This is a genomic window from Mailhella massiliensis (assembly GCF_900155525.1).
Classification (GTDB): domain Bacteria; phylum Desulfobacterota; class Desulfovibrionia; order Desulfovibrionales; family Desulfovibrionaceae; genus Mailhella; species Mailhella massiliensis.
In genome coordinates, this window is sequence record NZ_LT706931.1 from 1 (window position 1) to 44,925 (window position 44,925).

The following is a 44,925-nucleotide window of genomic DNA, read 5'->3' on the forward strand; positions in this document are numbered from 1 at the left end:
TGGAACAGCGCAACGGGCGCATTATCCGCCAGGGCAACCTGTTCTATGAGCGCGACCCGGAACACTTCTCCGTGGGCATTTACAACTATGCCACCAAACAGACGTATGACGCCCGGATGTGGCAGACTATTTAGGTATCCATGAATCCAAGTAAGTTTATACTATTTTGATTTTATTATAGAAAAATTTGATTAGTGTGCTATAAAGTCCAACAAGGAAGCCTTGCATCGTCAAATTTTGCGGGTATAACAGAAGGTATCGCGGCCACGATACACAGAAGCAACAGACAGGATACCCACACAAGAAAACGGCGGAAGCAATTCCATGAAATTATTGGAAAACGCTGATACCCGCAAAACTGAACAGACGGAGCAATAGCATGTTAACCGATACCTTTCTCAGAACCCTGAAGCCTGCCGACAGACCCAAAAAGTACGCCGACGGCGGCGGGCTGTTTATCTATGTATCCACAACCGGAAGCAAGTTGTGGCGTATGGCGTACCGCTTCAACATGAAAAGCAAGCTCCTCAGTTTCGGGGAGTATCCCCTTGTTTCCCTGAAAGAGGCAAGGGAACAACGCGACGAGGCAAAAAAGCTGCTGGCAAAGGATATTGACCCCGGCCAGCACAAAAAGGAACTTCGGGCGGCCCGCATCGCCGAGGAAGCCAACACATTCAGGGCGGTCGCCCTTGAATGGTATGAGACGCAGACAACACACAATACTCCCGCCCACCGTCGCAGGCTTATGTTCAATCTGGAAAAATACCTGTTCCCCTCCCTTGGGCGAAAGGCCATAACAAATATTGAAGCGCAAGACCTGCTGGCCATCAGTAAGCCTCTTGAAGTCGAATCGACATGGATTTCCCACAGAGTGGTGCAAATCTGCGGAAAAATCTTTCGCTACGCCATAGCCAGCGGCAAACTCAAGCATAATATCACGGCTGACCTGCGCGGCGCATTGCGTCCCATCCCCACCAGACACCATGCCGGGCTGACAGCCCCGCTGGAAGTAGGGAAACTGCTTCTCGATCTGGATAATTTCACAGGTTTTTTCCAGACGCATTGCGCCTTGCGCCTGCTTCCCTTGACCTTTGTGCGGGCCACGGAATTACGGCGGGCGGAATGGAAGGAAATCGACTTCGAGGACAAGCTGTGGCGCATCCCGGCGGAGCGGATGAAAATGCGCACGCCCCATTATGTTCCGCTTTCGGAACAGGCGCTTGCCATCTTTCGTTCCCTTCACGGCGTAACAGGCGAAGGGAAATATATTTTTCCGGGCACCCGTGGCAATGGAAACGTCATCAGCCCGTCAACCATGCTGAACGCGCTTCGCTTCATGGGATACAGGAGAGACGTAATGTGCATCCACGGTTTCCGCACTATGGCCTCCACACTTCTCAACGAGCTTGGCTATAACCGGGACTGGATAGAACGCCAGCTCGCCCATCAGGAACGGAACGGCGTCCGGGATGCGTATAACTGCGCCCAATATCTGCCGCAACGCCGGAAGATGATGCAGGAGTACGCCGACTATCTGGACACATTACGCGAAAAGGCGCGACAGGCAGCATAAAAGGCAAGACACGCCCCCGGCCCTGTTCCAGAGATTCCTCCCTGAGAGCAGGGCCGATTTTCTTGGCTATGATGAATTGTTATAAATTCATGAAAGCCATACTGAAACCGCAATATTTCCCAAAACCTGTCAAGAAATTTTTTTGTGTCGTATTCGTTCCGGCGGGACAATATCGGACATTGTCGGAGCATGCTTTCAGCATGGAACGACAGCGCCGCAAAAAACGGTGATATACGTTGAAAAACACTATGGAGGTTCCCCATGTCAAATCTGGAAAACGAATCCCTTTTGCGCCTGCCCCAGGTACTGAAGATAATCCCCATCAGCAAAAGCGCGTGGTGGCAGGGCTGCAAGGATGGACGCTACCCCCAACCTATCAAGCTGGGACCGCGTACAACCGTATGGAAAGCGTCGGATATTTCGGCCTTCATGCGGCAGCTTTCCCGAAGCCCCGTTCAGAACGAAAGCAACGGAGTGAAGCAATAAAATGAATACACCATCTGACCCATTCCCAAAAGGCGGCGCGACCAAGGCATGAACCTTGACCGCGCCGCTTCTTTTTGTGTCATCCCCCGTCTGCGCTTCCCCATTCCCCGTTGCTGTTGCCTTCATGGGGCGGGGGCGTGTCTTCTTCGGCTCCATCCTGTTCCTTTACCGGCTTCAAGTCGGAAGCCTTGTCAAACAAAGCCTTCAACCTGGTGAGCGGAACCGATACCCCGACATCCGCGAGCAAGTCCCGTATATCCCGCAGCGTGTAGCCCTGCCGCATGGCCTTTCTAATGTCGTTGACCAAAAATTCCGCGACTTCCCCGCGTGTCTTCCCCGCCTCTTTCACCGGGAGGCTTCGGAGTTTTTTCCGGGCGGCCTCTATCTGTTCGAGCGTATAGCGTCGAGCCGTTGCCATAAAGCATCACCTTCCTTGTCGTATTCCTTTCCGCTTACCACATTGAAAGCGTTATTCACAACAAAACTTCATGAACGGTAATGCTCTATAGAGCATTTCTGTAATGCATAGCAGACAAATATGGACAAATATTTTTTCTTATCTCCACATTCACAACTTATTTTTATTTTTGAAGTCAGCGTTTAAAGAAAAACAATACAGTCTTTTTGCTTTTTTCTCTGGCCTTCAAGGTAATTTTTCATCTATGCTTACGCCAAAAGCGGAAGCACAGCGCGGGCAATGCTTCCCCCAAAGCAATGAACGGCCGTTCCCAAAACCGCCGGGAGTTCTTCTTTACAGGATGGTAGCTGTCTGACAACAGCTAACATCCTGCCAAAGGCTTCGCCTCTGGACTCCCGCAGAGCGTTCGGCGCTGCGCTTCTCACGCTCTCAAAAAGGCAGGAAAGGCAGATGGAAAAGCGTAAGGCGACAAGCAGATTACAGAGGCGGCGGACGCTCAGACTTACCGCCGAGGAAGAGAATAGATTGACTCGGCAGGCCGCCACCGCCGGAATCTCCGTTTCCGAGTACATGCGGCGGCTGTTCTTCGGCGGCAGGCCCATCATCGCCAGAACGGACGACCAGACCATCCGGGAACTGCGGCGGCTTGGGGGCCTGCTCAAGCATCATTTCGAGGTGGTAAAGCGGGCAGAAAATCCCGCCACCCTTTCGGAACTGGACGCCGCCTTACGGGAAATCCGGCGAGCCATCGAAGCCCTGAGCGAGAAACAATGATTGTCAAAAAACTCAAGCGTACCAGCTTCAAAAAGTCCAAGGCCGTCATGATTGGCGGTCTGGTGGACTATATTCTTGCCGAACACGACGACAGGGGCAAGGACAAGCTCGCCTATGCCGGAAGCAGAAACTTTCTGACAACAACTGTTGCCGCTCAGAAAAGGGAGATGATTTCCCTTGCCGAGGAATCCATCCAGAGCAAAATGCCGGTCACGCACTGGATTCTGTCATGGCAGGAAAACGAACAACCGACCAGTGAACAGGTGGACGAGGCGGTCAGTCTCTTTCTCCGTGGAATGGACCTTGCCGAACACCAGACAATTTACGCCCTGCACAAGAACACGGGTAATTATCACCTCCATATTGCCGTGAACCGGACGCATCCCTACACGCAGAAAGTCATTCAGCCGCACCGGGGATTCGACATCAACGAGGCGCATAAAATAGTGACGGAAATTGAACACCGGCAGGGATGGGCACCGCAGATGAACGCCCGCTATCGCGTCAATGAACAGGGCCATGTGGTCAAGAATCTCCAGCGGCGGGAAGGACTAAAGCCCAAGCCAAAGGCGGAAGACTTTGAAAACGCCACCGGAGAAAAATCGGCCATGCGCATTGTGCAGGAGCGTGCCCATGCCGTCATTCAGAACGCATCATGTTGGGAAGAGCTTCACGCCGGGCTGGACACGGTGGGGCTGCGTTTCGTCCGCAAGGGTTCCGGCGCGGTGATTTTCGTGGGAGACACGGCAATCAAGGCGTCCAGCGTGGACAGGAATTTTTCTCTATCCAAACTCTCCAAACGGCTTGGAGAGTTCAAACCCAGCTATTATTCCGAACGGGCATTCAGGAAGCCCGCTCCGGAGCCGGTCAGTCACGTTTGCCGAGAGGAGTGGCGGGAGTATCAGAAGGAACGGCGGAGGCAGGAAGAGGTGAAGCATAACGCCAGAGAAAGGCGAGAGGAAGAACGGGAAGCACTGGAACAGCGTCAGCGGGAACGCCGGGAAGCGACCACGGCCCGCTTTGCCCGGCACGGGCTTTCCGTGCTGAACATTGCCCGGCATTGCCTGAAAGAACAGGAACGGGAGGAGAAAGCGGCGTTGCGGGACAGGCAGGCTCAATCAGAAACACCGGAACAGCTCCCGCGCTTCAAGTACTGGCTGGGCAAACGCAATCCGTATCTCGCCAATCTCTGGCGTTTCCGCAAACGAATCGCTCCCGGCGTGGAGGTCAGGCAACGCGAGTTCCCCAAGGTGGGCATGCTGGCTTCCTCGTATGCCGCTTACAGGGAAATGGTGAAAAAACGGTTTCCTGAAAAAATGGATGAGTCACGGCTGGATGCGGCCATTGCCCTGTACATGCGTTGTGCCGGATATACAATGCAGGAGGTAGCCAACGAGCTGTACAGACACGCCCCCGCTCGCCCCCACGGGCAGAACCGTGATGAACGGATAGACTACGGGCGCAGGGTGGTCTGGTACGCCTTTGGTACGGCGGGAGATATTGATATTGCCAATATCCAGCCCTCGTTGGAGCAGATTCAAAAATTTGACAGAGAAGCCGATTCCATTACGCGAAAAGAAATGCAACACGACCGGTTCAGAATGCGTTTACGATAAGTTGCAAGATATGACAGCACCAAATATTTTTAATGAATAATATAAAAATGTGAAACAAATTTCGTCAGTTTATTCAGATAGTTTGGCAATAAAATGCCATATTGAATTTTTTTCAGAAAATTATTATTGAAAACAATAACTACAGATAACCAACGAGATATTCATGACCACAACACACTCCACCGATTCCGCGTATCGAGGAAAAGGCCGTCCACGTGCCTTTGACCGTGAACAGGCGCTGCACAGGGCGCTGGAAGTCTTTTGGCGACACGGGTATGCGCCCACCTCGGTAGCGGAATTGTGTAAGGCTATGGAAATAAAGCCTCCCAGCCTGTATGCCACCTTCGGCAATAAAGCCTCTCTTTTTCTTGAGGCTCTTCGGTATTACGAAAGTAGGTATTGGGACGCGCCAGCCAAACGGTTTATGAAGGAGCCTGATGTATACACGGCGGTTGCAAATTTTTTTAGTGAATCCGCAACAATACTGCTCTCCCCAGAAACGCCATGCGGCTGTATGGTCGTGCTTGCTGCCATCAATATTGCTGAAGAAGAAAAAGAAATTATCGAATCCGTGCGTGAACTCAGACTTGCCACAAAAAAAATGTTTGCCGACAGGCTCAGGCAGGCTATCCACGATGCGCAGATACCTCCGGATACGGATGTTCCCGCCTTGGCCGGAGCGCTTAATACCCTGCTTGAAGGCTTGTCCATTCAGGCCAGAGACGGCCTTTTTCAATCTGAGTTGAAGGCTATTGCCGCCCACGCGGTGCGTATGCTGCCCCTACATTTTTGCGAGGCATAGCTGTTTCTTCGCCAAGCAGATTAAGAAGTGGGGGAACACTCTTGACATTTTTTTTAGTAATCACTAAAAAAATAATCAAACAGCATTTTGACAGATGAAAAAGGGGATGCTTCACATGGAATTTACCGAACAACCTATGCGCCCCCCACAGGAGGCTCATTCATTCCTGCCGCGGGCAACGCAGGGCTGCACCTATAACGGGTGCCGTTTTTGCTATGTATCGAGGGGCTACCCCTTCATGGCGGTCACGCCCGACCAGTTGGAGCGGGAAATTCTGGCTCAAAAACAGTTTTTCCCCGACGATACTCCCATTTATATGACCGGCTCCAACCCTTTTGCCCTGCCCGCCGAAAAACTGAAAACGTATCTTGCCGTGCTGCGCAAGCATTTCCCTCACTTTGCACGCGTAAGCATGCAAAGCCGTATTAACGACATTGCGGGCAAGAACATGGCAGAGCTGCGTGAACTTTACGGTCTTGGGCTGAGTCATCTCTACATCGGCACGGAAAACGGCAATGATGCCGTGCTCACGCTCATGAACAAGGGACATTCCGCTTCCGAAACTGTGGAGCAACTGCTGCGGCTGGATGAGGCGGGAATAACGTATACCACGTTCTATATTATCGGCATGGGCGGCAAGGGAATGGGAGTTGCCAGCGGTGAAGCCACGGCACTGATGTTCAATCAGACGCACCCGCAGCGCATTACCACGACGGGCATGACGGTCTTTCCGCATACGCCACTGGCGGAAATGAAAGAACGACATGCATTCATAGAGGCATCGGAACGGGAGAAGATAGAAGAGCTTCAGGCATTTCTGAAAGGCCTGACAATTGATACCTTTTATGATGGCATTCATTACCTGAACCCGCTCAACTACCGTTTTGCCAATAATGACGCAGAAGCAAAACGCCGTGCGCTGGAAGACATTGACGAAGTTCTGCGCTCCTATTCCGATGAGGAGCTGGAAAAAATGGTCTGTCGTCATCTTAAACACTCTTTGTAGAACTAGGTCAGTTTTTTCTTCAAAAAAACTGACATTAGCTCCCATTATGGCAACAATATTTACCAAACCAGGAGGAAACCATGAGCAAAAACATCATTATCCTTAACGGAAGCCCCCGCTTGAAAGGCAATACGGCCATGTTATGCGATGCCTTTACCGAAGGCGCAAAGAGTGTCGGTCATACCGTTACCCGTTTTGATTTGCAGAAAATGGACATCCACGGCTGTCTGGGTTGTGTAAAAGGCGGTAAGGACACCGCCAGCCCCTGTGTACAGAAGGACGACATGGCAAAAATCTACCCCGTATACAAAGAAGCCGACATCGTTATCCTCGCTTCTCCCATGTACTACTGGGGAATATCCGGCCAGTTGAAAACAGCGTTTGACCGTCTTTTCGCCGTTGCCGAATGTAATCCCGGCTATGTAAATCCTAAAAAAGAATGTGCTCTTATTATGGCTGCTGAAGGTAACAGTGCAGATAACTGGAAACCTGTTATAGATTACTATCATGCCCTCCTCAGCTTTCTTGAATGGAAAGACCTGGGGCAGGTGCTGGCTGGCGGCGTATTTGATGCCGGAGCAGTGGCAGGTCAGCCTGTTGTGAAGGATGCCTTCAACTTCGGCGCATCACTGTAAAAAAGGAAGGGCGGATATGCACAAATCACAAAACTCCTCAGAAGAAGTTTCCTCTCGTCCCCGTCTTTCACGGCGCAGACTTTTCTTTGGAGCAGGTGCTGCCGCCCTTTTTGCCGCAGTGGGAGGCACACTATTCCGCTATTTCGTCTCTACTTCTCCCATGAAGGTGGAGTCTTTTATGACTCATGGTACAGGGAAGAAAAAGCATATTCTTATCCTTACAGGAAGCTCAAGAGTGGGAGGGAATAGCGATCTTTTGGCGGAAGCCTTTGCCAAAGGCGCACTCGATAGCGGACATACCGTGGATATTTTTTCTACGGGAAAAATGCGCATGAGCGCCTGTTTACACTGCGAAGGATGTTGGAGTACCGGGACTCCCTGCGTACTTCAGGATAATTTTGAAAAGTTATGGCCGCTCCTTGAAAAAGCGGAACTTCTGGTCTTCTGCAGCCCTCTTTACTGGTACAACTTCAGCGGCCATATCAAATCCGCTATGGACAGGTTGTACCCCTACTCCAAAAAAGAAAAGCTGCGGGATCTGCCGATAAAAGAGGCAATGCTGCTCATGTGTGGTGAGAGTCTGTTTCCACGCTCCTTTGCCGGTCCTGCGGAAGCCTACCGTCAGATGTTGGGACTCAAAGGATGGCAGGATAGAGGAAGGCTTTTTGTTACCGGAGTGCATGAGCAAAATGCCATAAAGGGACATAAGGCTCTCGTTACAGCCGAGGAAATGGGACGAAACGTCTAAATTTAAAAATCGAGACCAATCTCGAAAGGGGGTGTTTTCATGCAGAATTATAAATACTTAGGAACGCCGTTTCAAATCGGCGACCTGACAATTAAAAATCGTTTCTGTATGGCTCCCATTGGCGGAGGACAGCATCACCTTCCCGGCGGCGGCCTGAAAGACGAAACAATACAATATCTGGTGGAGCGGGCCAGAGGCGGATTTGGTTTGATTTTTACCGGGGCATTGGCTGCGGATTATACTGTTGACCCCTATACTGGTATTGGGCCTGCCATTCTGCAGAATCCGGACGCTTTCAAAATGACCGCATCAGAATTGAATGAACGGGCGACCGCCTATGGAACAAAAATTTTTGCCCAGATCACTATGGGGCTGGGGCGCAATTATCCAAATCTTCCTGCCCCTTCGCCCGTTCATGTATTCCGCCATCCGGGAGAGGTTTCACCGGAGCTGACCCATGACCAGATTAAATCCAAAATCGACTCAATCATTAAGTCGGCAAAAATCGCAAAAGATTCCGGCTTTGCCGGTGTGGAAGTCCATTCCATCCATTGGGGGTATCTCCTAGATCAGTTTGCCTTGTCCATGATGAACCGCCGTACGGATGAATATGGCGGCAGTCTGGAAAACCGCCTACGCGCCGCGAAGGAAATTCTGGAGGGTATCAAACAGGAATGCGGCAGCCATTATCCTGTCAGTATGCGGTTGGGCCTGAAAACCTTTGTAAAAGATTTTGAAAAGGCAACACTCACGGGTGAAGAAGAAGCCGGACGTCCCCTGGAAGAAGGTATTCAGATTGCAAAAATGTTGGAATCCTATGGCTATGACTGCCTGAGTGTGGATACCGGCACCTATGATTCTTTTTATTACGCATGTCCACCCATGTATATGCCGAAAGGCTATCTTGTGGAAATGGCGGCAAAGGCCAAAGAAGCGGTGAACATTCCCATTCTTGCGGGCGGCCGGATGAACGACCCTGATATTGCCGAGGCAGCCATCCGTGATGGAAAAATCGACGCTGTCGTTATGGGGCGTGCCGCACTGGCTGACCCGGAATATCCGAACAAGGTATTAACCGGACACACGGAACGTATCCGGCCCTGTATTGCCTGCAATCAGGGGTGCATTACCCGACTCCAGCAAGGGAAACAGCCCTCTTGTGCGGTCAACCCTACTGCCATGCGGGAACTTCGCTTTGCTATACGTCCCGCTGTACAGCCCAAAAAGGTACTTATTGTTGGCGGAGGCGTAGCTGGTATGGAAGCTGCGAGAGTTGCCGCTATGCGGGGGCATAAGGTTTCTTTGTACGAAAAAAATGAACAATTGGGAGGCAATCTGATTCCCGGCGGTTCGCACCGTTTCAAAAAAGAGGTCCGGGAACTGAACGCTTGGTATCGGAACGAACTGAACCTTCTACCGGTAGAAATCCATGCAGGAAAAGCTGTTACAGCAGAGCAGGTTAAGCATATGGGAGCAGATGTGATCATCCTAGCCGTTGGTTCTATTCCCATCATGCCGAACATTCCGGGAATGGACGATAAGAAGGTCATCGGGTGTGTGGAGGCTTTTGCACACCCGGAAAAAGTAGGACAGAGGGTAATCATCATTGGCGGTGGTTTGGTAGGTTGCGAGATGGCGCTGGATTATGCTCAGGAGGGCAAAGAAGTTACTGTCGTTGAGGCATTGCCGAAGATTCTTTCCGCCGGGATTCCATCTCCTATTCCCAATGCACAGATGATTCCTGACCTGTTTGAATATTACCATGTAAATGTGCTGGAAAGACATAAACTTTCTGCCGTTGAAAACGGAAAAGCAATTTTGGAATACTGTGGACAGAGAAAGGAACTGGAAGCAGATTCCATTGTCATTGCCGTTGGATTCCGACCTGTGCAGGCTATGACGCAAGAGCTACGGAAGAATGGTTCTGTAGTCTATGAGATCGGTGACGGTCAACAGGTCAGCACGATTCTCCATGCTGTATGGGACGGTTATGAAGTCGGCAACAATATCTAATTCCTATGGTATAAAGCAAAATGCTTTATATAAAAAGGTGTTATTATTACAAGGAGGTAATCACTATGAGAGCGGAATTGAAAGAGTATCAGGCTGTAGAAGAAGCTGCGATGAAATTTGTCAAAAGCGTTGCTGAAGGCAACAGCAAGTACGCAAAGGAACTGTTTATTAATGAAGCAGTTCTGTTCGGCTACCTTGACGGTAAGCTGGAGCATGGCTCCATTGAGCAGTTCTATCACAATGTGGATACTGTTCCCGGTGGTGACAATTTCAAGGCTCGTATAGACGTTCTGCTATTAGAGGAAACACTGGCTGTTGTCCGTGTTCTTGAGCAGGGCTGGGGCAATCGCATTGATTTTACCGATGTGCTGCTCCTGCTGAAGATGAACGGTGAATGGAAGTGCGTGGCGAAAGCCTATAACCAGAACTCCAATACCATTCAGAAAAAATAAAATGCCATGTGTGTAGTCAGATCGTGCAGGCCCCTCTAACTACCTAATGCACTAAAAAAACGAAAAGCCGCGATTTCCGTTTCACGGATTTCGCGGTTTTCTTTTGGGACTATCCCCAAATATCTAGCCACAAACATAATCATCCAGCAGTCATAGAGGGTTATTTGGTCAGTAAAAATAGATTATTTATATACGTTATTACATAAAGACTTTTATAAAGAAGCCTGTTCCATAAAGAATGACGCGAGCTTCTTCGTTTTCACGCCACATCTTTCGAGAGCAGTCCAAAGCCGTCCAGAAAATTTTTTTTGAATCTTTCAAAAATGTGGGTATTTCGAGGGGTATCAGAGGTAATATATAAAAATTTTATATACTATTTCAATATATTACAATGTAGACAAAAAGTTCGGATGTGGCAGACCATAGAGTACAAGGCGGCTGCCATCGAGCAGTTCCGCAAGGGCGATCTGCTCCAGCGCGTTATCGACGACGTGCAGAGCGAGGCCGCCAACGCCGCCGAAATGAAGGCCGCAGCTTCAGGCAATCCGCTGATTCTCATGCAGGTTCAGCTTGCCGCAGACCTTCGCAAGCTGGAAGCCCTGTATTCCCAGCATCAGCGGGGACAGCATCGTCTGCGCGACAGGCTGAAGTGGCTCAACGGAACCGATGAGCGTCTTGCCAAGGCGGAAAGCGCCTACGCCGCCAACATCCGGCACCGGGACAGCCACACCCATATCATCAAGGAAAAAGACAAGGAAAAAATCCGTATAGAACTCTTTGCGGGAGACAAGATGCTGACGGACAGAGACGGCGAAAAAATAAAGGATATTCTGCTCGGCTGCGTGAAGGAGATCACGCGCAATGCCGGAGCCAGGGTACTGTTCGGCTCTTATCGGGGCTTCGCCATGCACCTTGAACGCTATGCCCAGTCCTTCGGCGGCAAGGAGGGGTTCAGAATCGTTGTGACAGGTACGGATGGACAGGAGTTCAAGCCGGACAATCTCGTCTATCTCTTTGACGCCAAACTCAGTCTTTCCGGTCTGTTCCAGCGCATGGACAACTTCCTGGCCAAAGGTTTCGATGAAGCCATGAAAAAATTTCGGGAAACCTGCCGTCATGAAAAGGCGGAACTGGAAACAACCAGAGAAGCGCTCGGCAGGGAGTTTCCCCAGAAGGAGGAACTGACCCTGGCGCGGGAAAATCATAGCGCTATCATCCGGGAGTTGCAGCGTATGCAGGATGACGCGAGCTATGTTTCCCACTGGACACCAAAGACTTCCGACGCCGGGGCCGACACGACTCCGGCAGAAGAGACCAGGCAGGAAACTCCCGACGCCCCCTTCTCCATGGCAGACGCGGCGCCGAAAGACCACCGTGTCTGTACGCTTACCTTTGGTGAGCAGGGGGACCAGACGGAGTACGCCGTCACGCACAGTCAGGTCGGTTACCTTCTGAACCGTTCCCATGTGCGTGAAACTACGAGGTGGCCCATCCATTGCCTGTACGACGACAATCTCTGGCACTCCCTTGTGAAAGGCCCTCCCGGTGTCCGCTTCAAGCAGTTTGAGAGCAGAGAAGACGCCCTGAATTTCGCACGCCAGGATGCCGCACTGCTCGGTTTTGCCGATGCCATGACGCATCCTGAGAAGGATCTCTCCGCAGCTTCGGCAACGGAGGGCGACTCCTATCGCCAAGCCATGGAAAAAGCCGGATTCCGGCCTTCCGGCATGGATTTTTACGGCAAACAGGAACACGAGTTGAAGGTTGAAACGGGGGACGGCGGAATATTTGAGCTGAGAATATTCCAGACGGAAGAGGGTAAAGTCGGCCTGCGTGTTCAGTATGAAAAAGACCACATCATCAACGGTGCGCGAACCGTCCATGCCTCTTTTGATACGCTCAAGGAAACTCTGGACTATGCCAGCATCTATAAGAAAGTGGCGGAAACACAAAACATCACTGCGCCTCCTGTGCAGGAGACTTTCTCCATGCGAATGAGATAAAGCATCAGCATGACAGAAGCGCCTTTTGAATTGATAGCTCAAAAGGCGCTTCTTACTGTGAATGATTCGCTCAAGTTGCCGCACAGCTGTCCGACTTCCGCAATCCCCAAAGACCGCAAATTACCTCATGCGCGTATGGTGTGCAGACTTCTGCTGCATACCGGCACGTTCCTCCACTCGTCGCCACAGTTCCCGGTATGTTTCATACTTCGCCAGCTCTACATCTCCCGCTGTGCCGAAAGCGTAATCCGCCGTGCGTTCGGCGTATCGCTGCCAGTCTCTGCGTGCGGGCGTCTCCCGGATAGAGGGTGCACATTGCCGGACAGTCTCCATCACAGCATCCCGGCTATGGCCGGTAGCGCGAAGTCGCAGGGCGATCATGGCATCCACACGGGAGTAGTCTTCAATGGTCAGGTGACGGCGAATATCCTCCAGGTGAGCATGATAGGCGGTAACGGCATCGCCTGAAGGTCCGCCTCCCTGATGCAGTACCGGACATCGTTTTCTGCTCTCAGCGGCGGCCTCATATTCCCCGGCTATCTGTCGGGCCAGCTCCAGCCCCTTGCGGCACTCACGTTTTTCGGCAACCAGAAGTTTCACCTCCGGGAAGGAACCGTCTTCCCGACGATGCTTCGGTTTTCGATTCTCAAAGCCCGGCGCTCTGTGCGGGTGAATGCAACCGCACAATTTTTTATCTCCATACTCCTTGTTCAGCCGTTCCGTAAGCCGGTTGCCCACATCCCGGTCAAAACGGCTCCCCAGTTTTGCGATGGTCAGAAGGCATTGAAAATTCCCCGGAGAACTCTCCAGAATGACCGCAGGCCGGTATCCGTCCCTTTGCAGCCGGACCAGACTTTCCGCCGTCATGTCGTCGATAAGCACATGATGCTTTCCCTCAGATAACGGCGTGTAATATATATTCTCTTCGCGCCGCTGGAGCCTGAGCATCTCAGGTATGCGCAAGACCAGTTCTTCAGGGGTAAATCCCCTGGTAACGCCGCCTTCCTTGTCGAGAATGAAGGTCTTTTTATTCCCGTTTGTCTCCATGGCGATGCAGGTCACTCGATACCTGTCTGCTCCGACGGCTGCGGCATAGAGCCTGAAATTCTCCATTTCCCGCATGGATTCTCTTCCTCTGTCCGGCACCGGCGGCGGGGTGTGTCTTGTCTTTTCCCAGGCGGAACGATACCTCCAGAGTCCTGCCTGACGATGCAGTCCTTTTGCCCGCAGCCATGCCTCAAACCGGGGTTTATGCCGCCTGGCCTTTTTCCCCGTGCCCCGCAGGAAACGTCGCTCTTCCCTCTGCTGTATTTTCAGACAATGACGGGCAATATTCAGTACCGGCACGCCGTATTGCGCCAGCCGGGCAAGACTATTCCGACGCTGTTCTCTCTGCCGCTTTCGCAGGGAGTCGACCGGCGTTATTGCCTCGTCGTTTCGTGCCTCTTTTTCTTCCTCAAATTCCTGCTGATAGAGTTTCCATTCTTCCAGGTTTACCGAACTCACCGGCTCCGGCGGCAATGCTTCTTGCTCCTTCGTATAGTTTCCTTCCGTGAACTCTCCCCATTTTCTGCAAAGTTTTTTCATGCTGAAAGCCCGGTCCACGGAAGAAGCCTTCACGGCAATGTCTCCCACAAAAATGACCGCGCCGGACCCTTTTTTCTCAAAACGGAGACCGACTTCTGCCAGCTTCCGGTGCATGTCTTCCCATGAGTCTGCATCCCGTATGATGTCATGCCCCCGCTCCTGTGCGATACGCTGGGCAGACTTCTCTCCCGTGGCGTGTTCAACGTCCAAGGCGGCCTGTCGAGGTTTTATTTCCCTGCCGCTCTTTCTCCGGGCCAGTTCACCGTTTTCCAGCACGACATACCGGGCTTTTTCCTGCGGTTTCCATCCCTGTCCGTGTTCAATGAGCGCAAGAATCCTGTGCGCCGCATCAATATCAAATCCTTTGTGCGGCTGAACGACTTTTCCCGTTTCCTCATTCATGCGGTTCACCGCAATGTGAAGATGGTAGTTATCGGTATCATAATGCAGACCGTACACGGTCTGATGACCGGTCAGCCCCATGTGCCCCAGAAAAATATCCACAGCCTCATCCACCTGTTCCCTCGTGGGCTGCTCTCCCTCTTGCCATGAAAAAATCCAGTGCTGCACCGGCATTTTGCTGTGAACCGACTCTTCGGCCAGAGCGATCATTTCCATCTTCTGGCCGTTATGCGTGGAAGTCAGGAAATTCCTGCTGCCCGCATGGGCGACCTTTTCCTGCGGATTCTTGTTGTGAGGAAAGCGGATGTAATCCACCAGATCCCCGATCTGCCACGTCTTCGGCTTATCGACGATTTCCCGTCTGACTTTCTTCACTATCATGGCCGGGCACTCCAAGATGCTCAATGGCGGAAATCAGAAGCCCCAACGCCCGTTCCTGCCGCTCAAGCATATCCGCACCGGCACCTGACTGCCGGAGCGTTTCAAAGTTGTGCTTGAGCAGGCCCCCGATACGGCGAAGTTCCCGAATCATCATGGCGTCGGTGTGGGCTATGAGCGGGCGTCCTCCGAAAAACCTCCGGCGCAGATACGCGGAAACGGACAGCCCCGCCATATCCGCCTGCTGTTCAAGACGCGCTTTTTCCTCCGGGGAAACCCGCACTGTAACCCAGAGTTTTGATGAGGAAACACCGCCGCCTTCCGCATTGCTCTTTTTGCCTTTCATGCCTCTTGCCTTTGGAATGCGAGAAGCGAAGCGCCGAGCATTCCGGGAGTCCAGAGGGCGTCAGCCTTCTGGCAGGATGGTAGTTGTGTGTCACAACTACCATCCTGCCTCGAAGAACTCCTGTCGTGGAGTGGCGAAATTGCAGGTAATGAAAATTTTCGGCTATAGTAATTACAAACACAATAACAAAAGGAAAATTTATGGAAAAACGTGGAACTTTGCGACCGGAACAAATCAAGTTGGCTCAACGACTGCTCACCGAGTTACCTGAAAAAGACCACAGAAAAACTCGGGAGGAAGCAGCTGAAATATTAGAAAAAGATTTCCAAAAAGCTTTTCAAAAAGGATATTCCCCAAAAGACATCTGTATCATATTAAAAAATGCAGGCATTATTATTCCTGCATATCTTATAAAAAAATTTTTGAAGGTGTGATTTGGTATAATTAAAAATAAATATAATTCACATTAATCAATATAAACATCGCCTATTCTTAATTACAACTGAGCGAATTAGGCATTTTTTACAGCGAATCCGGCATACATTTTGAGCTCCCCCGGTGGTAAAGTTATATCTCGTAATCTCTTATGATTTCACTTAATTCAGGAGAATTTTCATGTCAGGTTATCTTTCCCGCCGCGCTTTTTTGAAGCAAGGTTCGTGCATGCTTGGAACTGCTGCTGCCGGAGCATTTCCTGTATCTGTACAAGCAACAGAAGCTGCACATATCAATCCACGGGCAACTGTCTACTTTTCCAAAGAAATTTCTCCAGAAGCAATGCTCCGACTTTACGGCAAGATAAATCAGAATATCGGAGGTAACATTGCCCTTAAAGTACATACCGGTGAACCTCATGGGCCGAATATACTTCCCCCTGCATGGATTAAAAACATTCAAGAAAATATTCCTAAATCCACTATTGTAGAATGTAATGTTCTTTACGACAGTCCACGTCAAACCACTGAAGGCCATCGAAAAACTCTTAAAATTAATGGCTGGACTTTTTCCGATGTCGATATCATGGATGCCGAGGGCGATACGCCTCTTAAAATTCCTGGAGGACAGCAACTTTCCGAAATATATGTAGGAAAACATCTTTTGAACTATGATTCCATGATTGTATTGACTCACTTCAAAGGACACGCAATAGCCGGATTCGGCGGTTCCTTAAAAAACATTGCCATTGGCTGCTCTTCCCCCCATGGCGGAAAACTCCAAATTCATCATCCCCTTACTGAAAAGGGATGGGAACTTGGTCCAGCAATGTTACAACGCATGGTTGAAGGGGGCTGTGGCATCACTCATCATTTCGGGAAACGTATTGTCTATATCAATGTATTGCGCAAAATATCTGTTGATTGTGACTGTGCAGGGACAAGCGCTGCTGCACCGAAAATTCCCGATTTGGGAATACTGGCTTCAACCGATCTTCTTGCGATTGAACAGGCTTCGATAGACATGGTCTTTCAGTTGCCCGCCAAGCAGAATCATGATTTAGTGGAACGTATCGCTAGCCGTTCCGGTTTATGTCAACTTGAATACATGAGACTGCTGGGCATGGGAAATAGCGACTATGAGCTAATCACAGTCTGAAACATATAGCTCCATTGAGGGATAGGGTATATGAGTGACGTCACAAGTCTGTCAAAACAGAATACTGTTCTCAGAAAAAAACTATTAAAATGGTTACCCGAACCTTCCAGACTAGAAACAGCCATTCCAGGACTGGCACTAGCTCGTTATAATGAAGATACCAAAGCCTCCCGATGTTTCTATACCCCTATGGTGGCTCTTGTTGTACAAGGATACAAACATTCGATAATCGGCGACCACCAAGCTAATTACGGTAAAAATCAATGCGTCGTCGTCGGCGTCGATATGCCGGGAGTTTTTCATGTAACCGGTGCATCTGAAGAGGTCCCATTTCTTTCCCTATCTGTCCGCCTTGATAGACGCATCATTTCACAACAGATTGCTGAGCTGCCAACAATTCTCATAGAAAATACCGAGCCTCTCAATCCGGTAGTTGTTTCCGATGTAAGTAAAGATCTGCTGGATGCTTTTATACGTCTGGTAGAGCTTCTGGACACTCCATCCAGAATTCCGATTCTGTCTCCCCTGATCCTCAGAGAAATCCACTTCTACCTGCTTAGCGGCAATCAGGGGGGATGCCTGCGCCTTTTCAATACCAGCGGAACACAGGCTAGTCAGATTGCTCAGGCAGTTGCCTGGCTAAGAGAGCATTACACGACCCCTCTTCGCATGGAAGAACTGGCAAGACAGGTCAATATGGCCCCCTCTACTTTCAATCGGCATTTCAAAGAAATCACCAGCCTCAGCCCTCTCCAGTTCCAGAAACGCCTGAGACTTTATGAAGCTGAACGTCTTATGCTCATTGAGGGAAAAGATGCCGGAACTGCTGCTCTTTCAGTAGGTTACGAGAGCGTCTCGCAATTTACCAGAGAATACAAGCGCCAGTTCGGAGAGCCTCCCCATAGAGACGTTGCCAGAAAAAAATCATAACATACTATTTTAACTATTTTAAAAGCGGGAAGCCTTATTTTTTCAAGGCTTCTCGCTTTTTTATTTTGCCGACAGCACTGAGCGAAATAGGCAAAAAACAGCACTAAATATGTATAGTTCATAGATAAAAGAAGCTCTATGTTGATATCAACAAAAGGAAAACGTCTTGATGCACATCAGCAAGGAGGTTCCAGTGTTTTCCAAGATATTCATAGCGATTCTGGGCGTATGCTGTACTGTAACAATGGGCCTGCCTGCAATGGCGCATGCCGAAAGCACGCATTCCGTGTCAGCATTGAGCGGCAAACAGCAAAGTATCGTTTCCATAGCGGCCTTTACCGCAAAAGGGGACACGGAAAAGCTGAAAGGGGCTCTTGCGGAAGGTCTGCAAAACGGCATGACGGTCAACGAAATCAAGGAAATTCTTGTCCAGATGTACGCCTACACGGGGTTCCCCCGCAGTCTGACGGGCCTGAACACCTTCATTGCTCTGCTTGATGAGCGTAACGCTCAGGGTATTCATGATGAAGAAGGCCGTGATGCCACACCTTTGCCCGATACGGCGAACATCCGCGAACTCGGTACAGCGAACCAGACTGCCGTCATCGGCAGGCCTGCCAGCGGACGAATTTATGAATTCGCCCCTGTTATCGACACGTTTTTGAAGGAGCATCTTTTCGGCGACATATTCAGCCGCGACATCCTCAACTTCCAGGAACGGGAACTGGCCACGGTTTCCGCTCTGGCCAGCCTTCCGGCAGAAGCCCAGCTTCGTTCCCATCTGAATTGCTGTCTGGTCGTCGGATGGAGCGAAGAGCAGATGAAAGCGTTCGTATCCGTACTTGAAACGAAAGTCGGCAAGCCAGAAGCGGAACTGGCCGAAAAGACGTTAGCTCATGTTTTGAAAAACAGAACACAGTCCAAATAACAGCATGCTTTCGCATGAAAGGAGACAATCATGAAAAAATTTTCTCTGGCAGCCGTGGCTATGGCCTCTGCTTTGGCATTTGCATGTACCGCCCATGCGGCAGAAGGCAATCCTTTCGGTCTCGTTTATAAAGACGCCATTACGAAAAACGTCAAAGGAAAAGTAAATATCCACCCTGTCACCTATACTTTGAACGGTCTGAAGATTGCGGCCAACGTATACACTCCCGCCGGATATGAAGCTACGAAAACATATCCAGCCGTCGTGGTGGCTCATCCCAACGGAGGCGTAAAAGAACAGGTGGCCGGACTTTATGCCCAGCGTCTGGCAGAAAAAGGCTACATCACCATAGCGGCTGATGCCGCATATCAAGGAGCCAGCGAAGGCCAGCCGAGAAATGTCGACAAGCCCTATTATCGTACGGAAGACATTCACGGCATGGCTGACTATATCAGCAGCTATCCGGGTGTAGATGCGGCAAGACTCGGTGTACTCGGTATCTGCGGCGGTGGCGGTTATACTCTGAATGCGGCGAAGTCCGACAAGCGCTTCAAGGCAGTCGCAACTCTGAGTATGTTCAATTCCGGCCAGGTACGGCGCAACGGATACATGAATACTCAGCTTGATTCCATTCAACAACGTCTGAAAGATGCTTCCGATGCCCGTATAAAAGAACTATCTGGGGATATCAGCTATTCCTGCAATATCGATTTTGATGCTCTTACTGATGAAAGTATCAGCAAAATTCCGACCGATCTGTATCGGGAAGGCATGATCTACTATGGGCGTACGCATCGTCACCCCAATTCAACATTCCGTTATACAACCAGCAGTCTCATGGAACTGATGAGTTGGGATGCTACCGACAATATCGAACTCATCAATGTTCCTCTGCTGATGATGGCCGGAGAAAAGGCAGACTCTCTGTACATGAGTGAAGAAGCTTTTGAAAAGGCTACCGGCACCAAGGACAAGGAACTCTTCAAGATTCCCGGTGCCACGCATATTCAGACCTATTTTGTTCCCGAATATGTGGATAAGGCCGTTGCCAAGCTCACGGAATTCTACGGGAAGAATCTGAAATAGCTGCTGATTGCAAAAAGCAGCCAGCAGGAGGGCCACTATGGCGTGTACTCGCCATGCCCTCCTGCTCTTACCGCAATTTTTCATGGAGACTATCATGAAACGCCTTTCCCTTTTCACTCTTTGCCTGTTGCTTGCCGGAGTCATGGCCGCGTCTTCGACATATGCCGCCCCCCAAAAACAGATCGTGATTTCGGGAGAGTCCCGCCACTCATCTCCAGCTCCAAAGCAAAACTTCATAGGTAATGTCCGCGTTGACCCGGCTTTTGAAACTCAGGCTCCGCAACGCGTCTACGGTTCCTACGTTACCTTTGAGCCTGGTGCGCGCACCAACTGGCATACCCATCCGTTGGGCCAGACATTGCTCGTTACATTCGGCGTCGGACTGACTCAGGAATGGGGAGGCCCGGTACAGGTTATCCGCCAAGGAGACGTGGTGCTGTGCCCCCCCAATGTCAAACACTGGCATGGAGCTATGCCCAATAACGCAATGACGCATCTCGCCATAGGAGAACATTTGGAAGGAAGCAGCGTAACGTGGATGGAGAGCGTCACAGATGAACAGTATCATGCACGGTAACACCCTTGATCCTGCGAGACTCTCATGAATATGAAAAAAGCAACAGTTGTCTGTCTGTTCTGTGGTATTCTATTCTTTGCGGTATCGCCTCAGGCTCGCTCCGAACAAGGAAAAATATACAAGCCTGCAACGACAATGGCGGAAGTTACCAACCGGAACTTCAAGACATTTTCCGTTGATGACAATGTACGGCTTTATCGTGTGAGCTTCAGTAACCAGTACGGCATGGAAATAGTCGGTAACCTGTTCATGCCCAAACAGCTCAAAGGCAAGGCAAGCGCCATCATCATCGGACATCCCATGGGAGCCGTCAAGGAACAGGCTTCAAGCGTATATGGCGCACAGCTTGCTGCCCGAGGCTTTGTGACCCTTGCCGTTGATCAGCTGTTCTGGGGAGAAAGCGGCGGTATTCCCCGCCACGGCATTGCGCCTGACCTGTACGCCGAAACTTTTTGTGCCGCCGTAGACTTCCTCGGCACAAGGGATTTTGTAGATCGGGAAAAAATAGGCATTCTCGGAATCTGCGGAAGTGGAAGTTTTGTTATCAGTGCGGCGAAGATTGATCCGCGTATGAAAGCTGTCGCCACCGTGAGCATGTATAACATCGGGGAAATGCGGCGCAGCGGCCTGCGGGGGGCCATCCCTCTCGAACAGCGTAAAAAGACCATCTCCGAAGCCGCAGAACAACGTTATTCCAGTTTTCTTGGTGATGAGCAGAGATTTACGGGAGGTTCTCCTTTCACTGTAGATGCCAATTCTCCCGCTACCCGCAAAGCTTCCTATGATTTTTACCGCGGCAGGGGCGAATTTATTCCTGATGGTGAATCTGCTGATATCAATACCCGTTCGGATATGGTCACAAACATTCATTTTATGAATTTTTATCCCTTTAATGATATCGAAACGATTTCACCGCGTCCCATGCTTTTCATCATGGGAGAAAAGGCACATTCCAGACCTTTTTCGGAAGACGCCTATGCCAGGGCTGCGAACCCCAAAGAACTTTTTGTCGTAAAAAACGCAGGACACTTCGACCTTTATGACAAAATAGATCTGATTCCATTCGACAGGCTTGAAAAGTTTTTCCGGGACAGTCTGAAATAATAGTCTCTTCACTTTCATAAAATACACGTTCCCACATGTTATACCGATGTGAGAAAAACTTTCAGTCCGGTTCCAGCACCTTTTACGTTTTCCCGTCATCCCTTCCTATATATGGCGTTTCCATTACGCCCGTTGTAGGAAAAAGAACCAAAGGATTTCATCATGAAAGATTTTGTATTTGAAAACTCTACCAAGGTTTATTTCGGCAAAGAATGTGTACGGAAACATCTTCCGAATCTTCTTGATAGCTATGGAAATACTATCATGCTTGCCTATGGTGGTGGATCCATCAAACGACACGGTATCTATGATGAAATTGTTGCAGTCCTCCAGGCTGCGGGCAAGACCATCGTTGAATTTCCAAATATCATGTCCAACCCCACATATGCAAAAGTTCAGGAAGGTGCGACTCTCGCCAGAGAACGGCATGTTGATCTGATTCTCGGCGTAGGCGGTGGATCAGTCATGGACTGCTGTAAGGCCATTTCGCTGGCAGCCGTTGCAGAAGGCGACATATGGGAACGCTTCTGGGCCAGTTCAGGAACGATAGACTTTTCCCCTCTCCCTCTTGCCGTTGTGGTAACGGTAACGGGTACGGGGAGTGAGATGAACGGCGGTGCCGTCATTACCAATGAAGCAAGCAAAATAAAGACCGGACGGGATTATCCCCAGTGCAATCCGAAATTTGCATTGCTTGACCCGTCCTACACCATGAGTGTTCCTCCCTTGCAAACGGCTTCCGGCGGCTTTGATATTCTGAGCCACATTATGGAAACCTATTTCAGCGAACCTGATGAAGACAACGTCTCGGACGACATTTCCGAAGCTCTCATGCGCAGCGTTATCAGAAATCTGCGCAAAGCAGTTCATAACCCCGACGATTATACGGCCCGCAGCAATCTTATGTGGGCTTCCACCATGGCTGAAAACCGGATCATCAAACTGGGCAAGAAGATGGATTTTCAGGCCCACCAGATTGAACATCAGCTTGGGGCCTATACAAGCTGCAATCATGGTTGCGGTCTCGCCGTGATCAGTCCGGTATACTATCGGCATATCTATACTTACGGACTGACGAAGTTTGCATCCTTTGCCAGAAACGTCTGGCAGATTCCGGCGGAAGGAAAAAGTGAGGAAGAACTCGCTCGAGCCGGGGTAGAGACTCTGGCGGCATTTATCAAAGAGCTGGGTCTGCCCGACTCTCTGCGTTCCCTGGGAATTACCGAAAAAAACGTACTCAAGGATGTGGCTGACTCCTGCAACATCTCACAGGGAAGCTATAAACACATGACGACTACGGAAATTCTGTCCATTCTGGAAGAATGTTTCTGACCATGACGCGACGACGTCGCCTCTTCCACTCTCAGGTTCCCCAAAAGCACGAAACTTCAATGCCAGACGTAAAACTCGCTGACCTCATCGGAGGCGAAGAATGAAAAACTTTCTGTTGAACGACGGCAACTCCATTCCTGCAGTAGGTTTCGGGGTGTTCATGATTCCCAATGACGGTTCCACCTATAACGCCGTCAAACAAGCACTGATCTCAGGCTATCGTCACATTGACACGGCAGCAGCCTACTTCAACGAAACGGAAGTCGGCAACGCCATCAGAGACAGTGGTATTTCAAGGAAAGACCTTTTTGTCACCAGCAAGCTCTGGATTCAGGATTATGGATATGAAGCGGCCAGAGCAGGCATTAATGAATCACTCCGGAAGCTGAATATCGACTATATCGACCTCTACCTGCTCCACCAGCCCTATGGTGACGTACCAGGTGCATGGAGGGCTCTGGAAGAAGCCCAAAAAGAAGGAAAACTGAAGTCCATAGGGGTCAGCAACATGACCCCGTCTCTCTGGAAAAAATTTATTCCTCACTTTGGCACCCTGCCTGCCGTTAATCAGGTGGAATGCAATCCTTTCTTTCAGCAGAAGGAACTGCGGAAGATTCTTGCAGCAGACGGCGTCGTCCTGGAGGCATGGTATCCTCTCGGTCATGGTGACAAGAAACTGCTTGATCACCCCTACATCACCTCACTGGCACAAAAGTATCACAAGAACTCCGGGCAAATCATTCTTCGTTTTGAAATACAGGATGGAATAGTGGTGCTGCCCAAATCAACAACCCCATCCAGAATTGCCGGAAACATCGACATTTTCGATTTTTCTCTGACGGAAGAGGAAATGGAGAAGATGCATGGTCTGGATACCGGCATAGGAACCCATAATCCCGAAACTCCGGGACTGGGAGAACTTCTGCTGAAGAAATACAAAATACATGACTGACGGAAAGTCTCGGCAAGCATAATCACAACGGAAGATCAAGGAAAAACTGAACCACGCGCTCAAGGAAAAATTCAAAGCCTGTGGAGGCATTATGAAGCTCCCTCATGACACCTATGTGAATTCGGCGTTCTCAAACATCTCCAGACGCAATGCCTTAAAAATGATAAGTCTGGGACTATCGTTCAGTATGTTTGCTCCCCTGCTGAGTCCTGCCTTGTCCCACGCTGCAGACGCCAATGAAACAAAACCCCTTGTCGTCTACTTTTCCATGCCGGAAACGGACAATCCCCACAATATGACCAGGGAAGAGGAAAACAGTACCGTCGTCATCGACGGAAAAGTTCTCGGCAACACTCAGTATGTGGCCATGCTGATTCAGGAAATGACCGGCGGCGACATATTCCGCATCATTCCGCAGGTTCCCTATCCCACCGATCACAGAACTCTGGTTGATCTGGCCAAGGAAGAACAAAACACAAATGCCCGCCCTGCTATTTCCGGAACCGTCAATGTTGCCGGCTACGATGTCATTTTTCTCGGCTATCCCAACTGGTGGGGGGATATGCCGATGATTTTGTACACCTTTCTTGAACAGTACGATCTCTCCGGCAAAACCATTATTCCCTTCTGCACCCACGGCGGCAGCGGGCTCTCCAACACCGTTCAGGCCATACAGAACTGTCAGCCCGACGCGACCGTAATACGTAACAGTTATGTTCTTTCCAGAAATCGCATGGAACGTGCCCCCTCTGGGGTGGCCGAGTGGCTGAAGGAAATCGGTCTGAAAAAATAAGGAGAAAATCATGAGCAAACAAATTCTTATCTTGGCAGGCAGCCCTCGTAAAAACGGAAATTCCGCCGCACTGTGCCGCGCCTTTGCACGCGGAGCAGAAGAACGTGGACATCAGGTGGAAACTGTTTTTCTGCGGGACAGGAAAATTAGTTACTGTCTGGCCTGCTACCATTGCAAAAACAACAACGGAGTCTGCATCATCAAGGATGATATGGGAGAGATCCTTGATAACATGAACAAAGCTGATGTCATTGTTATGGCAAGCCCCGTTTATTTTTACTCCGTTGACGCGCAAATGAAGGCCCTTATCGACCGTACCGTAGCGCAATGGCTGACGATTAAAAATAAAGAATTTTATTATATTATGACATCAGCAGAAGAAAGTGACACCGTCATGGACTGCACGCTTGAGTGTCTGCGAGGTCTGGCAAAATGTCTCAAAGGCTCTGTTGAACGCGGCGTTATTTACGGAAAAGGCGTATATGCTGCGGGAGAAATAGAATCCAGGCCTGCTATGCAGGAGGCCTATGAAATGGGTCGTCGAGTATAGATGTTACGCCGTGCGGCCGGACTGTGAGACTGACGAAAAGCAGGGGAGATTCAGGTTGAGCATGTCCGGTCTGCACGACGTGCCGGTATCAGCCCCCCAAATATTTCAGAAAGGTGTATCAAATGAAACAGCGCAAGTTAGGATGCCTGCAAGTTTCCGAAATCGGGCTTGGCTGTATGGGGATGGACCACGCATATGGTACCCCCGCACCGAGAAAAGACATGGTCAAACTACTCCACCGGGCTGTGGAGCTGGGGTGTACTTTTTTCGATACTGCTGTCGTTTATGGGACCACCAATGAGGAACTTCTGGGACAAGCGTTCTCTTCCATGCGTGATAAGGTCGTATTGGCAACAAAATTCGGAATTGTTGGCCAGCGCATTGAAAACGGCAAACCGGTCAATCTGCTGGACAGCAGGCCGGAATCTATCCGTGTGCAGGTGGAAGGTTCTTTAAACAGGCTTAAAACTGATCACATTGATCTCTACTATCAGCACCGTACAGACCCGTCTGTTGAACCGGAAACGGTGGCAGACACCATGAGCACCCTGATAAAGGAAGGAAAAATTCTTGCCTGGGGTCTTTCCAATGCCTCCGTGGAATACATGAAACGAGCTCATGCCGTATGCCCTCTGGCAGCAGTGGAAAACCAGTATTCCATGATGTGGCGCGAACCGGAACATGAACTATTTGATCTGTGTTCTGCCATGGGCCTTGCTTTTGTTGCCTACAGTCCTCTGGGCAACGGCTTTCTAACCGGGCGCTTTACCCGTAATTCCGTGTACGAGGAAGGAGACTTCCGCAGCTTCATGGGAAGATTCAACCATAACGTCATGGAGCACAATCAGTGTCTGCTGAAACTCATCCAGGACACCGCCCTCGCAAAACAGGCGACTCCCGCCCAGATTGTCCTCGCTTGGGAACTGGCGCAACGGCCTTTTATTATTCCCATTCCCGGCACCACTTGTCCTCAACGCCTAGAAGAAAATCTTGGAGCTTCACTTATTAACCTTTCCAATGAAGAACTTGCGGCCATTAACGCATCTCTGGCATCCCTCGATGTGGATGAAACGTACTTCTAGTGCAGGAAATCCTGATAGGGAAATACCATGAAAAAGCGGCTTCATCTTTTTCTTCTGATGCTTGGTACAGCAATGCTTTTTGCCCCGGCAACCTGTAGTGCGACCGGTGATGCAAAAAACGATATGCGTAGAAATATCTATCTTACAGAGTCGACTTCCATCAAAGACATGGTGAATCATCCGGCTTTTTCCGGTTTCGGAGAACACCTTCTCCCTCGGCCGCAAGATGCAGCAAGCGATCTGCCCCTGCGCGAAGTGGGGAGACTTATGCCTTGGCACAGCCATATTCAGCCGACTGTTGTTCTGCAAGCCATCAACCGAATGATCAGCGATATTTCCACCGGGAAAAAAGTGTTCTACAACTTTTATGATGCCCCTCAGAAACAGAGATATACAGGACTGTTCTTTTTCCGGGGAAAAAAAGGGGCTCCCTTTGCACTGATTTGTCCCGGAGGAGGCTTTGCCTACATAGGCTCTCTGCATGAAGGTTTTCCGCTGGCTGAAGAGCTGAGCCGTATGGGATACAACGCCTTTGTTCTCCAGTATCGCACCGGAGGCGAAGTCGTGGCTTGCGAAGACATGGCCGCAGCAGTTTCCTGGATTTTTGCTCAAGCCGACACTCTCGGAGTGAGCACCCAAAATTACTCCGTATGGGGAGGGTCCGCAGGAGCAAGAATGGCCGCGAATCTTGGCTCCTATGGCGCGTCGGCCTTCGGAGGGCAAAATGTTCCACGCCCTGCGACTGTCGTCATGGCCTATACAGGACACAGCCGCTATACAAACGACGATCCTCCAACATTTGCCGTAGTCAGCTCCGACGATCCCATTGCCAGTCCGCTTGTCATGAAACGCAGGATAGACTCCCTCAAACATGCCAGAATCAATGCGGAATTTCATCTTTATCACCACGCAGGACATGGATTCGGAACAGGAACAGGTACGGATGCCGAGGGATGGATGGAGAAAGCCGTCCATTTCTGGGAACAGACTCAACAGTAAAGAGTAAGGAGAAAAGACTATGACAGCAAAAATTTTGCTTACCGGCCTACTACTTGCGGCAGGACTAGCCTCAGCGCACCCTGTAACGGCCGTTGAACAGGAAAACAAAACACTGGTTATTCAGGAACAGGGAAGTTTTGCTGCCGGAGGTACTGTCATTCCGGCAAAGGCCCCCTATAATCCGCTAAAGCCACAGGCTTCAGGACAAACACTGCACGGCGATCATGCCTATGTGTTCTATCAGATCCCGACAAACGCCAGAAAATACCCTCTGGTATTCCTCCATGGAGCTGGGCAGTCCGCAAGAACTTGGGAAACGACGCCTGACGGACGTGAAGGCTTCCAGAATATTTTTCTACGGCGCGGATTCGGCGTATACCTTGTAGATCAGCCCAGACGAGGAGATGCCGGACGCAGTACTGTCTCTGCTACGGTCGAAGCAACGCCCGATGAGCAGTTCTGGTTCGGCCAGTTCCGCATCGGTATCTGGCCGGAATTCTTCAATAACACACAGTTTGCCCGTAGCGACGCATCGCTGAACCAATTTTTCCGCCAAATGACCCCAAACACAGGTCCTTATGACGCAGGAGTTATCTCCGACGCCATGGCCGCCGTATTTGAACGTACAGGCGACGGTATTTTAGTTACACATTCTCAGGGCTGCGGGCCTGGCTGGCTGACTGCCATAAAAAGCAACAAGGTACGGGCCATTGTAGCCTATGAGCCAGGCAGTGGCTTCGTGTTTCCCGAAGGAGAACTTCCATCTCCTATCCCCAATGCCAGCTCTTTTGGACCGTTTACTGCGTCGGAAGTGCCGCTGGAACAGTTCAAGGCCTTAACGCGTATGCCCATTGTTATCTATTACGGCGATAACATTCCAGACCAGCCTGTTTCCGAACCACATCAGGACTACTGGCGGGCTGCCGTGCATATGGCAAAACTCTGGGCGGAAACTGTTAATAGGCACGGTGGCGATGCTGTCGTCGTCCAACTTCCCCAAATCGGAATACATGGAAATACCCACTTCCCCTTCTCTGATCTAAACAATGTCGAAATAGCCGACATTCTATCACAGTGGTTAAAAGAAAAAAGAGTGGATTAGTACAATGAATACCTGGTTAATTACAGGATGCTCTTCCGGTCTTGGGAAAAGTCTGACTGAATCAGTACTGGAATATGGAGATCAAGTCATTGTTACGGCCAGACGGGTTGAAGACATACAGATATTCAAACAGAAATATCCCCAAAAAGTCCTGACGTTGCAACTGGACGTAACGAAAGAAGAGGAAGTCCAAGCAGCTATAGCAAAAGGAATCGAACAGTTCGGAACAATTGACGTTCTGGTCAATAATGCTGGTTATTGCTTACGTGGTGCCGTAGAAGAATGTTCTTTTGAAGAAGTAAGAATGCAGTTTGAGACAAATTTCTTCGGAACGGTCCGTATGATACAGCATGTTCTTCCTCATATGCGAAAACAGAAAAAGGGAACCATCGTCAACTTTTCTTCCATCGCAGCTCTGAGCACCTCGGAAGGTTCAGCCTTTTACGGAGCTTCAAAGTGTGCGGTCGAAGGCCTTTCTGACGGCCTCAGAAAAGAAGTAAATCCACTGGGCATAAAAGTCATAGTGGTAGAGCCTGGCCCGTTTAAAACCGACTTTTTCTATCGTTCCATTGCCATCAACGAACACAACATAGAAGACTATCAACATACGTCTGGAAAACGAAAAGTAAAAATCAAAAATCTTGACGACTCGGTCATGCAAGGATGGGGTGACAACACCAAGGCTGCGAAGGTCATTATCAAGGCAGTCAAATCGAGAGAAAGTCCTTTCCATCTTTTGCTCGGCTCCGTTGCCGTCCGGCTGGCCGAGAACATTTTTGCCTCACGAACTTTGGAAGTTGCGCAATGGAAAGAACTCAGTATTCAAACTGATGTACACTCTGAATAACAATCACCTCATCCTGGAGAAAACAATGAAAGTTATTCTTGTAAACGGCAGCCCTCATGAACACGGATGTACATACACAGCTCTGACCGAAATAAAAAACACGCTTGAACATGAAGGCGTATCGGCAGATATATTCTGGATTGGTACAAAACCTCTTGCAGGCTGTATTGCCTGTAAAAAGTGTTTCACACTGGGAAAATGCATCTTTCAGGACAGAGTCAACGAATTTCTTGAAATAGCAGGAAATTTTGACGGATATGTTTTCGGCTCCCCTGTACACTGGGCTGCTGCTGGAGGTGCAATCACCTCCTTTATGGATCGTGCTTTTTATGCAGGAATGAATGGCGGACACGATATTTTCTATCTCAAACCGGCTGCTGCCGTACTCTCCGCCAGAAGAGCAGGAACCACTGCCGCCTTCGACCAACTCAACAAATATTTTACCCTGCTGCAAATGCCCGTCATTTCCTCCCAGTACTGGAACATGGTTCATGGAGCAACTCCCGACGACGTCAGGCAGGATATTGAAGGCCTACAGACCATGCGTACTCTGGCAAGAAATATGGCCTACTTTCTTAAATGTAAGGAAGCAGGACAAAAAAACGGAGTGCCACTGCCGGAACGCGAAAGTATTATCTACACAAATTTTATTAAAAAGGCGGAATAATCTTATACAATTTACGGTATTCTAACATTAATTTTCTAATCAAAGACCATTTTTTATTATATAGCGCAGTGTCATATATGATTCTGCGCTATTTTTAATGAAAAAATGAAATATAATTTTTATTACCTATCAAAAAGCCACTGCTCTCAGAATTTCCTCCATGCTACTAGCTGGAATAGGCAGACTTACCTGTTACTACCATATTATGCTGGAGGATTTCATGCGAGGACTATCTCATACAGAACATGAAATCATGTATCTTTTATCAGAAGGAAATTGTCCCAAAAAAAATATCAGAAAAATTACATATATCATATGGTACTGTACGATGGCACCTTTCAAATCTAAGAAAATTATATAACGTACATACAACTCGTGAACTTTTATTTGCATCCACATATTCAAGACACTATGCATATAGTAATTTAAAAATATCGCCTAGAGCCAAACTAGTAATAGAACTTTTCATTCAAGGTAAAACGTATGAGCAAATTGCGTACCATCTTGGCATCAGTGTAAGCGGAGTACGAAGACATCTTGAAAAATGTCTCATACAAAACGACTGCAAATCAACTATAGAATTAATTGCAAGATATAAAAATTATTACAAGATATAATTTCACAGCAATAAACGGTCGTTGGCTGGAGATTATTATGTCCTACGCATTGGACGAAATTCTCACTTTGAAAGAAGTGGCCCAAGCTCTTCGCCTTGACCCCAGAACGGTAAAAGAAGTAGCCTTTGCCTTAGGCGGCAGGCGCATTGGATACCGCTGGAGGTTTCGATGGGGCACGGTGTTGGAGTATTTCAGCAATGCCGACGTTGAGACCCGACAAAGGAAATTGTTGGGTGGCGAGAGTCATCGTGAACGGCAGGCAGATAGCCTGCAAAATGTTCCCGGCAGGGAAAAGCATGGCCCGGAATGGCGGGCCGCAAAAGAATGGGAGGAAGAGCAAAAAAGACTCGCACGGGAAGGGATGACGATCCCCACGGCATTAGAACTGTTTATGGCGTGGGGAGATAGTTACCTTACCCATGTTCAGCGAACCATGAGCCGACAGACCTATGTGGAAAAGAAGCTGGTGACGAAGGACTTTTTCGCCTACTGCGGCAAAAAGGCATCCATGACATCGCGGAAATCACTTCGGCAAGAGCCTATGAGTTTCTTTCCAGAGTCAAGGATGAGCGCGGGGCGAACGTTGCCAACAAGTACCGCAAGAATCTGCTGGCTGCATGGAACTGGGGTTCCGACTTCTTTGAGGGATTTCCACAGGTGGCACCACCTTTTCTGAAGGTGAAGCCATTTCCCGTAAAGCACGGCGAGCGCTATGTTCCACCGGAAAGTGATGTCATCAAGGTGTTTCAGCAGGCGGAAGGGCAGGACCTGGTCATGCTGCTGACCCTGTACTTCATGGGAGGACGCTGAAGCGAAATCTTCCGGTTGACGTGGAGCGATGTGGACCTTCAGAAGGAAAAAATCAGGCTGACCGACAACAAGTCGGGTCATGGAATGGAACGGGTGCGCTGGCTCCGAATGCACCCGGAACTGGTCAAGGCGCTCAAGTGGTGGCGGGATGCCCGCCCCTGCAAGGTGGACAATGTGTTCATGCAGCTTCAGAACGACACGTTTCTGGGGCAGCCGTTCACCCAGCGCATTCACTTCATGGAGCGTCTCTGCCGGAAGGCCCATGTGAAGCCCTTCGGTTTTCACGCCATCCGGCATAAAAGTGCGGCCATCACGTTCGTGAGTTCAGGTCTGAATGCCGTCCAGGTTCTCATGGGACATTATCGAGCGACTACGACGGATCGCTATACGAAGAGCGCGGGGCTGTACACGGACCAGAGCGAAATTCTTTCGCCTCTGGGAGGCCATCAAGCAGACGAAGGACGCGCCATGAAAAGCCATTTTTACAGAACTTTTCTTAAGAACACCCAGCCTCACACGATCCATGGAGAGCCTTAACGAAATGAGTCCCCTCCGGCATAGCCGGTGGTTCCTCTTATACGCCTGTAAGACTCTCTACCAACCGCGCCCTAACAGGCGCATGTACGGTCTGACATCTGCATTTCTGTTACCGGCGGCCCGCAAACGGGCTTCCGACGTACGGAATACTCATCTGTTCGCCGAGCTTATCCTCTCTCATCTGGTTTCTGATGTACTCGGCTATCTTTGCCTTATTCTTACCCACTGTGTCGACATAGTAACCACGGCACCAGAATTTCCGATTGCGACACTTGAACTTCAACTCGCCGAACTGTTCGTATATCATCAGACAGCTCTTCTCTTTTAAATACCCGATGAATGACGATACACTTATCTTCGGCGGTATTTCTAACAACATATGAATGTTGTTAGGGCAGCATTCAAATTCTACTATACTCCCCCCCCTTCCACTCACATAATTTTCGTCATAGTTCTCCTATAGCTCTTTTCTTCTCGCCATAGAAAAATTTGTCTGCGATATTTCGGAGCAAATACTATATGGTATTTGCAGTTCCATTTCGTATGGCACTAACCTTTTGTGCCACCCATCGTGACCTCCTTTTGATTTGCTTGAGGACGCAGAGGTCAGACCGGCCCCCTCCCTTAGCAAATCAAAAGAAGTTTTTATCACATATTTATAACTATAAATTTTCGGGAACCCCCAGCCTAGCTGGGGACATTTACCCCAAAAACGCCCTAGAATTTCTCACAAGGCGTTGATTTTTCCGGCGTCCCCAGGCGGAGAAAAATACAGAGGCTGTCCTAGGCTCAGGACTCATTACTTGCCAAAAGGATAAGAAGTTCTTATTGTCGGCATAGGGAGGATGCCATGAAGGAACTTTTTTATCTTTCTCATGAACAGATTGCTCGTATCAAACGCTACTTTCCACGTTCCCATGGCATTCCGAGAGTCGATGACAGACGTGTCATCAGCGGCATTATCTATGTCATCAAGCACGGCCTGCAATGGAAAGATGCTCCGCGCGAGTATGGACCATACAAAACTCTCTACAATCGTTTTATCCGCTGGAGCCGATTGGGTGTCTTTAACAGGATTTTTGCGGAGCTTGTTGAGCAAAACGGCTCCACAACACGCTTGATGATTGATGCCACACATCTCAAGGCACACAGGACAGCAGCAAGTTTGCTGAAAAAAGGGGCCTTTCCCGATGTATCGGACGCACAAAAGGCGGCCTGAATTCAAAACTCCACGCTGTCTGCAATGCCTTCGGTCAACCGTTGGCCTTCCATCTGTCCGGCGGTCAGGTGAGCGATTACAAAGGCGCTGCTGTCCTGCTTGATACTCTGCCGCAGGNGCGGGGAGCTTCTGGCGGATAGAGGCTATGATGCCGACTGGTTTCGTCATGCCTTGTCCCGTAAAGGAATCACGCCGTGCATTCCTGGCAGACACAGCCGAAAAACTCCGGTGGTCTATGACAAGGAGGTTTATAAGCAGCGGCACAAGATAGAAATCATGTTTGGCCGACTCAAGGATTGGCGCAGAATAGCCATGCGTTATGACCGTTGTGCACACACGTTCTTTTCGGCCATTTGTCTCGCTGCCATTGTCATCTTTTATATTTAATGAGTCCTGAACCTAACTAATAAAAAAGCAAAGACAGCCCAAAATACTAAACCACGCCGTGTTCACCGGGGCGTTCGAATTCCACCTTCTGGCTCACCTTAGTATGATAGAAATCGACATTTCCAAATGCGATGAGAATGGGAGAAGCCACGAAAACAGACGAGAACGTACCAAAAATGATGCCTAGCGTAATGGTCAGAGCAAAGCTGTGTATCACATTTCCACCAAGAAAATACAGCGCGAGGCTTGCCAGCAATGTTGTTCCAGATGTCATGACAGTACGTGCAAGTGTCTGGTTTACAGATACGTTAATCACCGACTCCATCGTCGGTTTAATATTGCCGTCATGCGGAATATTTCTGAGGTTTTCCCGTATTCTGTCATATACAACGATAGTATCATTGATAGAATAACCAACGAGTGTAAGAAGAGCGGCTATGACATTAAGATCGATTTCTATATTCAGCAGCGTCAGAAGTCCGACTGTTATAATAACGTCATGCACAAGTGCCAAAGTCGCTCCTAGAGCAAAATTAAGCTTGAGTTTCCAACAAGATACAAATGTGATTATCAACCCTAAAAACACACCCCAAAGCTTACTCAATCCTAGATAGGATACACCATATACCGCGCCGTAAAGAACCGCGACCATGACGCCCGCGGTAATCCAGCTATGCTCGAATCGACCGGATATATAGACTGTTATCAGAAGCACCGCGTAGAACACCGCTTCAATTGCCATATTCCTTAAGTCACTGCCGACTTTTGGCCCCACAGATTCAATTCTTTGTAGCGTGAACTTGTTATTAGGAAGCGTTTTATGAAGTGTGTCGGTCACACGTTGTCTTAATTCCTGAGTCGATTCATCGGATACGGAAAAACGCAGCATGTAGTTTCGATTATCAGTATCCACCTGCTGGACGATTAAACCCGGCAAATTGACATCTTCCAATGCTGTTTTTACCTGTTCATCGGGAATCGACTGTTCAAATGCTATCTGGACAATTACACCGCCGGTGAAATCAACGCCATATTTGAGTCCACCATTCAGCAGAATGGCAACCAAACCAATCAACGCCGTTATGCATGAGATCGCATAGGCTATTTTTCGAAAACCTACGAAGTCAATATGTGTTTCATGAGAAAAAATAGCTAAAGCCATGACAACTCCTTCTGCCCCAAATGGAACACAGTCGCTATATAAGACTGCCCTTATTCAACCCGTTTTGTCATCATGAGCGGATGAAAAAATAAAGTCAACACCCTGTAATTTTTAGAACTATCTTTCTATGAAAATTTTCTGGAGTTGAAAAAAAACAGAACAGTTTTTATTTGATTTCTTGAATTTAGCGATAAAAATAAAATGAAATCCTCAGAAAATTAATTAACTTATTCAAATAGTAAAATAAATTTTTCCTCCATGAAATTTGTTTTTTGAAAAATTAAAGGAGCTATCCTAGACAGCGCCGTCAAGTAAGTATCCCCCACTTTGCTGGGGATCCTTACTGCTATTTTCTGGATACTTCGCGCCGGCGCTCCATGACGAGACATGCCCCAAGATTATGGAGATTGAAAAATACTCACCGCCGGTTTTGTCGCTGGAGAGCTCGAGGGATTTTGGGAGCATCTTCTGGAAGTGGTCATTGTTGAGCCGGATTTTGAATGGCTCCTGATAGATACAAATCACTGCAAGGTTCATCTGTATGCCGCCGGAGCGATGGGAGGCCATCAAGGCCTGAGCCGCACAAAAGGTGGTCCAACACAAAATACATTGGATGCGCATGGTATGCCAATCAGAGCTATTATTACAGAATGCACCAGCGATAATTCCAAACAATTCAGCACTATAATTGACAAATTTGATGCGTAATCCATTTTGACAGTTCTATATTTCGATATGGATAAATAGATTAATTATACTACACATAAATGTATAAATGTAATTTTGCAGAGATAAAAATCGTAAATATAAACAATAATACGACAACTATTTGTATAATATAGGCTATCTTGTTAAAAATATATTTTTATATCTCAAAACATGAAGTGGAATTGCTACACAATATACAAAAAGTGAGTTTTTTTCTTGCAGCCTTTCAAATCAGATGTATATCGTTACGTACTGCAATAATTTGACGATATCATCTAGACGCACAACAATTTTGTTTGCGTCAATTTCAGACAAAACAAAGTACAACTGTATTGTATCCAGCGTCGTTTTAGGATAACCTCTTATGACAAATGATTTTTTCATTGTTTTGATTTTTCTCGGTATACTTTTGGAACGCTTTTTGCATAGAACAACATATCAGATATCAGGGAGAATCCAATGCTCGAACAACTGATGAAAATTTATGCCGCCTCTCAAGGGCTAAATGATTCTCTGGCTGATGAAGCGGCATTCTCCTCAGAGGACAACGGATCCATTCCCTCGAATTCGGGGGATCCTTATGCACTATCTCAGAAGTAAGCGGAACAAATGGGGAGCCTGTCGCTCTTGCCGTCTGCCCGTGTGCGACTTTGTCTCCCGATGATGCGTCAGATGAGTTTTCTTCAGCGCTCAGGCGCATCACTGAGCTCGGACTTTTCGCGATTCCGATCTACTCGGGCGGGAAACATATCATTGGCATGATGACACGTCTAGAGTTGCCTGAAATTTCCGACAAAATCTTTTTGAACTGGATGGAGAAGCTGGAAAGCATGTGTCGTACGGCGGTCACCAACGACGCGATGATTCCAAGTAGAGAACCGATGGGAAACGAGACGCTCCGCTCCCTGTTTGAAAGAGCTGGGGCACCTCTTGATGGAAACAAGGAAAACTGCTTCTGGAGGCTGGCTCTGCCCCAGGGTGTCATTTTTTTGGAATGCGATCCTTACACCGGACTGGCGAGAATGCGCTCCCTTGCTCTCGAACGAAAACCGTCCTCAGATGAATTATGCGCCATATCCGAGTTCAATCTAGGCTTGTCCGGGCAAGCATGGCTAATGCCTCAGAATGATCTCGTATGGTACTGTTCTCCTTTACCTGTTTTTTCCATGAAAGAATCATATCTGAACACTGCCATCTCCTTACACCTTGAGAATCTTCAGGATGTCCACATATGCATGTCAGAGATTCAAAAAAAAGTTGCCTGCACTTCTGAAGACCTACAGGAGCCTCTTTACCACCTTATGCATTCCATTCGTGTCTAATAAAAGGAGATATCATGCCTGATTCCATAAGCTCTCTCGCCACCAGAAATTTTGACAACGCCAATCTGATCCGTCAAGAAGATGTCGGTGAACTCATGAATAAGGAAGGGCGCTTCACCCTTGATGATGCCGGCAAACTTACAGTGATCAATCATCCGACTCGACGAGACGGCAAAGTTACCAGATTTTTTAAGGGCTTGTTCAGCTCTTCGTATCGAGCCGAACAGCGCATGCTGGACCGTATGGAGGTTCTGGAACGAAACGTGAGTTTCAATGCCGAGCTGCGCAAAACCATAGGAAATTACCGCCCAACAAATATGGAACGACTGGACGGCTTCTCTTGGAACAGAACCTTCAACAGAATACTCACGCGCATTCAGCCTTCCGGAGAACAACCTGTGACACCAGCACAGCTGAAACAGGCGGCATCGGAAGCCACACACTTCAGCGACGCCATGCGTGCTCCGTCTACGGCGTTCTCCGCCATTGACGGCAGTGTTGAACCAGTGCTTACAGATCACGGCCCAATGTCTCTCGATGAATTTATCACCGCGAACCGCACGGACACAACGGCTCTTCCAGAGTTTCAAGACGTCGCTCGAGCCGTGGGCACAAACATTCTTCAAGGCAGAGATGTTTTCCCCCTGCTCTCTTCGGATGAATGCGCACGCTTCAACTCCCTGATCGCGAAAAACACCCTTACCCCACGAGAATCAAACGAACTTCAGGGACTGCGCACAAAAGCCGAGCAGAATCTTATAAACGCCATGTCCTCATTCGCATCCAAAGCCCTTGAGCATGGAGCTGATCCGACGAAGCTGGCCAATCATCTCGGCAGCGTCCTGGTATTCACTGGTCGAGGAAACAGCGGAACAGGAAACATCATCAGCAACCAATTCTCTTCCCCCGAGGAATTTGCCGAAGCGCATAACTCTGGACGTCCATATTCCCCACCCCTTCCGGACACGCCGCATACCGAAGCCGCTCTCCGGGCTATGGACGGAGACAAGGCGAAAGCGGCGCAATTGATTCTGTATTGTGAAGCCAAAAACATTTCCCCAGAAAAAATGGAGACCGCCCTGCGCATGTCCAAGCACGTCGGAAGGATTCTTATGACGGCGAATGACAGGGACAACCTGCTGTCGTGTGATTCCGATCTGAAAGAACTCAGCCGGGAGATGTGGCGACAGATGACCAAAAAGGCCGACTTCGGTGCGGACGATTATATGACGCTTTTCGGTACGGCGGCGTTCGCTTCGTAGCTGCACGACGACCGTGCGCCCATCAACTTCAATGAGTTGCGCACTCTTGTCACAGCATGTGCCGATATCGACGATGAACTTAATCCCCAATTCGAATTGAATAATGTACGGCATCCTCTGGCATCGCTTTTACATTCCGCTGAAGGTGCGCTGACCGTTGTGCAGCGTATGACCGACGGTTGGCAGAATGTGTCTCTGGACACTCAACCCAATGTGGCTTTACAGCAGAACCTGAAGGATCTTTCCTATCGCACCGAACTCTCCATGAAGGTGGATTCGTTCCTGCATGGGGACAGAGTTTCCGCCTTACTGGCCGACAACGGACTTAAGCAGTATGGGGAACTAAGTCCTGAAGCCAGAACCTTCTTGGAAAACCACTTGAAGTTGGCGCAGCTCCAGGCCGGGAGAAACGGTCTGGATGACGACGCCCTTGAAAACATGTTCATCACTCTGCTGCCCGCAGCCATCGATCCGACTGAAGCCCAGCGGCAGACCGTCTCCGCATTTGTGAACCACATGGCCACGAGTCCTGTGAACAGTGAACTCGTACTCAGAGAGCTCATCCAAATTTCCCGGAATCTGCACGCATTCGGAAGGATGGATGGCATCAACAGCGAGGCGGTAAAAAATCATATACAGGAGGCTCTCGGCACGCTTCCCGGAGAACTCGTCGCCACAGCCTATAACAATATTCTGGCGGATCCTGCAGCGAGAAGTCTGATCGCCTTGACCGACGGACTCAACTTCACCAGCGCCGTGGACGACGTGCTTGAACGGATGCCCGACAGCATCATGACCGCGCATGAAGGGGTTGAGATTTTGTCCTTGTTCGGACAGTCATGGGGACCACTTATCGACGCCTTCGATGATGCTCTCGGTATGTCGGAAACCGCTGAAGGAGAAAGATCTCAGGCACAGTCCATGCGGGAGGCGGCGGCCATGACCGACTTTGAGAATATTCCCGTCGAGGTCCACGAGGCCGTACGCAACATCATGAACGAAATGGGTCTGAACGGAAACGCTCATCCATTCCTTCTTCAAAACTAACCAAAGGAGCTTACCCACCAGAGGAACCTCAAATCTTTCCGAAATTCTCAACACCATCGACCTCGGCCCCACCGGCAGCGTGCAGATGATGTTCGCCAAGCTTCAGCTCGCCCAGGCCGAAATCTGCAAGGCGCAGGCTGAGGACTACATGAAGCAGATAGAGACGATTCAGGAAGAGCAGGAAAAGTGTGCCAAAATGATTGAAGAAGCACGCAATTGCCAACAGAAAAGTAAAGATGATGAAGGGACTGGATCGAAGAGCATCACTGGGAAAACAGTTGGAGACGGGTGCTTTGCAATGTCTCAAGAGCTCATTGACTACATGGATAAGTATGGTCTCTCATACCCAAACGATGATAAGGACTATATTCTTGGAACCGATGAATGGGACTATGCATTGAAGTCCCTGACCAATTATCAGGAAACCATCGGCAACAAGACCCAGACGCTCATGGTCTATCTTCAGGACTTCATAGGTCAGTACAACTCTTATCTGCAAGGTGCGAACACCCAGATCGCCAACGCCAATCAGACTCTTACCAGTCTGGCTCGCGGCCAATAGTCACCCGCCGCGTCGCCATTCGATAAACATGGTTCAAAAAGGAGCTACAATGTCTCAAGTGAATAATACCAGCAGTCTTTCCGAAATCCTGAACACCATCGACCTCGGTCCCACCGGCAGCGTGCAGATGATGTTCGCCAAGCTTCAGCGCGCCCAAGCCGAAATCTGCAAGGCGCAGGCCGAAGACTACATGAAGCAGATTGAGACGATCCAGGAGGAGCAGGAAAAATGCGCCAACATGATTTCCATCGCCCGTGATCTCCAGCAAAAAGGAAAAGACGGCGAAGGCGTAGGCAAGGAAAGCATCTCCGGCACGAAAACCACCGGCAAGGACTGCTACCCGATGCCTCAGGAACTTGTGGACTATATGGACAAGAACGGTCTGTCCTACCCCAATGAAGACAAGGACTACATCCTGGGCGAGGAAGAATGGGACTACGCTCTGAAGTCCCTGACCAATTATCAGGAAACCATCGGCAACAAAACGCAGACGCTCATGGTCTATCTTCAGGACTTCATAGGCCAGTACAATTCCTACCTGCAGGGTGCGAACACACAGATCGCCAACGCCAATCAGACACTGACGAATCTGGCTCGCGGGCAGTGATACCATCATCCAGTCATATCAAGTTGCCGCATCGGACTTGACTTGATATGACTGGACCCCAGAGTGGACGATCTCATCCGTAGGCCAATGGGGACGTCCCCCACAAACCGCGAAAACGAAAACGCTCCCCGACAAAACGCTTACCAGTTTCCTTGTTGCTGAGAGCCGGCTCTCTCTTTTCATCCATTGACCCGCATAGGCTTCCACCTTCGCATTTACTCTGGAATTTTCCCTCCAGAAGAAACGCTCCTTCCGGACAGAAGAGTCTCCATTTCCTCACATAGTACTTTGAAATCTATGGGCTTGGAAATATGACTGTTCATTCCAGAGGCCGCAGTAGCCGCAATATCCTCGGAAAACGCGTTGGCCGTTACTGCGATAATCGGCACTGTCGCCGCGTCTGCCCGCTCCATGGCGCGAATGGCTTTTGCCGCTGCACAGCCGTCCATGACGGGCATCTGCATATCCATGAGGATAAGGTCATACCCGTTGAGAGGAGAGGCACTGAACATCTCGACGGCTTCCCGGCCGTTCCACGCCTGATCAATCTCTGCCCCTGCGGCGGAAAGCATTTCCGTAACGATTTCCATATTGATCATATTATCTTCTGCTACCAACAGACGTTTTCCCTCAAAGGAGAACAACGCCGTCTCTTCGAGGCGGAGCGGCTTCTGCTCCTCTTCCTCAGCGAGGATGAACGGTATGTTGACGGTGAACGTCGTTCCCCTGCCGAGTTCGCTCGTCACCTGGATCTGTCCGCTCATCTGCGTGACGATATTCTTCACGATAGCCATGCCGAGGCCCGTTCCGGTGATGCTGCGGGATGAAAACCGCGTTTCCCGGGCATAGGGCTCAAAAATATGTTCAAGAAACTCGGCGGACATTCCCATACCAGTATCGGATACAACAATTTGATACTGCGAGTGTTCCTTGTTCCCGATCTGTCGGGTCATAATATTGATGGTCGCGCCTTCCCGAGAATACTTAAAGGCATTAGACAGAAGATTATTCAGTATCTGACCGAGGCGGGAAGAATCTCCGACGACGTTGGTGTTCCTGATGTCGAATTCGACAAGAAAGGTCTTATGTTCCGTCATGGCCTGTGCGACGAACGGCGCAGCGCAGGAGGATATGCACTCCTCAATGTTGAACACCCCGTTGTTCAGGATAACCTTGCCTTCCTCCATGCGCGACATATCGAGGATATCATTGACAAGATTCAGAAGCTGCGTGCTGGAATAGGTTATCTTGTCCATGTAGGAAAGCACCTTCTCCCTGTCGTCAACATTCTTTCTGACAAGCTCTGAAAGACCGATAATACCGTTGAGAGGCGTTCGCATATCGTGGGACATTCTGTTGAAAAACGCCTGCTTGGACTTCTCGTTCCGCTTTGCCGCATCCATGGCGCTTTTCAGAAGTTCATGTTCCCGCAGCCGGCGCATCCTCTCTTTTTCCACTTCCCTGAAGCAGAGAACAACTTCTCCTGGAGCTATATCGGCATCGAAAAGAACCCGTACGTTGACCCACTTATAAACATTTCCGAACAGCCGCCGAAAATCGCCGCCGAAATCATGGTCATGGTTGCCTACCAGCTTCCGTATGTTTTCCAGGGAAAAACTTGTATCGAAGTCCTCCCTGGCTTCCGGCTCTATGACTTCCCGGGCCGCCTGAAGAACCATGCCATAGTCGCCGCTCTTTCCGATTTTTGACTCGACATAGGGCGAAGCCTTCAGCATTTCGTATGACCCATCTGAAAGATTGACCCTGTACATGGCATAATAGGTATTGCCGAGAATCCTCATGGTCTCGTCCATCTTCTCCGCCGCTCTGTCGGACAAGAAATTGCGCCACAGGATGAAGGCGATGACAAGCAGGCTTACAATAAAAAAAAGCACGAACAGTGTGACAGGGGTATTGAGCTGCTCCATGAGTTCCCTGGACGGAATGGCGACTATGCCTACCCATCCGTTCGGCATCCTGCTGTAATACACATAGTTTTCTCCCATGCTTTCATAGGAGAACACCGCGTCCGCAGCCTCGTATTTTCCCGCGCGAATATCGCGAAAGAGCAGGGAAATCATTTTCTGGGGGGCATCAAGAACCAGCTCGTCATTGTCGCTCCGCCAGAACAAAAGGGTTCCGTTGCCATCACAGAGAAAAAATGTGCTGTTTTCAGGAAGAGGCACACGGCTCACACCGAGCAATATGTTCTCGCTGACGATGTCAAAGGCCAGGATAATGTTTGCCAGGGAGCACTTGCGTGCAACGGAGATAACATGCTTTCCGGTCGTTTCATCCATCCAGGCTTCGGCAACACCGGCTTCGTCCGCCACGGCGGTGAACTTCTCATGCCTCCCCACGGAAAACATGCCGGACTCACAGCCGTCTCCGGTCTGCCCCAGCTCTCTGCCGTTGACAAAGACATAGGGGGTTACGCCGTTCTGCTTGAAAACATCGCGCCTATCGTCATGATATTGCCGTATCCAGCGGATGATAAACGCTTCGTCCTTTCCTTCCCGGATAAACCTGTCGATGGACTGCCTGCTGAATTCAAGCATATCTTCGACTCCGCGGAATGCCTGATATTTTTCGGCGGCGTAGTTATGGGCCAGAGCATCGCCCATCAGCTGGGCATTTTTAATAATTTCCGATTTTACAATGGTATAGCCTATGCCGCTGAGGCACATACAGGCCAGAAGAATAACCGCATACCGGCAAAGCCTGCGGAACATACGTTGTTGCTTCCAAGCTGCCCAGCTCATCTCCGACCTCCGAGAACATGATATGAAACAATCTTTAGAGTTCCTTTTTCGTATCCTTCTCTTCAGAAGGAACCATCTGCCAGCTTTCTGTCCGCCGTCCGTAGAATCAATAAATGGAAAAGATGCAGATAAAAATCACATAGCAGAAAGACTGAAAGCCAACAAGCGTGCCGTCGCCTTATACGGAACACCACACAGGCGGTCGGCCTTGTCAACGCCCGTTGCGACAGTTGTCGGGAAGGGAACGCATCCCCGGTGCAGCAAGGACCACGGCAGAAGGCGCTGCCATTCCGGTTCATGAAAAGCCCCGTCCGATACTTTGCCCTGCTTCTCGACGACGCTTCAACAGCCGAAATCCTCTTCCTTTGTCCATGCGTTGCCGCAACCTCCCTGCTGAGGGAGCAGATCAAAGGAAAAAATATCTGTTCTTGCCGAGATGTTTCGCCGCATACAGAGCTTCATCCGCCTTTCTATACGCCTCGGTAAAGCTACGCTTGTCGGAGCAGGAAGTGACGCCTATACTGCATGACACACTTGGAACACCCGGAATATCCGCACGAGCTATCTTCCCGCAAGCGATATTTGCCAAACTCTCAATTTTTTTCTGCGAAACATTCTCGACAAAAACAGAAAACTCGTCTCCGCCGAGTCTGCCTATCGTTTCGCAGCCGGAAAACGTCGTATTCAGAATTTCGGCAAGTCTAATAAGTACGTTATCTCCAACAGGATGCCCGTAGGTGTCGTTAATCAGCTTGAAATCGTCAATATCCAGAATAAGCAGATACGACGACGCCCCGTTATCACTCAATGCATTATTCACATATTGAATAAATGTATTTTTATTTAATAATAATGTCATTGTATCACGTTTAGCATAAAACGATAATTTTATGAAATGATTTTCTATTATTATGGATATTATCATTGTAATCAACAACAATGCAAACAACGTAACGAGAAACTGAAGACCTATATGCAAAAATTTATATCGAATATTATCAGTTAATATAAATCCTGAATGAAAAAGTATGGAAGACATACGACCATATAAATGGTACCACACTCCAAAAAAAAGAATCAACAGCATTATACTGAAAAATATATTTATCCACATAAAATATTTACTCTTCATAAAAATTCTCGCAAAATTTAAATCACTTAATTTGTTTTTAATAAATTTTGACTTTAATAAATCATTTATTTTCAAAATAATAATTACATAAATAATGTAATTAAAAAAACTTGCCAAAGATGTAATTCTTGATACCCCATAAGTTATGGATATTCCTGTTTCAGGAAAAAATTCTTGAATACAAAAATAAACCATGAATGAATGAAACATATTGGTAATAACAGTAACAATAATAAGATATATTGGTATATATTTTTTTTGTATATTCTTTCTACAGAAAAAAAGGCAACCTGCCACAAAGCCGAAAAGAACCCTCACGCCAAGGCTGAGAATCAGACTGGCGAGAGGATTTCCGCTGATGAACGGCGAAAAAATCTGATCCGCATGAGCAACGGCGCTGACAGAAGCCTTCCAGATACTCGCCAGCCCGAAAATTCCACCGAGTATCGCACCCGCCAGCGGTCCCAGCACAAACGCGCCCGCCAGTACTAAAGCTGGTAGAAAAGTTATGGAAATTGGTGGAATCGTAATGAAACCAAATGCCGAAAAGGCAAAAATTACCTCCATGGCTATGAATACGAGCAGAACGGGAAGATAGAAAGCGGATTTGCCGGTCATGCGGAAACCTCTTGCAGACAAAATAAACGCATCATGCTGGAGAAAAAAAAGAAAACATTTCCTCACTTAAAAACATGGCCCCTCTTGACAAGCATTCGGGAGATGTCCCTCTCCCGTCACAGATATACATATCCGTACCTGTCTTTATATGGCCGCTTTTCAGTATCAACAAAAGTTTTTCATAGAAAACGCAACAGACATGACATGCTGCACGCCCTCTGCGTTGAGACAACACACTCCATCGCTCTTCTTGGCCATAATTAAAAGTCAGGACCGCCCCTTCAAGGGGCGGTTTGATTTGACCCTATAAGGGTCTGTTACCCGGCTGCCCTCTTAAGAGGGCTCTGTCTCGACTCTTGCCGAAGAGTTATTTCCTGCTGCTCGTAAACGAG

Annotated in this window: 43 protein-coding genes and 2 pseudogenes; 38 read left to right on the forward strand and 7 right to left on the reverse strand. The window is 49.0% G+C overall.

Annotated features, from left to right (window positions below):
* The first annotated feature begins 379 nt into the window (after positions 1-379).
* Both CZ345_RS00225 and CZ345_RS00230 read left to right on the forward strand, forming a co-directional pair.
* A complete protein-coding gene (locus tag CZ345_RS00225) occupies positions 380-1,573 on the forward strand; it encodes a tyrosine-type recombinase/integrase (RefSeq protein WP_077071200.1) in 1,194 nt (397 codons plus the stop codon).
* Between the two features lie 261 nt (positions 1,574-1,834).
* Positions 1,835-2,059 (forward strand): helix-turn-helix transcriptional regulator, encoded by a 225-nt coding sequence (locus CZ345_RS00230; RefSeq protein WP_077071201.1) that lies wholly within the window; start codon positions 1,835-1,837, stop codon positions 2,057-2,059.
* 79 nt (positions 2,060-2,138) lie between these two features.
* On the opposite strand, the gene CZ345_RS00235 is transcribed toward CZ345_RS00230, so the two are convergent.
* A complete protein-coding gene (locus CZ345_RS00235; RefSeq protein ID WP_077071202.1) occupies positions 2,139-2,477 on the reverse strand; it encodes a hypothetical protein in 339 nt (112 codons plus the stop codon).
* Positions 2,478-2,927: 450 nt separating this feature from the next.
* Between CZ345_RS00235 and CZ345_RS00240 the strand changes: the two genes are divergently transcribed.
* The 9 genes from CZ345_RS00240 (at position 2,928) to CZ345_RS00280 (ending at position 12,526) form a co-directional block, all read left to right on the forward strand.
* The gene (locus CZ345_RS00240; RefSeq protein ID WP_077071203.1) at positions 2,928-3,251 is read left to right on the forward strand and encodes a plasmid mobilization protein; all 324 of its coding nucleotides are present in this window, start codon (positions 2,928-2,930) and stop codon (positions 3,249-3,251) included.
* Positions 3,248-4,867 carry a TraI/MobA(P) family conjugative relaxase gene (gene traI, locus CZ345_RS00245; protein ID WP_077071204.1) on the forward strand — a complete coding sequence of 540 codons (1,620 nt, stop codon included), beginning with the start codon at positions 3,248-3,250 and terminating at the stop codon, positions 4,865-4,867. Before CZ345_RS00240 ends, traI begins: the two co-directional genes overlap by 4 nt.
* 163 nt (positions 4,868-5,030) lie before the next feature.
* Positions 5,031-5,669: a TetR/AcrR family transcriptional regulator gene (locus tag CZ345_RS00250; protein ID WP_077071205.1), complete on the forward strand. Its 639-nt coding sequence runs from the start codon at positions 5,031-5,033 to the stop codon at positions 5,667-5,669.
* Positions 5,670-5,784: 115 nt separating this feature from the next.
* Positions 5,785-6,675 (forward strand): radical SAM protein, encoded by an 891-nt coding sequence (locus CZ345_RS00255; RefSeq protein ID WP_162274894.1) that lies wholly within the window; start codon positions 5,785-5,787, stop codon positions 6,673-6,675.
* 80 nt (positions 6,676-6,755) lie between these two features.
* On the forward strand, positions 6,756-7,310 hold the full coding sequence (locus CZ345_RS00260; RefSeq protein WP_077071207.1) for a flavodoxin family protein: 555 nt from the start codon (positions 6,756-6,758) through the stop codon (positions 7,308-7,310).
* A gap of 16 nt (positions 7,311-7,326) precedes the next feature.
* Positions 7,327-8,058: a flavodoxin family protein gene (locus tag CZ345_RS00265; RefSeq protein WP_162274895.1), complete on the forward strand. Its 732-nt coding sequence runs from the start codon at positions 7,327-7,329 to the stop codon at positions 8,056-8,058.
* Between the two features lie 39 nt (positions 8,059-8,097).
* Positions 8,098-10,071 (forward strand): oxidoreductase, encoded by a 1,974-nt coding sequence (locus CZ345_RS00270; protein WP_077071209.1) that lies wholly within the window; start codon positions 8,098-8,100, stop codon positions 10,069-10,071.
* Positions 10,072-10,136: 65 nt separating this feature from the next.
* Positions 10,137-10,523: a nuclear transport factor 2 family protein gene (locus CZ345_RS00275; protein WP_077071210.1), complete on the forward strand. Its 387-nt coding sequence runs from the start codon at positions 10,137-10,139 to the stop codon at positions 10,521-10,523.
* Positions 10,524-10,933: 410 nt separating this feature from the next.
* A complete protein-coding gene (locus CZ345_RS00280; protein ID WP_077071211.1) occupies positions 10,934-12,526 on the forward strand; it encodes a hypothetical protein in 1,593 nt (530 codons plus the stop codon).
* Between the two features lie 120 nt (positions 12,527-12,646).
* Here CZ345_RS00280 and CZ345_RS00285 read toward each other — a convergent pair whose 3' ends face one another.
* Entirely contained in the window at positions 12,647-14,896 is a 2,250-nt protein-coding gene (locus tag CZ345_RS00285; RefSeq protein WP_077071212.1) for a DNA-primase RepB domain-containing protein, read from the reverse strand.
* Positions 14,859-15,239 carry a plasmid mobilization protein gene (locus tag CZ345_RS00290; RefSeq protein ID WP_077071213.1) on the reverse strand — a complete coding sequence of 127 codons (381 nt, stop codon included), beginning with the start codon at positions 15,237-15,239 and terminating at the stop codon, positions 14,859-14,861. The genes CZ345_RS00285 and CZ345_RS00290 overlap by 38 nt, the downstream gene beginning before the upstream one ends.
* Positions 15,240-15,439: 200 nt before the next feature.
* Between CZ345_RS00290 and CZ345_RS00295 the strand changes: the two genes are divergently transcribed.
* The 20 genes from CZ345_RS00295 (at position 15,440) to CZ345_RS00385 (ending at position 31,745) form a co-directional block, all read left to right on the forward strand.
* Positions 15,440-15,673, forward strand: a complete 234-nt coding sequence (locus CZ345_RS00295) for a hypothetical protein (protein WP_077071214.1) — start codon at positions 15,440-15,442, stop codon at positions 15,671-15,673.
* 181 nt (positions 15,674-15,854) lie between these two features.
* Positions 15,855-16,832 carry a DUF362 domain-containing protein gene (locus CZ345_RS00300; protein ID WP_077071215.1) on the forward strand — a complete coding sequence of 326 codons (978 nt, stop codon included), beginning with the start codon at positions 15,855-15,857 and terminating at the stop codon, positions 16,830-16,832.
* Positions 16,833-16,862: 30 nt separating this feature from the next.
* On the forward strand, positions 16,863-17,762 hold the full coding sequence (locus tag CZ345_RS00305; protein WP_077071216.1) for an AraC family transcriptional regulator: 900 nt from the start codon (positions 16,863-16,865) through the stop codon (positions 17,760-17,762).
* A gap of 169 nt (positions 17,763-17,931) precedes the next feature.
* Positions 17,932-18,690 carry a carboxymuconolactone decarboxylase family protein gene (locus tag CZ345_RS00310; RefSeq protein ID WP_239446565.1) on the forward strand — a complete coding sequence of 253 codons (759 nt, stop codon included), beginning with the start codon at positions 17,932-17,934 and terminating at the stop codon, positions 18,688-18,690.
* A 30-nt stretch (positions 18,691-18,720) separates the two neighbouring features.
* Complete coding sequence (locus CZ345_RS00315) at positions 18,721-19,776, forward strand: alpha/beta hydrolase (protein ID WP_077071217.1); 1,056 nt, start codon at positions 18,721-18,723, stop codon at positions 19,774-19,776.
* A gap of 94 nt (positions 19,777-19,870) precedes the next feature.
* Entirely contained in the window at positions 19,871-20,353 is a 483-nt protein-coding gene (locus CZ345_RS00320; protein WP_239446562.1) for a (R)-mandelonitrile lyase, read from the forward strand.
* 24 nt (positions 20,354-20,377) lie between these two features.
* Positions 20,378-21,457, forward strand: a complete 1,080-nt coding sequence (locus tag CZ345_RS00325) for an alpha/beta hydrolase (RefSeq protein WP_204224176.1) — start codon at positions 20,378-20,380, stop codon at positions 21,455-21,457.
* Positions 21,458-21,619: 162 nt separating this feature from the next.
* Complete coding sequence (locus CZ345_RS00330; RefSeq protein ID WP_077071219.1) at positions 21,620-22,789, forward strand: iron-containing alcohol dehydrogenase; 1,170 nt, start codon at positions 21,620-21,622, stop codon at positions 22,787-22,789.
* A 100-nt stretch (positions 22,790-22,889) separates the two neighbouring features.
* Positions 22,890-23,741, forward strand: coding sequence for an aldo/keto reductase (locus CZ345_RS00335; protein WP_077071220.1), 852 nt, complete (start codon positions 22,890-22,892; stop codon positions 23,739-23,741).
* A 214-nt stretch (positions 23,742-23,955) separates the two neighbouring features.
* A complete protein-coding gene (locus CZ345_RS00340; protein ID WP_239446563.1) occupies positions 23,956-24,534 on the forward strand; it encodes a flavodoxin in 579 nt (192 codons plus the stop codon).
* 10 nt (positions 24,535-24,544) lie between these two features.
* Entirely contained in the window at positions 24,545-25,084 is a 540-nt protein-coding gene (locus tag CZ345_RS00345) for a flavodoxin family protein (protein WP_077071221.1), read from the forward strand.
* 122 nt (positions 25,085-25,206) lie between these two features.
* On the forward strand, positions 25,207-26,166 hold the full coding sequence (locus tag CZ345_RS00350; RefSeq protein WP_077071222.1) for an aldo/keto reductase: 960 nt from the start codon (positions 25,207-25,209) through the stop codon (positions 26,164-26,166).
* Between the two features lie 27 nt (positions 26,167-26,193).
* Positions 26,194-27,165, forward strand: a complete 972-nt coding sequence (locus CZ345_RS00355; RefSeq protein ID WP_204224178.1) for an alpha/beta hydrolase — start codon at positions 26,194-26,196, stop codon at positions 27,163-27,165.
* Positions 27,166-27,184: 19 nt separating this feature from the next.
* On the forward strand, positions 27,185-28,267 hold the full coding sequence (locus CZ345_RS00360) for an alpha/beta hydrolase (protein WP_077071223.1): 1,083 nt from the start codon (positions 27,185-27,187) through the stop codon (positions 28,265-28,267).
* A 4-nt stretch (positions 28,268-28,271) separates the two neighbouring features.
* Positions 28,272-29,114, forward strand: a complete 843-nt coding sequence (locus tag CZ345_RS00365; protein WP_077071224.1) for an oxidoreductase — start codon at positions 28,272-28,274, stop codon at positions 29,112-29,114.
* Between the two features lie 25 nt (positions 29,115-29,139).
* Entirely contained in the window at positions 29,140-29,781 is a 642-nt protein-coding gene (locus CZ345_RS00370) for a flavodoxin family protein (protein WP_077071242.1), read from the forward strand.
* A 245-nt stretch (positions 29,782-30,026) separates the two neighbouring features.
* Positions 30,027-30,398 carry a helix-turn-helix transcriptional regulator gene (locus tag CZ345_RS17620; protein ID WP_077071225.1) on the forward strand — a complete coding sequence of 124 codons (372 nt, stop codon included), beginning with the start codon at positions 30,027-30,029 and terminating at the stop codon, positions 30,396-30,398.
* A gap of 37 nt (positions 30,399-30,435) precedes the next feature.
* Positions 30,436-31,074, forward strand: a complete 639-nt coding sequence (locus CZ345_RS00380; protein ID WP_077071226.1) for a hypothetical protein — start codon at positions 30,436-30,438, stop codon at positions 31,072-31,074.
* On the forward strand, positions 31,056-31,208 hold the full coding sequence (locus CZ345_RS16810) for a hypothetical protein (RefSeq protein WP_154674791.1): 153 nt from the start codon (positions 31,056-31,058) through the stop codon (positions 31,206-31,208). Before CZ345_RS00380 ends, CZ345_RS16810 begins: the two co-directional genes overlap by 19 nt.
* Positions 31,209-31,214: 6 nt before the next feature.
* On the forward strand, positions 31,215-31,745 hold the full coding sequence (locus CZ345_RS00385; RefSeq protein ID WP_083717024.1) for a tyrosine-type recombinase/integrase: 531 nt from the start codon (positions 31,215-31,217) through the stop codon (positions 31,743-31,745).
* A 109-nt stretch (positions 31,746-31,854) separates the two neighbouring features.
* On the opposite strand, the pseudogene tnpA reads toward CZ345_RS00385, so the two are convergent.
* A pseudogene (gene tnpA / locus CZ345_RS00390) lies at positions 31,855-32,264 on the reverse strand (IS200/IS605 family transposase).
* A 331-nt stretch (positions 32,265-32,595) separates the two neighbouring features.
* Between tnpA and CZ345_RS16050 the strand changes: the two are divergent.
* A pseudogene (locus CZ345_RS16050) lies at positions 32,596-33,351 on the forward strand (IS5 family transposase).
* Between the two features lie 46 nt (positions 33,352-33,397).
* On the opposite strand, the gene secF reads toward CZ345_RS16050, so the two are convergent.
* Positions 33,398-34,513, reverse strand: a complete 1,116-nt coding sequence (secF, locus tag CZ345_RS00405) for a protein translocase subunit SecF (protein WP_077071229.1) — start codon at positions 34,511-34,513, stop codon at positions 33,398-33,400.
* Between the two features lie 1,167 nt (positions 34,514-35,680).
* Between secF and CZ345_RS16815 the strand changes: the two genes are divergently transcribed.
* From CZ345_RS16815 to CZ345_RS00435, 6 genes are all read left to right on the forward strand, one after another.
* The gene (locus CZ345_RS16815) at positions 35,681-35,821 is read left to right on the forward strand and encodes a hypothetical protein (protein WP_154674792.1); all 141 of its coding nucleotides are present in this window, start codon (positions 35,681-35,683) and stop codon (positions 35,819-35,821) included.
* A gap of 50 nt (positions 35,822-35,871) precedes the next feature.
* Positions 35,872-36,543: a hypothetical protein gene (locus tag CZ345_RS00415; RefSeq protein ID WP_077071231.1), complete on the forward strand. Its 672-nt coding sequence runs from the start codon at positions 35,872-35,874 to the stop codon at positions 36,541-36,543.
* Positions 36,544-36,557: 14 nt separating this feature from the next.
* Complete coding sequence (locus tag CZ345_RS00420; protein ID WP_077071232.1) at positions 36,558-37,805, forward strand: hypothetical protein; 1,248 nt, start codon at positions 36,558-36,560, stop codon at positions 37,803-37,805.
* A 36-nt stretch (positions 37,806-37,841) separates the two neighbouring features.
* A complete protein-coding gene (locus CZ345_RS00425; RefSeq protein WP_144277183.1) occupies positions 37,842-38,852 on the forward strand; it encodes a P-loop NTPase family protein in 1,011 nt (336 codons plus the stop codon).
* A gap of 85 nt (positions 38,853-38,937) precedes the next feature.
* Positions 38,938-39,414, forward strand: a complete 477-nt coding sequence (locus tag CZ345_RS00430) for a USH1C-binding protein 1 (protein WP_239446564.1) — start codon at positions 38,938-38,940, stop codon at positions 39,412-39,414.
* A 49-nt stretch (positions 39,415-39,463) separates the two neighbouring features.
* Positions 39,464-40,021, forward strand: a complete 558-nt coding sequence (locus CZ345_RS00435) for a USH1C-binding protein 1 (protein ID WP_077071235.1) — start codon at positions 39,464-39,466, stop codon at positions 40,019-40,021.
* A 215-nt stretch (positions 40,022-40,236) separates the two neighbouring features.
* Here CZ345_RS00435 and CZ345_RS00440 read toward each other — a convergent pair whose 3' ends face one another.
* Together CZ345_RS00440 and CZ345_RS00445 are read right to left on the reverse strand one after the other, a co-directional pair.
* Positions 40,237-42,783: a hybrid sensor histidine kinase/response regulator gene (locus CZ345_RS00440; protein WP_083717025.1), complete on the reverse strand. Its 2,547-nt coding sequence runs from the start codon at positions 42,781-42,783 to the stop codon at positions 40,237-40,239.
* Positions 42,784-43,189: 406 nt separating this feature from the next.
* A complete protein-coding gene (locus CZ345_RS00445) occupies positions 43,190-44,533 on the reverse strand; it encodes a diguanylate cyclase domain-containing protein (protein WP_077071237.1) in 1,344 nt (447 codons plus the stop codon).
* Positions 44,534-44,925: the final 392 nt, after the last annotated feature.

Coding starts and splice junctions, on each gene's coding strand:
- CZ345_RS00225 (WP_077071200.1), top strand. CDS start 380: ATGTTAACCGATACCTTTCTCAGAACCCTGAAGCCTGCCGACAGACCC.
- CZ345_RS00230 (WP_077071201.1), top strand. CDS start 1,835: ATGTCAAATCTGGAAAACGAATCCCTTTTGCGCCTGCCCCAGGTACTG.
- CZ345_RS00235 (WP_077071202.1), bottom strand. CDS start 2,477: ATGGCAACGGCTCGACGCTATACGCTCGAACAGATAGAGGCCGCCCGG.
- CZ345_RS00240 (WP_077071203.1), top strand. CDS start 2,928: ATGGAAAAGCGTAAGGCGACAAGCAGATTACAGAGGCGGCGGACGCTC.
- traI (WP_077071204.1), top strand. CDS start 3,248: ATGATTGTCAAAAAACTCAAGCGTACCAGCTTCAAAAAGTCCAAGGCC.
- CZ345_RS00250 (WP_077071205.1), top strand. CDS start 5,031: ATGACCACAACACACTCCACCGATTCCGCGTATCGAGGAAAAGGCCGT.
- CZ345_RS00255 (WP_162274894.1), top strand. CDS start 5,785: ATGGAATTTACCGAACAACCTATGCGCCCCCCACAGGAGGCTCATTCA.
- CZ345_RS00260 (WP_077071207.1), top strand. CDS start 6,756: ATGAGCAAAAACATCATTATCCTTAACGGAAGCCCCCGCTTGAAAGGC.
- CZ345_RS00265 (WP_162274895.1), top strand. CDS start 7,327: ATGCACAAATCACAAAACTCCTCAGAAGAAGTTTCCTCTCGTCCCCGT.
- CZ345_RS00270 (WP_077071209.1), top strand. CDS start 8,098: ATGCAGAATTATAAATACTTAGGAACGCCGTTTCAAATCGGCGACCTG.
- CZ345_RS00275 (WP_077071210.1), top strand. CDS start 10,137: ATGAGAGCGGAATTGAAAGAGTATCAGGCTGTAGAAGAAGCTGCGATG.
- CZ345_RS00280 (WP_077071211.1), top strand. CDS start 10,934: ATGTGGCAGACCATAGAGTACAAGGCGGCTGCCATCGAGCAGTTCCGC.
- CZ345_RS00285 (WP_077071212.1), bottom strand. CDS start 14,896: ATGATAGTGAAGAAAGTCAGACGGGAAATCGTCGATAAGCCGAAGACG.
- CZ345_RS00290 (WP_077071213.1), bottom strand. CDS start 15,239: ATGAAAGGCAAAAAGAGCAATGCGGAAGGCGGCGGTGTTTCCTCATCA.
- CZ345_RS00295 (WP_077071214.1), top strand. CDS start 15,440: ATGGAAAAACGTGGAACTTTGCGACCGGAACAAATCAAGTTGGCTCAA.
- CZ345_RS00300 (WP_077071215.1), top strand. CDS start 15,855: ATGTCAGGTTATCTTTCCCGCCGCGCTTTTTTGAAGCAAGGTTCGTGC.
- CZ345_RS00305 (WP_077071216.1), top strand. CDS start 16,863: ATGAGTGACGTCACAAGTCTGTCAAAACAGAATACTGTTCTCAGAAAA.
- CZ345_RS00310 (WP_239446565.1), top strand. CDS start 17,932: ATGCACATCAGCAAGGAGGTTCCAGTGTTTTCCAAGATATTCATAGCG.
- CZ345_RS00315 (WP_077071217.1), top strand. CDS start 18,721: ATGAAAAAATTTTCTCTGGCAGCCGTGGCTATGGCCTCTGCTTTGGCA.
- CZ345_RS00320 (WP_239446562.1), top strand. CDS start 19,871: ATGAAACGCCTTTCCCTTTTCACTCTTTGCCTGTTGCTTGCCGGAGTC.
- CZ345_RS00325 (WP_204224176.1), top strand. CDS start 20,378: ATGAATATGAAAAAAGCAACAGTTGTCTGTCTGTTCTGTGGTATTCTA.
- CZ345_RS00330 (WP_077071219.1), top strand. CDS start 21,620: ATGAAAGATTTTGTATTTGAAAACTCTACCAAGGTTTATTTCGGCAAA.
- CZ345_RS00335 (WP_077071220.1), top strand. CDS start 22,890: ATGAAAAACTTTCTGTTGAACGACGGCAACTCCATTCCTGCAGTAGGT.
- CZ345_RS00345 (WP_077071221.1), top strand. CDS start 24,545: ATGAGCAAACAAATTCTTATCTTGGCAGGCAGCCCTCGTAAAAACGGA.
- CZ345_RS00350 (WP_077071222.1), top strand. CDS start 25,207: ATGAAACAGCGCAAGTTAGGATGCCTGCAAGTTTCCGAAATCGGGCTT.
- CZ345_RS00355 (WP_204224178.1), top strand. CDS start 26,194: ATGAAAAAGCGGCTTCATCTTTTTCTTCTGATGCTTGGTACAGCAATG.
- CZ345_RS00360 (WP_077071223.1), top strand. CDS start 27,185: ATGACAGCAAAAATTTTGCTTACCGGCCTACTACTTGCGGCAGGACTA.
- CZ345_RS00365 (WP_077071224.1), top strand. CDS start 28,272: ATGAATACCTGGTTAATTACAGGATGCTCTTCCGGTCTTGGGAAAAGT.
- CZ345_RS00370 (WP_077071242.1), top strand. CDS start 29,140: ATGAAAGTTATTCTTGTAAACGGCAGCCCTCATGAACACGGATGTACA.
- CZ345_RS17620 (WP_077071225.1), top strand. CDS start 30,027: ATGAAATCATGTATCTTTTATCAGAAGGAAATTGTCCCAAAAAAAATA.
- CZ345_RS00380 (WP_077071226.1), top strand. CDS start 30,436: ATGTCCTACGCATTGGACGAAATTCTCACTTTGAAAGAAGTGGCCCAA.
- secF (WP_077071229.1), bottom strand. CDS start 34,513: ATGGCTTTAGCTATTTTTTCTCATGAAACACATATTGACTTCGTAGGT.
- CZ345_RS16815 (WP_154674792.1), top strand. CDS start 35,681: ATGCTCGAACAACTGATGAAAATTTATGCCGCCTCTCAAGGGCTAAAT.
- CZ345_RS00420 (WP_077071232.1), top strand. CDS start 36,558: ATGCCTGATTCCATAAGCTCTCTCGCCACCAGAAATTTTGACAACGCC.
- CZ345_RS00430 (WP_239446564.1), top strand. CDS start 38,938: ATGATGTTCGCCAAGCTTCAGCTCGCCCAGGCCGAAATCTGCAAGGCG.
- CZ345_RS00435 (WP_077071235.1), top strand. CDS start 39,464: ATGTCTCAAGTGAATAATACCAGCAGTCTTTCCGAAATCCTGAACACC.
- CZ345_RS00440 (WP_083717025.1), bottom strand. CDS start 42,783: ATGAGCTGGGCAGCTTGGAAGCAACAACGTATGTTCCGCAGGCTTTGC.
- CZ345_RS00445 (WP_077071237.1), bottom strand. CDS start 44,533: ATGACCGGCAAATCCGCTTTCTATCTTCCCGTTCTGCTCGTATTCATA.